The sequence below is a fragment of the Streptomyces sp. NPDC023481 genome, assembly GCF_055560195.1.
In genome coordinates, this window is the sequence record NZ_JBVHJE010000001.1 from 1 (window position 1) to 55,048 (window position 55,048).

The 55,048-nt window shown below is 71.8% G+C and carries 56 protein-coding genes and 1 pseudogene (1 of these 57 cut by a window edge); 35 read left to right on the forward strand and 22 right to left on the reverse strand.

All coding sequences use genetic code 11. The features are described 5' to 3' along the window. Positions 1-124: 124 nt before the first annotated feature. From ACZ3ZD_RS00005 to ACZ3ZD_RS00020, 4 genes are all read right to left on the reverse strand, one after another. A complete protein-coding gene (locus tag ACZ3ZD_RS00005; RefSeq protein ID WP_467391813.1) occupies positions 125-703 on the reverse strand; it encodes a phage tail tube protein in 579 nt (192 codons plus the stop codon). Positions 704-814: 111 nt separating this feature from the next. Next, a complete protein-coding gene (locus ACZ3ZD_RS00010; protein ID WP_030342365.1) occupies positions 815-1,222 on the reverse strand; it encodes a hypothetical protein in 408 nt (135 codons plus the stop codon). Positions 1,223-1,444: 222 nt separating this feature from the next. Continuing rightward, the gene (locus ACZ3ZD_RS00015) at positions 1,445-1,663 is read right to left on the reverse strand and encodes a hypothetical protein (RefSeq protein WP_358639655.1); all 219 of its coding nucleotides are present in this window, start codon (positions 1,661-1,663) and stop codon (positions 1,445-1,447) included. Next, positions 1,660-2,328, reverse strand: coding sequence for a hypothetical protein (locus tag ACZ3ZD_RS00020; RefSeq protein ID WP_467391816.1), 669 nt, complete (start codon positions 2,326-2,328; stop codon positions 1,660-1,662). The genes ACZ3ZD_RS00015 and ACZ3ZD_RS00020 overlap by 4 nt, the downstream gene beginning before the upstream one ends. 356 nt (positions 2,329-2,684) lie before the next feature. Between ACZ3ZD_RS00020 and ACZ3ZD_RS00025 the strand changes: the two genes are divergently transcribed. Beyond that, positions 2,685-3,137, forward strand: a complete 453-nt coding sequence (locus ACZ3ZD_RS00025; RefSeq protein ID WP_467391818.1) for a helix-turn-helix domain-containing protein — start codon at positions 2,685-2,687, stop codon at positions 3,135-3,137. Between the two features lie 1,003 nt (positions 3,138-4,140). Continuing rightward, positions 4,141-4,470 (forward strand): antibiotic biosynthesis monooxygenase family protein, encoded by a 330-nt coding sequence (locus ACZ3ZD_RS00030; RefSeq protein WP_467391820.1) that lies wholly within the window; start codon positions 4,141-4,143, stop codon positions 4,468-4,470. A 34-nt stretch (positions 4,471-4,504) separates the two neighbouring features. Here ACZ3ZD_RS00030 and ACZ3ZD_RS00035 read toward each other — a convergent pair whose 3' ends face one another. Beyond that, positions 4,505-4,759 (reverse strand): GntR family transcriptional regulator, encoded by a 255-nt coding sequence (locus ACZ3ZD_RS00035; protein WP_467391822.1) that lies wholly within the window; start codon positions 4,757-4,759, stop codon positions 4,505-4,507. 368 nt (positions 4,760-5,127) lie between these two features. Here ACZ3ZD_RS00035 and ACZ3ZD_RS00040 point away from each other — a divergent pair, with 368 nt between their 5' ends. Then, on the forward strand, positions 5,128-5,418 hold the full coding sequence (locus ACZ3ZD_RS00040) for a hypothetical protein (protein WP_467391824.1): 291 nt from the start codon (positions 5,128-5,130) through the stop codon (positions 5,416-5,418). Between the two features lie 78 nt (positions 5,419-5,496). Here ACZ3ZD_RS00040 and ACZ3ZD_RS00045 read toward each other — a convergent pair whose 3' ends face one another. Then, positions 5,497-7,779, reverse strand: coding sequence for a (Fe-S)-binding protein (locus tag ACZ3ZD_RS00045; RefSeq protein WP_467391826.1), 2,283 nt, complete (start codon positions 7,777-7,779; stop codon positions 5,497-5,499). 171 nt (positions 7,780-7,950) lie between these two features. Here ACZ3ZD_RS00045 and ACZ3ZD_RS00050 point away from each other — a divergent pair, with 171 nt between their 5' ends. The 5 genes from ACZ3ZD_RS00050 (at position 7,951) to ACZ3ZD_RS00070 (ending at position 13,246) form a co-directional block, all read left to right on the forward strand. Then, complete coding sequence (locus tag ACZ3ZD_RS00050; protein ID WP_467391828.1) at positions 7,951-8,970, forward strand: MraY family glycosyltransferase; 1,020 nt, start codon at positions 7,951-7,953, stop codon at positions 8,968-8,970. Positions 8,971-9,064: 94 nt separating this feature from the next. Further along, entirely contained in the window at positions 9,065-10,912 is a 1,848-nt protein-coding gene (gene dnaK, locus ACZ3ZD_RS00055) for a molecular chaperone DnaK (protein ID WP_467391830.1), read from the forward strand. Further along, positions 10,912-11,571, forward strand: coding sequence for a nucleotide exchange factor GrpE (gene grpE, locus ACZ3ZD_RS00060; protein ID WP_467391832.1), 660 nt, complete (start codon positions 10,912-10,914; stop codon positions 11,569-11,571). The genes dnaK and grpE overlap by 1 nt, the downstream gene beginning before the upstream one ends. 33 nt (positions 11,572-11,604) lie before the next feature. Beyond that, positions 11,605-12,777: a molecular chaperone DnaJ gene (gene dnaJ, locus ACZ3ZD_RS00065; protein WP_467391834.1), complete on the forward strand. Its 1,173-nt coding sequence runs from the start codon at positions 11,605-11,607 to the stop codon at positions 12,775-12,777. 4 nt (positions 12,778-12,781) lie between these two features. Further along, positions 12,782-13,246, forward strand: a complete 465-nt coding sequence (locus tag ACZ3ZD_RS00070; protein WP_467391836.1) for a heat shock protein transcriptional repressor HspR — start codon at positions 12,782-12,784, stop codon at positions 13,244-13,246. 52 nt (positions 13,247-13,298) lie between these two features. Here ACZ3ZD_RS00070 and ACZ3ZD_RS00075 read toward each other — a convergent pair whose 3' ends face one another. Next, positions 13,299-14,738, reverse strand: a complete 1,440-nt coding sequence (locus tag ACZ3ZD_RS00075) for a fibronectin type III domain-containing protein (protein ID WP_467391838.1) — start codon at positions 14,736-14,738, stop codon at positions 13,299-13,301. A gap of 294 nt (positions 14,739-15,032) precedes the next feature. On the opposite strand from ACZ3ZD_RS00075, the gene ACZ3ZD_RS00080 reads away from it, so the two are divergent. Both ACZ3ZD_RS00080 and ACZ3ZD_RS00085 read left to right on the forward strand, forming a co-directional pair. After that, positions 15,033-16,139, forward strand: a complete 1,107-nt coding sequence (locus ACZ3ZD_RS00080; RefSeq protein WP_467391840.1) for a sugar ABC transporter substrate-binding protein — start codon at positions 15,033-15,035, stop codon at positions 16,137-16,139. Between the two features lie 179 nt (positions 16,140-16,318). Further along, a complete protein-coding gene (locus ACZ3ZD_RS00085) occupies positions 16,319-17,359 on the forward strand; it encodes a helix-turn-helix transcriptional regulator (protein ID WP_467391842.1) in 1,041 nt (346 codons plus the stop codon). Positions 17,360-17,400: 41 nt separating this feature from the next. Here ACZ3ZD_RS00085 and ACZ3ZD_RS00090 read toward each other — a convergent pair whose 3' ends face one another. Beyond that, entirely contained in the window at positions 17,401-18,411 is a 1,011-nt protein-coding gene (locus ACZ3ZD_RS00090; protein ID WP_467391844.1) for a helix-turn-helix transcriptional regulator, read from the reverse strand. Positions 18,412-18,691: 280 nt separating this feature from the next. Between ACZ3ZD_RS00090 and ACZ3ZD_RS00095 the strand changes: the two genes are divergently transcribed. After that, positions 18,692-19,027: a hypothetical protein gene (locus tag ACZ3ZD_RS00095; protein WP_467391846.1), complete on the forward strand. Its 336-nt coding sequence runs from the start codon at positions 18,692-18,694 to the stop codon at positions 19,025-19,027. A gap of 144 nt (positions 19,028-19,171) precedes the next feature. Here ACZ3ZD_RS00095 and ACZ3ZD_RS00100 read toward each other — a convergent pair whose 3' ends face one another. Further along, on the reverse strand, positions 19,172-19,585 hold the full coding sequence (locus ACZ3ZD_RS00100) for a pyridoxamine 5'-phosphate oxidase family protein (protein WP_467391848.1): 414 nt from the start codon (positions 19,583-19,585) through the stop codon (positions 19,172-19,174). A gap of 110 nt (positions 19,586-19,695) precedes the next feature. Here ACZ3ZD_RS00100 and clpB point away from each other — a divergent pair, with 110 nt between their 5' ends. Both clpB and ACZ3ZD_RS00110 read left to right on the forward strand, forming a co-directional pair. Continuing rightward, positions 19,696-22,293 (forward strand): ATP-dependent chaperone ClpB, encoded by a 2,598-nt coding sequence (gene clpB, locus ACZ3ZD_RS00105; protein WP_467391850.1) that lies wholly within the window; start codon positions 19,696-19,698, stop codon positions 22,291-22,293. A 103-nt stretch (positions 22,294-22,396) separates the two neighbouring features. Then, on the forward strand, positions 22,397-22,927 hold the full coding sequence (locus ACZ3ZD_RS00110; protein ID WP_467391852.1) for a YbjN domain-containing protein: 531 nt from the start codon (positions 22,397-22,399) through the stop codon (positions 22,925-22,927). 384 nt (positions 22,928-23,311) lie between these two features. Here ACZ3ZD_RS00110 and ACZ3ZD_RS00115 read toward each other — a convergent pair whose 3' ends face one another. The 3 genes from ACZ3ZD_RS00115 to ACZ3ZD_RS00125 are packed head-to-tail and all read right to left on the reverse strand — an operon-like array spanning position 23,312 to position 24,701. Then, complete coding sequence (locus ACZ3ZD_RS00115) at positions 23,312-24,121, reverse strand: hypothetical protein (RefSeq protein ID WP_467391854.1); 810 nt, start codon at positions 24,119-24,121, stop codon at positions 23,312-23,314. Beyond that, entirely contained in the window at positions 24,118-24,261 is a 144-nt protein-coding gene (locus ACZ3ZD_RS00120) for a hypothetical protein (protein WP_467391856.1), read from the reverse strand. The genes ACZ3ZD_RS00115 and ACZ3ZD_RS00120 overlap by 4 nt, the downstream gene beginning before the upstream one ends. Beyond that, a complete protein-coding gene (locus ACZ3ZD_RS00125) occupies positions 24,258-24,701 on the reverse strand; it encodes a PH domain-containing protein (RefSeq protein ID WP_467391858.1) in 444 nt (147 codons plus the stop codon). The genes ACZ3ZD_RS00120 and ACZ3ZD_RS00125 overlap by 4 nt, the downstream gene beginning before the upstream one ends. A gap of 169 nt (positions 24,702-24,870) precedes the next feature. Here ACZ3ZD_RS00125 and ACZ3ZD_RS00130 point away from each other — a divergent pair, with 169 nt between their 5' ends. Further along, on the forward strand, positions 24,871-25,140 hold the full coding sequence (locus ACZ3ZD_RS00130; RefSeq protein WP_319366440.1) for a type II toxin-antitoxin system Phd/YefM family antitoxin: 270 nt from the start codon (positions 24,871-24,873) through the stop codon (positions 25,138-25,140). Then, entirely contained in the window at positions 25,133-25,396 is a 264-nt protein-coding gene (locus ACZ3ZD_RS00135; RefSeq protein ID WP_467391860.1) for a type II toxin-antitoxin system RelE family toxin, read from the forward strand. Before ACZ3ZD_RS00130 ends, ACZ3ZD_RS00135 begins: the two co-directional genes overlap by 8 nt. Before the next feature lie 192 nt (positions 25,397-25,588). Here ACZ3ZD_RS00135 and ACZ3ZD_RS00140 read toward each other — a convergent pair. Further along, positions 25,589-26,029, reverse strand: a pseudogene (locus ACZ3ZD_RS00140) (aminotransferase class I/II-fold pyridoxal phosphate-dependent enzyme); the annotation flags it as partial. 124 nt (positions 26,030-26,153) lie between these two features. Between ACZ3ZD_RS00140 and ACZ3ZD_RS00145 the strand changes: the two are divergent. After that, positions 26,154-26,708: a Uma2 family endonuclease gene (locus ACZ3ZD_RS00145; RefSeq protein WP_467391862.1), complete on the forward strand. Its 555-nt coding sequence runs from the start codon at positions 26,154-26,156 to the stop codon at positions 26,706-26,708. A gap of 349 nt (positions 26,709-27,057) precedes the next feature. Here the strand turns inward: ACZ3ZD_RS00145 and ACZ3ZD_RS00150 are convergent, their stop codons facing one another. From ACZ3ZD_RS00150 to ACZ3ZD_RS00165, 4 genes are all read right to left on the reverse strand, one after another. Further along, positions 27,058-27,408: a PH domain-containing protein gene (locus tag ACZ3ZD_RS00150; RefSeq protein ID WP_467391864.1), complete on the reverse strand. Its 351-nt coding sequence runs from the start codon at positions 27,406-27,408 to the stop codon at positions 27,058-27,060. Then, the gene (locus ACZ3ZD_RS00155; protein ID WP_467391866.1) at positions 27,335-28,042 is read right to left on the reverse strand and encodes a hypothetical protein; all 708 of its coding nucleotides are present in this window, start codon (positions 28,040-28,042) and stop codon (positions 27,335-27,337) included. The genes ACZ3ZD_RS00150 and ACZ3ZD_RS00155 overlap by 74 nt, the downstream gene beginning before the upstream one ends. Next, positions 28,039-28,596, reverse strand: coding sequence for a hypothetical protein (locus ACZ3ZD_RS00160; protein ID WP_467391868.1), 558 nt, complete (start codon positions 28,594-28,596; stop codon positions 28,039-28,041). Before ACZ3ZD_RS00160 ends, ACZ3ZD_RS00155 begins: the two co-directional genes overlap by 4 nt. A gap of 119 nt (positions 28,597-28,715) precedes the next feature. Continuing rightward, positions 28,716-29,900: a pyridoxal phosphate-dependent aminotransferase gene (locus ACZ3ZD_RS00165; protein ID WP_467391870.1), complete on the reverse strand. Its 1,185-nt coding sequence runs from the start codon at positions 29,898-29,900 to the stop codon at positions 28,716-28,718. A 923-nt stretch (positions 29,901-30,823) separates the two neighbouring features. Here ACZ3ZD_RS00165 and ACZ3ZD_RS00170 point away from each other — a divergent pair. The 18 genes from ACZ3ZD_RS00170 to ACZ3ZD_RS00255 all read left to right on the forward strand — a co-directional run bounded on the left by ACZ3ZD_RS00170 (position 30,824) and on the right by ACZ3ZD_RS00255 (position 49,885). Then, entirely contained in the window at positions 30,824-31,378 is a 555-nt protein-coding gene (locus ACZ3ZD_RS00170; protein ID WP_467391872.1) for a DUF2617 family protein, read from the forward strand. 147 nt (positions 31,379-31,525) lie between these two features. Further along, positions 31,526-33,121: a polyamine aminopropyltransferase gene (locus ACZ3ZD_RS00175; protein WP_467391874.1), complete on the forward strand. Its 1,596-nt coding sequence runs from the start codon at positions 31,526-31,528 to the stop codon at positions 33,119-33,121. 73 nt (positions 33,122-33,194) lie between these two features. Next, the gene (locus ACZ3ZD_RS00180) at positions 33,195-33,905 is read left to right on the forward strand and encodes an SRPBCC family protein (protein WP_467391876.1); all 711 of its coding nucleotides are present in this window, start codon (positions 33,195-33,197) and stop codon (positions 33,903-33,905) included. Positions 33,906-33,951: 46 nt separating this feature from the next. Next, positions 33,952-34,740, forward strand: coding sequence for an aldose epimerase family protein (locus ACZ3ZD_RS00185; RefSeq protein ID WP_467391878.1), 789 nt, complete (start codon positions 33,952-33,954; stop codon positions 34,738-34,740). 31 nt (positions 34,741-34,771) lie between these two features. Beyond that, the gene (pyrE, locus tag ACZ3ZD_RS00190) at positions 34,772-35,323 is read left to right on the forward strand and encodes an orotate phosphoribosyltransferase (protein WP_467393221.1); all 552 of its coding nucleotides are present in this window, start codon (positions 34,772-34,774) and stop codon (positions 35,321-35,323) included. Between the two features lie 144 nt (positions 35,324-35,467). Then, the gene (gene fbaA / locus ACZ3ZD_RS00195) at positions 35,468-36,490 is read left to right on the forward strand and encodes a class II fructose-bisphosphate aldolase (protein WP_467391880.1); all 1,023 of its coding nucleotides are present in this window, start codon (positions 35,468-35,470) and stop codon (positions 36,488-36,490) included. Positions 36,491-36,548: 58 nt separating this feature from the next. Continuing rightward, on the forward strand, positions 36,549-38,003 hold the full coding sequence (locus ACZ3ZD_RS00200; RefSeq protein WP_467391882.1) for an MFS transporter: 1,455 nt from the start codon (positions 36,549-36,551) through the stop codon (positions 38,001-38,003). 129 nt (positions 38,004-38,132) lie between these two features. Then, complete coding sequence (locus tag ACZ3ZD_RS00205) at positions 38,133-38,546, forward strand: DUF3151 domain-containing protein (protein ID WP_467391884.1); 414 nt, start codon at positions 38,133-38,135, stop codon at positions 38,544-38,546. A 152-nt stretch (positions 38,547-38,698) separates the two neighbouring features. Beyond that, positions 38,699-39,547, forward strand: coding sequence for a tryptophan 2,3-dioxygenase family protein (locus tag ACZ3ZD_RS00210; protein ID WP_467391886.1), 849 nt, complete (start codon positions 38,699-38,701; stop codon positions 39,545-39,547). Beyond that, on the forward strand, positions 39,540-40,724 hold the full coding sequence (kynU, locus tag ACZ3ZD_RS00215) for a kynureninase (RefSeq protein ID WP_467391888.1): 1,185 nt from the start codon (positions 39,540-39,542) through the stop codon (positions 40,722-40,724). Before ACZ3ZD_RS00210 ends, kynU begins: the two co-directional genes overlap by 8 nt. A 206-nt stretch (positions 40,725-40,930) precedes the next feature. Next, the gene (locus tag ACZ3ZD_RS00220) at positions 40,931-41,818 is read left to right on the forward strand and encodes an alpha/beta hydrolase (protein ID WP_467391890.1); all 888 of its coding nucleotides are present in this window, start codon (positions 40,931-40,933) and stop codon (positions 41,816-41,818) included. Between the two features lie 150 nt (positions 41,819-41,968). Further along, complete coding sequence (locus tag ACZ3ZD_RS00225; RefSeq protein ID WP_467391892.1) at positions 41,969-43,084, forward strand: alpha/beta hydrolase; 1,116 nt, start codon at positions 41,969-41,971, stop codon at positions 43,082-43,084. Further along, complete coding sequence (locus tag ACZ3ZD_RS00230; RefSeq protein WP_467391894.1) at positions 43,077-44,297, forward strand: acyltransferase family protein; 1,221 nt, start codon at positions 43,077-43,079, stop codon at positions 44,295-44,297. Before ACZ3ZD_RS00225 ends, ACZ3ZD_RS00230 begins: the two co-directional genes overlap by 8 nt. Before the next feature lie 10 nt (positions 44,298-44,307). Then, positions 44,308-45,774 carry a sensor histidine kinase gene (locus tag ACZ3ZD_RS00235; RefSeq protein WP_467391896.1) on the forward strand — a complete coding sequence of 489 codons (1,467 nt, stop codon included), beginning with the start codon at positions 44,308-44,310 and terminating at the stop codon, positions 45,772-45,774. After that, positions 45,771-46,460 carry a response regulator gene (locus tag ACZ3ZD_RS00240; protein WP_467391897.1) on the forward strand — a complete coding sequence of 230 codons (690 nt, stop codon included), beginning with the start codon at positions 45,771-45,773 and terminating at the stop codon, positions 46,458-46,460. Before ACZ3ZD_RS00235 ends, ACZ3ZD_RS00240 begins: the two co-directional genes overlap by 4 nt. A 100-nt stretch (positions 46,461-46,560) precedes the next feature. After that, on the forward strand, positions 46,561-47,940 hold the full coding sequence (locus ACZ3ZD_RS00245) for a sensor histidine kinase (RefSeq protein WP_467391899.1): 1,380 nt from the start codon (positions 46,561-46,563) through the stop codon (positions 47,938-47,940). Continuing rightward, complete coding sequence (locus tag ACZ3ZD_RS00250) at positions 47,937-48,596, forward strand: response regulator (RefSeq protein ID WP_467391901.1); 660 nt, start codon at positions 47,937-47,939, stop codon at positions 48,594-48,596. Before ACZ3ZD_RS00245 ends, ACZ3ZD_RS00250 begins: the two co-directional genes overlap by 4 nt. A gap of 68 nt (positions 48,597-48,664) precedes the next feature. Beyond that, the gene (locus ACZ3ZD_RS00255; RefSeq protein ID WP_467391903.1) at positions 48,665-49,885 is read left to right on the forward strand and encodes a cytochrome P450; all 1,221 of its coding nucleotides are present in this window, start codon (positions 48,665-48,667) and stop codon (positions 49,883-49,885) included. Here ACZ3ZD_RS00255 and ACZ3ZD_RS00260 read toward each other — a convergent pair whose 3' ends face one another. After that, positions 49,886-50,758: a diacylglycerol kinase family protein gene (locus tag ACZ3ZD_RS00260; RefSeq protein ID WP_467391905.1), complete on the reverse strand. Its 873-nt coding sequence runs from the start codon at positions 50,756-50,758 to the stop codon at positions 49,886-49,888. 199 nt (positions 50,759-50,957) lie between these two features. Here ACZ3ZD_RS00260 and ACZ3ZD_RS00265 point away from each other — a divergent pair, with 199 nt between their 5' ends. Continuing rightward, on the forward strand, positions 50,958-52,241 hold the full coding sequence (locus ACZ3ZD_RS00265) for an adenylosuccinate synthase (RefSeq protein ID WP_467391907.1): 1,284 nt from the start codon (positions 50,958-50,960) through the stop codon (positions 52,239-52,241). 212 nt (positions 52,242-52,453) lie between these two features. On the opposite strand, the gene ACZ3ZD_RS00270 is transcribed toward ACZ3ZD_RS00265, so the two are convergent. From ACZ3ZD_RS00270 to ACZ3ZD_RS00285, 4 genes are all read right to left on the reverse strand, one after another. After that, positions 52,454-52,687, reverse strand: a complete 234-nt coding sequence (locus tag ACZ3ZD_RS00270) for a hypothetical protein (protein WP_467391909.1) — start codon at positions 52,685-52,687, stop codon at positions 52,454-52,456. A gap of 134 nt (positions 52,688-52,821) precedes the next feature. Beyond that, entirely contained in the window at positions 52,822-53,472 is a 651-nt protein-coding gene (locus ACZ3ZD_RS00275) for a hypothetical protein (RefSeq protein WP_467391911.1), read from the reverse strand. Positions 53,473-53,593: 121 nt separating this feature from the next. Continuing rightward, positions 53,594-54,289, reverse strand: coding sequence for a GntR family transcriptional regulator (locus ACZ3ZD_RS00280; protein ID WP_467391913.1), 696 nt, complete (start codon positions 54,287-54,289; stop codon positions 53,594-53,596). A 127-nt stretch (positions 54,290-54,416) separates the two neighbouring features. Then, positions 54,417-55,048: the final stretch of an aminotransferase class III-fold pyridoxal phosphate-dependent enzyme gene (locus ACZ3ZD_RS00285; protein WP_467391915.1), read on the reverse strand. 724 nt of this gene lie beyond the right edge of the window; 632 of the gene's 1,356 nt are visible here — the last part of the coding sequence; its start codon lies off the right edge, out of view; its stop codon occupies positions 54,417-54,419.

A 55,048-nucleotide genomic window follows, 5' to 3' on the forward strand; every position in this document is an offset into this window, starting at 1 on the left:
GGGGCGGCGTCTGCCCACGCACTTTCGATTCTATCGTCGTTGTGCGTGCGTGGGGGGGGGGGGGGGGGGGGGGGGGGGCGGGGCGGGCGCCCCCCCCCCCCCCCCCGCCGGGGGAGGGGAAGAGTCAGGAGGCCGTGCTGTACGCCGGGTCCTTCATCAGGAAGGTGGCAAGCGGCTTGGTGTCGTCGACCGACAGGGCCGTGAAGGTGACGCCGAGCTTGATGGAGGCCGTGCGGGTCAGCGACAGCTCCTCGGTCTCGGTGACCTGGCCGCGCGGGATGACGAAGCGGTAGGTGATCGAGCTGCCGTCGGTGAACTCGATGCCCAGCGCCTTCTCGTTGAACTTCGGGGCGACGGCCAGGTCGTACTTGTAGATGCCGGAGCCGGTGGCCGTCTCGGCGAGGTTGTCGCCGCCCATGAAGAACGGCAGGGTGTCCTCGTTCAGCTGGAGCAGCTGGAACTTCACGGTCAGGTCGCGGTCCGAGTAGATGAACCGGGCCGGGGAGACGGACTGCCAGGTCTCGACCGGGTCCAGCTTGTCCTTCTTGGACAGCTTGATGCCGTCCTGCGAGGTGTAGCCGAGGTCCCTCCAGGCCGCCGCCCAGGCCGCGGCGGTGTCGGTCGGCGCGGCCGTGCCGACCGGGGCGACCAGGATGCGTCCGGTACCGGCGACGCGGATCTCGTTGGCGTTGTTGCCAGCCATGCGTAACTCCTCTGAGTGGATGGTGAATTGCCCGGCACCGGGAGGCGTCCGGACAGCGCGAAGGCCCTGCCGTTCACGGGAAGGCGGGCAGGGCCTGTTCGGGGGCGGCGCTCAGGCCGTGTGGATGAGCAGCCGGACCGTGGAGTAGTAGCGGTTGGCCGCCGACCGGTTCCAGTCGGGCAGCCAGCGCGGGCCGTCGGCCTCGACGACGTCGGTGACGCGCGCCGTGCCGTAGAGGGTGCCGCGCAGCGTGAGGACTGCCGAGCGGACCTTCAGGGCCAGGGTGTGCGCGGTGGTCTTGTCGGGGCCGTAGACCTCGAAGTCCACCAGCGGCTGGTCGAGACGCTGGTCGTCGATCCAGGCCCCGCCGGAGCGGGAGACCAGGACGACCTGCTGGGTGCCGTCGAAACCGCCCGGCGGGACGTTGTCCACGGTGGCGGTGGCGAGTTCGGCGCGGGTCTTCAGGTAGTCGACGACGAGTCGTTCGACGTCGGGGAAGGTGACCGTCGGATCGGCCACGGTAGGGCCTCCCTTCGCGGAGGGGGTGGCTACGACGAAGCGGCGGGCCGGTGTCCGGGGGCCGTTTCCGGCACCGGGCACAGCTCCGCCGCTGCACCAACTGTGACATGTTGCGAGCGCGAGCGCAACACCGAGTTTTGGAGGAGCCGCGAAGGCGCCCGGAAACGCGGATCGCCCCGCCGCACCTCAGGGTGCGACGGGGCGATCGGACGGGAGGCGCGGTCAGTCGCGACCGGACCGCCCCCGCGCCGCCCGCTCGGCGGCGAAGACGTCCTCCAGGCGGAAGAGGTGGGCCCGGCCCTGCTTGCCGGCCGCGGTCAGCCGGCCCAGCTGCACCCACTTGCGCACGGTCGCGGCCGTGACCCCCGCTTCCGCCGCGGCCGCCGGGCCGGTCACCAGGGTCGGCCCGGCGGGCAGCAGCCGGCTCGGCGTACGGCTCATCGGGCGGCCTCTTCCGCAGCCTCGGCGGCGTCGACCGCCGCGGTGATCGCCTCGGGATCCGCGCCGGCCTCCCGGGCGAGCCGCTCCCACGCGGACTCCGCCCAGCTGTGCCGGTGGCCCGGGTCGTCGGCACACGCGCACCCCGGATCCGTGCACCGGCAGCCGGGGTTGACGCACAGAACGGTCCGCGCGGCGGGCAGCGCGCGCAGGGAGACCGAGTCGCACCACGGGCAGCGGCCGTCGACGCGGACCATCGCCTCCGGCGTGCCGAGGGTGCGGCCACCGCGGCGGGCCATGCGCCGGCACTCGTCCAGGACGTGGCGGGCGAGGGCGGGGTGGTCGGCGACCCGGTCCAGCAGCCCGGCGATGCGGCGCAGCCGCTCCGGCACGTCGGCGCGCGGCGCGCGGCCGAGCCCCAGCTTGTCCCGTACCGCCTCCTCCAGTTCGGTCACGCCGTCGGTGATGTCCCGCAGGGCGTCGGAGACGTGGAGCCGGATCGGGGCCGCTCCCGCGCCGCCGCCGGCGCCACGGGAGCGGCCGGCCGAGATGCCGGCGCGACCACCGCCCGGGGTCAGCTCCGCGAGCAGATCGGGGAACTGGCGGGCGAGGATGTCGATCCAGCGGGCGGCGCGTGCGGTGTCCTGACGGGCGGGGTCGAAACTCATGGAAGGGCACTCCGATCGCTTGGCGGCGGGAGGTGGTGTCGACGGTGGGGCGCTGTCGGCGGTGAGGCGGTGTCGACGGGCGGGTCGGCACAGGAGGCCGGCGGGCAGGGCGGCCGGGAAGGCCGTACCGGCGGGCTTACCGGGACTACTTGTTGCGTGCGCGCACACAGTGTCACATGTTGCGTGGGCGCGCGCAATGGAATATGACACTGCCGGCCGGTTCGGCGGGTGGGGTCGACGCGCCTGCTCTTTCACGGAATCCTTACTGCTGTGCGTGCGCGCACCCACATATTTCGTGTGCGCGCGAACGCTAGAGTGGGCACGGGGGGGAACCGAAGAACAGGGGAGCACCACAGATGAAGAGCGATGCCGAGCACATCGAGGATTTCGCCGGCTGGGTCGAGGACGTGATGCGGGCGCGCGGCTACGACATCGACAGCCCGCGTGGCGGCGGCAAGACCAAGCTCGCCGAGGACGCGGGTGTGCACCGGGCGGCCGTCACCCGGCTGCTGCAACGACAGAGCATGCCGGACCTGGACACCATGCGGGGGCTCGCCCGCGCCCTCGGCGTCCCCGTCCGCGAGGTCCTCATCCGGTCCGGCAAGCTGACGGAGGAGGACCTGCCCCAGGCGCCCGCCCCGCCCGCCGTGCCGTCACCGGCCGCGGCCCTCTCCGCCGAGCAGGCGGCGGCGGCCCTCGGCATCCCGGAACACCTGCGCGCCGCGTTCGTCCAGATCACCGAGCAGCTGCGGGTGGGTACGGCCGGGGTGTCGCCCGAGGGCGAGGCCGAGGAACAGGCGCGATCCTGATTCCGGGCCGCCCCGGCCGTCGGTCCGACGGCGGCCGACGGGGCACCGGCGCGACATCACCACCCACCCGCACGCGGGGCCGCCGAGTGTGCCGTCCGAGGGGGAACCGGACGGCCGCGGCACCGCGGGCCAGGGGTGTCGCCACGGCCGCCGTACCCCGGCCGGCCCCTTGCCGGCGCAAGGGCCGCGAGTGCCGTGCGGCACCGGCCGCCGCATGGGACAGGATGAGGCTACGCCGACCGTGGCGGGCTGCTGGCGGCCTTTCACACAGACCCGGGGCTGTATTTCGCGGGAACGTGTGCGGGTCTTGGGGCCGGGTCCGCGGGGCGCGCTTGTCCAGAGATTGCCCCACCCCCGATGCCCCGACATGCGAGAGACCGTCCACCACGAGGGGCAGACGGTCTCTCGAACGGGCCGGGTCACTCAGTGTCGGCAAGCGTCCGATCGAGTACGTCCTGAAGCCGCCACCAGTCATCGGCGGGAACGATGCCCTCATGCGCCACCAGCGGGCCCCTGAGTCGTCGCGCAGGATGACGCGCTTCGTCCCCTGGCGTTCGACGGCGTAGTCGGCAAGGCGCGGGTCACGGAGGATGCGGAGCACAGTGGACGACACCCACGTCGTACGCTCCAGCGGCTGGCTAATGCCTCGGGCCCGGCGGGCGGTCACACGCGCTGACATGCCCCGCTGCCTTGGTCGGTACGCCCTCAGTGTTCAGCTTGCGAGCCATGGCTGATGCGGTCATGCCGCCCAGTGCCCAGGACATCATCTCCTCGAACTCCGGCCGGACGACCTCGGGGTCCCAGCCGGATTTACCGACGTCGGCGAAGTGGCCCACGTTGTCCCGGCCCTGGCTGTGATCAGTGCCTCGCACTTGGTCCGCTGGGCTTCGGGGGACGACGCGGAGTCGTCCTCACGCTTCCTTGACTGTCGGATGTAGGACACTGCGCGCACATGGTCCAGGTCAGGGGTCCAGTCGAGGCCCCGTTTGACGAGAGGTGTCGTGTGTCTAGCGTAGTAAAAATCAACGTACTGACCGTGCCCGCCGAGCAGCGGGAGGTGCTGGAGCAGCGGTTCGCCTCGCGGGCCCACGCGGTGGAGAACTCCGACGGCTTCGAGTGGTTCGAGCTGCTGCGCCCCGTCGAGGGCACCGACCAGTACCTCGTGTACACCCGCTGGCGTGACGAGGAGTCGTTCCAGGCCTGGATGGAGGGGCCGATGAAGTCCGCGCACCAGGGCGGCGGCGAGGGCGCCGAGCGCCCGAGGCCGGCGGCCTCCGGTTCCACCCTGTGGTCCTTCGAGGTGGTGCAGCAGGCCGCGCCCAAGGGCGCGTAGCGCGGTTCCGCGGGCGCCCCGTCGCCGGTCGGCCCTACGCGGGCGGCTGGGCTTCCTCGGCGGGGCGCTTGGCGACGAAGGAGCCGAGGCCGGGTTCGGTGTAGGTGAGGCCTTCTTCGCGCAGAGCCCGCAGCACCTTGTGGGCCGTCGCGTTGGCGATCCCGAACTCCGCCGTGAGCTGTACGACGGACGGCACTCTGGAACGCGGTGTGTACGTGCCGTCCGCGATGCGGCGCCGGACGATCTCGGCGACCTGACGCCAGCGGGGGATGTCGGGGGCGAACTCCATCACCCCACCATCATCGGCATGCCTGTACATCTGTGCGATACAGGGAATACCTAGCATGCCATAGCACGCATCCGCTACGGTGGGCTGACGAAGAACCCCCGCGACGGTTGCAGCCGCCCGGGGGCATGGCCACCAGCTGATTCGGAGCTGACGACGTGACCGACCCTATCCGCCGCCTCGGGGCCTGGGCGGGGTTCCTGTTCCTCTCACCCGGAGGGGAACGCCCGCCGCGCCCTGCACCCGCGGCCGGCCCCCGGACGGGCCGCCCCCCCGCCCCTCCCGCGCCACCGCAGTCCCTACGGCCTCGACACCCCCCTCGACCCCACCGCCGTGAGGGCCGTACGGCCGTATCTGGCCTGGGCCCAGGCATGGGAGGCCGCGTGAGCGAGTCGCCGCGGCTGCTGCCCTGGACCGGTGACGGGGGCAAGCCCTGCTACCTGATCACCGACGACGGGGGCGGGCCGCTGTCCCGGCTGGCCGACACCACGGAGTCCGTGCAGCTCGGCATGGGCGGCCGGCTGCTCGCCCACGCGCGGGAGATCCTGCCGGACAGCGCGCCGGGCGAACTCCGTTTCCTCGCCGACCGTCTGACCGAGGCCCTCGGCGACGCCCTCCGGGTCGCGGAGCGCCGCGGCCGACGGCTGGAGCGGCCGGACTGAGCCGGCGCGGCCGTGCACGGACACGACGGCGCCCCCTGCCTGTGCGGGTCAGGGGGCGCCGTCGGGTTCCAGGGGCCGTTACTTCACCGGCTCGGGCTCCGGCTCGGTCTCCGGCTCCGGCTCGCCCGTCGGGTCGAGCGGGGTCCTGACGGAGTCCAGCAGCAGCTGGGCGACGTCCACGACCTGGATGGACTCCTTCGCCTTGCCGTCGTTCTTCTTGCCGTTCACCGAGTCGGTGAGCATGACCAGGCAGAACGGGCAGGCGGTGGAGACAATGTCCGGGTTGAGGGACAGGGCCTCGTCGACGCGCTCGTTGTTGATGCGCTTGCCGATGCGCTCTTCCATCCACATCCGGGCGCCGCCGGCGCCGCAGCAGAAGCCGCGCTCCTTGTGGCGGTGCATCTCCTCGTTGCGCAGGCCCGGGACCTTGCCGATGATCTCGCGCGGAGGCGTGTAGATCTTGTTGTGGCGGCCCAGGTAGCACGGGTCGTGGTAGGTGATGATGCCCTCGACCGGGGTGACCGGGACGAGCTTGCCCTCGTCCACCAGGTGCTGGAGCAGCTGGGTGTGGTGGATGACCTCGTAGTCGCCGCCGAGCTGCGGGTACTCGTTGCCGATCGTGTTCAGGCAGTGCGGGCAGGTGGCGACGATCTTCTTCGCCGACCTCGGCTTCGCGGACTCCGGCACGACCTTGCCCTCGTCGTCCAGCTCCTCGCCGAACGCGGTGTTCAGGGCCATCACGTTCTCCATGCCGAGCTCCTGGAACAGGGGCTCGTTGCCGAGGCGGCGGGCGGAGTCACCGGTGCACTTCTCGTCGCCGCCCATGATCGCGAACTTGACGCCCGCGATGTGGAGGAGTTCGGCGAAGGCCTTCGTCGTCTTCTTGGCGCGGTCTTCCAGCGCGCCCGCGCAGCCGACCCAGTACAGGTACTCGACCTCGGTGAGGTCCTCGATGTCCCTGCCGACGACCGGGACCTCGAAGTCGACCTCCTTGGTCCACTCCAGGCGCTGCTTCTTGGCCAGGCCCCAGGGGTTGCCCTTCTTCTCCAGGTTCTTGAGCATCGTGCCCGCCTCGGAGGGGAAGGCACTCTCGATCATGACCTGGTAGCGGCGCATGTCCACGATGTGGTCGACGTGCTCGATGTCCACCGGGCACTGCTCGACGCAGGCGCCGCAGGTGGTGCAGGACCACAGGACGTCCGGGTCGATGACGCCGTTCTCCTCGGCGGTGCCGATCAGCGGGCGCTCGGCCTCGGCGAGAGCGGCCGCGGGGACGCCCGCCAGCTGCTCCTCGGACGCCTTCTCCTCGCCCTCCATGGTCTTGCCGCCGCCGGCCAGCAGGTACGGCGCCTTGGCGTGCGCGTGGTCCCGCAGCGACATGATCAGCAGCTTCGGGGAGAGCGGCTTGCCGGTGTTCCAGGCCGGGCACTGCGACTGGCAGCGGCCGCACTCGGTGCAGGTGGAGAAGTCCAGCAGGCCCTTCCAGGAGAACTGCTCGACCTGGGAGACGCCGAAGACGTCGTCGTCACCGGGGTCGGTGAAGTCGATCGGCTTGCCGCCGGAGGTCATCGGGAGCAGGGCGCCGAGGGAGGTCTCGCCGGTGGCGTTGCGCTTGAACCAGATGTTCGGGAAGGCCAGGAAGCGGTGCCAGGCCACGCCCATGTCGGTCTTCAGGGCGACCGTGATCATCCAGATGAAGGAGGTCGCGATCTTCAGGCCGGCGAAGAAGTAGGTGAGGTTCTGGAGGGTGGAGACGTCCATGCCCTCCAGCCACGACACGACCGGGTACGAGAGGAAGAAGGAGGCCTCGTAGCCGTCCACGTGGTGCTGGGCGCCCTCCAGGGCGTGCAGCATGAAGATGCAGACGCCGACGATGAGGATGACGGCCTCGACGAAGTACGCCTGGCCGAAGTTGGAGCCGGCGAACCGGGACTTGCGGCCCGGCCTGCGCGGGTGGCTCAGCTGGCGGATCGCGATCAGGACGAGGATGCCGACGATCGTCATCGTGCCGATGAACTCGACGTAGACGTTGTACGGCGCCCACTCGCCGAGGACCGGCAGCAGCCAGTCGGCCTTGAAGAGCTGCCCGATGGCGTTGACGATGGTCAGCAGCAGCGTGAGGAAGCCCACGGCGACGAACCAGTGCGCCACGCCGACGACGCCCCAGCGGTTCATCCTCGTGTGGCCGAGGAACTCCCGGACCACGGTGAGGGTGCGCTGTGCGGGATCGTTGGTCCGGCTGCCGGCCGGCACCGGCTGGCCCAGCCGCAGTTGGTTGAAGATCTGGAGGAGGGCGCGGCCGAACAGTGCCACGCCGACCACGATCAGGACCAGCGACACGATGATCGCGGCGAGTTGCATTGGGGCTCCTGAGGCGGCCGACATTACTAAGCGGTAACTTATGTAGTCCGTCTGAGACTACCCCCATCTTCCGTCGGGATGCAGCAGGCCGCGGGGTGATCTGGGTCGCCGCCGGGCAATCAGATCGTGTTATTCGTACCGAATTGATACTTTCGCCCCTACCTTAGAGCCGTGCTCTACGGGATCGCCGCCGCCACCGCCGCTCTGCTCTGCACCGCCGTGCTCGCGGCGGTGCTCCGGCTGCCCGCGCTGAGGGCCGGAATCCTCGACCGCCGACGGCAGCGGCCGCTGCCGCTCCTCGGGGGACTCGCCGTCGTCGTCGTCACCTGTCTGGTCGCCGGGGCGGGCGAGTGGACCCGGGTCGCCCCGCTCGGGGAGGGGGTCGACGGGCTGCTCGTGGCCGCCGCCGCGGTCGCCGGCCTCGGCCTGGTGGCCGACGTGTGGCGGCTCCGCGCGCGCGTGCTCGTCGCCGGTACGACCGTGGCGGCGGTCTGCGTGGTGCCGTACGACGAGACGGGCCTGCCGGGCGGGCTGCTGGCCGTCGGCTGGATCGTGCTGGCCACCCTCGCCTTCAAGGGGCTCGACCACACCGACGGGCTGGCCGGGACGGTCGGGGTGATCACCGCCTTCGGCGCGGGGGTCTGCGCCGCCGCCGAGGTGATGGACGGGCTCGCCGTGCTGCTGAGCGTGGTCGCCGCCGCCCTCACCGGCTTCCTGATGCACAACTGGCACCCCGCACGGATCGGCCTGGGTGCCTGCGGCTCGCTGTTCACCGGGTTCGTGCTCTCGTCCGCGGTTGTCTTCACCCGTGCGGGGTACGACATCGGTCCGAGCGCGGCGGTGGTGTTCTGCCTCGGTGCCGTGGCCGTCGCCGACGCCCTGCTCGTGGTCCTCGCCCGCGGAGTGGCCCGGCGGCCGCTGCTGCGGCGCGGCCCGGACCACCTCGCGCACCGGCTGCGGCGGCTCGGGCTGACCCCGCAGGGATCGGTCGTCCTGCTCGGGGCGGGCTCGTTCTCCTCGGTGCTCGTGGGGGTGCTCGTGCACACCGGGTGGACGGGGGAGCGGGCCGTGCTCTGGGTGGCCGGCGGGGTGGTGCTGGCCGTGGTCGTACTCCTTCTGATTCCCGTTCCGCAAGGGCGCCGCCCGCCATCGACGCAGGTCAGCGGGCACTTGCGTGTAAGGAACGGATAAGAGTTGAGTCTGGCTGACTCAGGTCTGTTGACCCATCGGTCCGGCTCATGCACACTTGAGTCTGTTCCACTCAAGTCAGCTGGAGGAATCAACCATGGCACGTGCGGTCGGCATCGACCTGGGCACGACTAACTCCGTCGTCAGCGTTCTGGAGGGCGGCGAGCCCACCGTCATCACCAACGCCGAGGGTGCCAGGACCACGCCGTCCGTCGTCGCCTTCGCCAAGAACGGTGAAGTGCTCGTCGGCGAGGTCGCCAAGCGCCAGGCGGTCACGAACGTGGACCGGACCATCCGCTCGGTGAAGCGTCACATGGGCACCGACTGGAAGATCCAGCTGGACGGGAAGGACTTCAACCCCCAGCAGATCTCCGCGTTCATCCTGCAGAAGCTGAAGCGGGACGCCGAGTCCTACCTGGGCGAGAAGGTGACCGACGCGGTCATCACCGTCCCGGCGTACTTCAACGACTCCGAGCGCCAGGCGACCAAGGAGGCCGGCGAGATCGCCGGTCTGAACGTCCTGCGCATCGTCAACGAGCCGACCGCGGCCGCGCTGGCCTACGGCCTCGACAAGGACGACCAGACGATCCTCGTCTTCGACCTCGGCGGCGGCACCTTCGACGTGTCCCTGCTGGAGATCGGCGACGGCGTCGTCGAGGTGAAGGCCACCAACGGTGACAACCACCTCGGTGGTGACGACTGGGACCAGCGCGTCGTCGACTACCTGGTCAAGCAGTTCCAGTCCGGCCACGGCGTGGACCTGTCCAAGGACAAGATGGCCCTGCAGCGCCTCCGCGAGGCCGCCGAGAAGGCCAAGATCGAGCTGTCCTCCTCCACGGAGACCTCGATCAACCTGCCGTACATCACGGCGTCCGCCGAGGGCCCGCTGCACCTGGACGAGAAGCTCACCCGCGCCCAGTTCCAGCAGCTGACGGCCGACCTGCTGGAGCGCTGCAAGACGCCGTTCCACAACGTCATCAAGGACGCCGGCATCTCCATCAACGAGATCGACCACGTCGTCCTCGTCGGTGGCTCCACCCGTATGCCCGCCGTCGCCGAGCTCGTCAAGGAGCTGACCGGCGGCAAGGAGGCCAACAAGGGTGTGAACCCGGACGAGGTCGTCGCCATCGGCGCCTCGCTCCAGGCCGGTGTCCTCAAGGGCGAGGTCAAGGACGTCCTGCTGCTCGACGTCACCCCGCTGTCCCTCGGTATCGAGACCAAGGGCGGCATCATGACGAAGCTCATCGAGCGCAACACCACGATCCCGACCAAGCGCTCCGAGATCTTCACGACGGCCGAGGACAACCAGCCGTCGGTGCAGATCCAGGTCTACCAGGGCGAGCGCGAGATCGCGGCGTACAACAAGAAGCTCGGCATGTTCGAGCTGACCGGTCTGCCGCCGGCGCCGCGTGGCGTCCCGCAGATCGAGGTCTCCTTCGACATCGACGCCAACGGCATCATGCACGTCACGGCGAAGGACCTCGGCACCGGCAAGGAGCAGAAGATGACCGTCACCGGCGGCTCCTCGCTCCCGAAGGACGAGGTCGACCGCATGCGCGAGGAGGCCGAGCGCTACGCGGAGGAGGACCACAAGCGCCGTGAGGCCGCCGAGGCCCGCAACCAGGGCGAGCAGCTGGTCTACCAGACGGAGAAGTTCCTCAAGGACAACGAGGACAAGGTCCCCGGTGAGATCAGGACCGAGGTCGAGGCCGCGGTCGGCGAGCTGAAGGAAGCCCTCAAGGGCGAGGACACGGCCGAGATCCGCACCGCCACCGAGAAGGTCGCCGCCGTCTCGCAGAAGCTGGGCCAGGCGCTGTACGCCGACGCCCAGGGCGCGCAGGCCGCGGGCGGTCCCGAGGGCGCGGCCGCCGGTGGCGCCAAGGCCGAGGACGACGTGGTGGACGCCGAGATCGTGGACGACGAGCGCAAGGACGGTGCCGCGTAATGACGGAGGAGACCCCGGGTTTCGAGGAGAAGCCCGACGTCCCCTCCGGCGCCACCCCTGACGACGCCGAGCCGAAGGCCGCCTCCTCCGAGGAGGGGGCGGCCCCGGCCGGGGACGCGAACGCAGAGAACGCCGGTCTGGTCGCCCAACTGGACCAGGTGCGTACGGCGCTCGGTGAGCGCACGGCGGACCTCCAGCGGCTCCAGGCCGAGTACCAGAACTACCGCCGCCGGGTCGAGCGGGACCGGTCCACGGTCAAGGAGATCGCCATCGCGAACCTCCTGACCGAGCTGCTGCCCGTGCTCGACGACATCGGCCGGGCGCGGGAACACGGCGAACTGGTCGGCGGCTTCAAGTCGGTGGCCGAGTCGCTGGAGACCGTCGCGGCCAAGATGGGTCTGCAGCAGTTCGGCAAGGAGGGCGAGCCCTTCGACCCGACGATCCACGAGGCCCTGATGCACAGCTACGCGCCGGACGTCACCGAGACGACCTGCGTGGCGATCCTGCAGCCGGGGTACCGCATCGGCGAGCGCACCATCCGCCCCGCGCGGGTGGCCGTCGCCGAGCCGCAGCCCGGCGCCCAGACCGTCAAGGCCGAGGGCGCCGACGAGGACGCGGCGGCCGACGAGAAGGACAACGGTGGCCCGGAGGAGGGCTGACGTAGACACCGGACGGAAGGAGGGACGTCGAGGATGAGCACCAAGGACTTCATCGAGAAGGACTACTACAAGGTCCTCGGCGTCCCCAAGGACGCCACCGAGGCCGAGATCAAGAAGGCGTACCGGAAGCTCGCGCGCGAGTTCCACCCGGACGCCAACAAGGGCAACGCCAAGGCCGAGGAGCGCTTCAAGGAGATCTCCGAGGCGAACGACGTCCTGGGCGACCCCAAGAAGCGCAAGGAGTACGACGAGGCGCGCGCGCTGTTCGGGAACGGCGGCTTCCGCCCCGGTCCCGGAGGGGCCGGCGGCTCCTTCAACTTCGACCTGGGCGACCTCTTCGGAGGAGCGGGCGGTGCCCAGGGCGGAGGCTTCGGCGGCGGACTCGGTGACGTCTTCGGGGGCCTGTTCAACCGCGGTGGTACGGCCACGGGACGTACCCAGCCGCGGCGCGGCCAGGACATCGACACCGAGGTCACGCTCAGCTTCACGGAGGCCATCGAGGGCGCCACGGTGCCCCTCAGGATGTCCTCCCAGGCGCCCTGCAAGGCCTGCTCGGGCACCGGCGACAAGAACGGCACACCGCGCGTGTGCCCGACCTGCGTCGGCACCGGTCAGGTCGCGCGGGGCTCCGGCGGCGGCTTCTCGCTCACCGACCCCTGCCCCGACTGCAAGGGCCGCGGCCTGATCGCCGAGCACCCCTGCATGGAGTGCAAGGGCAGCGGGCGTGCCAAGTCGTCGCGGACCATGCAGGTCCGCATCCCGGCGGGCGTCACCGACGGGCAGCGGATCCGGCTGCGCGGGAAGGGCGCGCCCGGCGAGCGCGGCGGCCCGGCCGGCGACCTGTACGTGGTGGTCCACGTCGGCGAGCACCCGGTGTTCGGCCGCAAGGGCGACAACCTGACGGTGACCGTCCCGGTGACCTTCACCGAGGCCGCCCTCGGCGGCGAGGTCCGGGTGCCGACCCTCGGCGGGCCGCCCGTCACCCTGAAACTGCCGCCCGGCACGCCCAACGGCCGCACCATGCGCGCCCGCGGCAAGGGCGCGGTCCGCAAGGACGGCACCCGCGGCGATCTCCTGGTCACCGTCGAGGTGAGTGTCCCGAAGGACCTGTCGGGGAAGGCTCGTGACGCACTGGAGGCGTATCGCGAGGCGACCGCGGGCGAGGACCCGCGGGCGGAGCTGTTCGAGGCCGCGAAGGGAGCTTGAGAGTATGGACGGCCGTCGACGCGGTGACAATTTTCGTGGGCCGTACGAACTGACCGAGGAAACCCCGGTCTACGTCATCTCGGTGGCGGCCCAGCTCTCCGGACTCCACCCGCAGACGCTGCGCCAGTACGACCGCCTGGGCCTGGTCTCCCCCGACCGCACCGCCGGCCGGGGCCGCCGCTACTCGGCCCGCGACATCGAACTGCTCCGGCAGGTGCAGCAGTTGTCGCAGGACGAGGGCATCAACCTGGCCGGCATCAAGCGCATCATCGAACTGGAGAACCAGGTGGCCGCGCTCCAGTCCCGCCTCGCGGAGATGCAGGCGGCCCTGGACGGCGCGGCGGCCGCGATGCAGCAGCGCGAGGCCGCCGTGCACGCCTCCTACCGGCGCGACCTGGTGCCGTACCAGGAGGTCCAGCAGACCAGCGCGCTGGTGGTGTGGCGGCCGAAGCGGCAGCAGCAGGACTGACGCGCGCACGCGCACGAAGAGGGGCCCGGACACCGGGCCCCTCTTCGTGCGGTCAGCCGGCGGTCGTCGGCTCGGTGCCGTTCTCGTCCGGCGGGGTGCCCAGCTCGGTCGCGACGACCACGTTCGCCTCGCCGGTCAGCTGGTAGCGGGAGTTCCAGTTCGTGTCCACGGCGTCCACGAAGAAGCAGCGCTCCTCGCCGTCCGGGGTGGACGTGTACCGGTAGGACGTCTCGTCGGGCATCAGCCAGGTGTCCTGGGACGCGGAGCAGACCCGCTCCTCGCCGTCGCTCAGGATCCGGCCGGCGTAGACGGAGTACCGGTGCAGGTCGGGCGCCGGGTTCTGGTCCCAGGTCAGCTCGAAGCCGTAGTCGGTGGGGGTGACCTTCAGCCCGGTGACGAGGGGCGGCGGGGTGTCGTCGCGGCGCTTGGCGGCGAGGGCGGCCGAGCGGGCCGACTCGTTGCCGGCCGCGTCCACCGCGGTCACCCGGTAGTAGTACGTGGTGCCCACCGCGGCCGAGGCGTCCCGGTAGGACAGGTCGTCGGTGCTGCCCAGGCGGGTGTAGGTGCCGTTCGCGGTCGCCGCCCGGTACACCCGGTAGGAGGTCGCGCCGGTCGTGTAGGACCAGCCGATGCGCAGGCCGTCCTTCTCGGAGGGGTCGGTGACCGTCAGGGCGGCCGGCGAGCCGGGCGCGGTGCGGTCGGCGGTGGTGACGGGTTTGTCCGCCGTGCCCGCCGACTCGTTGCCGGCCCTGTCGTAGGCGCGGACCTCGTAGTAGTACGTGTCGCCGGTCACCGGGAGGGTGGTGTCGGTGTACGTGGTGGCGGTGGTCGTCGCCAGCGGCTTCGCCTCGTACGGGAAGCCCTTCACCCGCCGGTAGATGCGGTAACCGGCGAGGTCCATCCCCTTGTTGCCCGACCAGGTGACCTTCGCCCTGCCGGTCGCGGAGTCGTACGTCGCCGTGGCGCCGGCGGGCACCAGGGGCTCGACCTTGTCGATGTCGGGCGAGGTGCGGGGCGTGTAGGCGAGGGAGACGTTCGCGGCGCCGGTCCAGTTCACGTAGTCCACGCGGAGCGTGTGCTTCCCGGACGGCACGGTGACGTTGACGGTCTTCTTCCGGGTCGTCGAGACGTTCTTCCAGAGGTCGACCTCGCGGGTGCCGTCCAGGTAGACCCGGATGCCGTCCTGCGCGGCGGCCGTGAGGGCGAAGGGCCCGCCGGAGCCGAAGTCGCGGGTCACGGTCCAGCGGACGCCGAAGTCGTCCCTGGGCAGGCCGACGGCGGGGGCGCCGGTGCCCCACTGCTCGGCGACCGCGCTGTCGCAGTCGGTCTTCTTCGGGGTGCCGGAGAGCGTGGTGTTCGCGAAGAACTGGCGGGTGTAGACCGGCGAGGCGCAGTTCGTGGCGGCGGACGCGCTCGGGGAGAGCGTGCCCAGCAGGGTGCCGGCGGTGGCGAGTACGACGGCCGTCGCGGCCGACCGTGTGGCTGAGTTCATTCGGTCCTCTGATCGAGTCGTAGCACGGCCCGGGGCCGTCATGATCACGACTCGTGACGAACCGGGTTGGTTGTACGGATCTTTGCCGGCCCGTGAACTCCCTTTGTATGTACGGCCCGTAAAGGGTATTTGAAGGGGGTTTCGCAGGGCCTCCACAGAGGCAGCCGAGCGTGGTGTTGCGCACTCGTTAAGTGATTCTTCTTGACGCCGGGTGCGGCACCCAAGTTGTCTTTTCAGACACCTGGGTCGTATAGCAGCACCCACGTCCGGAACGCACCTGAAGTGAGCCCTCGCATGCGCCGAATCGCCCTGTCCGTGGCCGTGTCCACGATGACCCTCTCGCTCGCCGGCTGTGGCGTGCTGAACGCGACGGGGGACGGCGCGAGCGCAAGCCCGACCAAGGGCGACGACATCACGGTGGGCCTGCTGCTGCCCGAGAAGGCGAACACCCGCTACGACAGGTTCGACTACCCCATCATCAGGGACAAGGTGGCCGAACTCACCAGGAAGCGGGGCAAGGTGGAGTACGCCAACGCCGACGCGAGCGCCACCCGGCAGACCGAGCAGATGCAGAACATGATCGACGCGAAGGTCGACGTCATCCTGCTCGACGCCGTGGACGCGCACGCCGTCGCCGGCGAGGTGAAGAAGGCCAAGGACGCGGGCATCCCGGTCATCGCCTACGACCGGCTCGCCGAAGGCCCGATCGACGCCTACATCTCCTTCGACAACGAACTCGTCGGCGAGGTGCAGGGCCGCACCCTGCTGGAGGCGCTCGGGCCGAACGTCGACACCTCGGACAAGGTCGTCATGGTCAACGGCTCGCCCACCGACCCCAACGCCAAGCAGTTCAAGGAGGGCGCGCTCTCCGAGCTCAACGGCAAGGTGGACATCGCGGACAGCTTCGACGCCACCGACTGGAAGCCGGAGAACGCCGAGGCCGGCATGGCCAAGGCCATCGCCAAGATCGGCAAGAACAACATCGCCGGCGTCTACTCCGCCAACGACGGCATGGCCGGCGGTGTCATCAAGGCCCTGAAGGCCGCCGGCGTCACCCAGCTGCCCCCGATCACCGGCCAGGACGCCGAACTGGACGCCGTACAGCGGGTGGTGAGCGGCGAGCAGTACATGAGCGTCTACAAGTCCTACCCGGACGAGGCCGAGGCCGCCGCGCAGATGGCCGTCACCAAGATCCAGGGCAAGGACATCCAGTTCGACGCCCTCACCCAGGACCGGGTGGACAGCCCCACCACCAAGGGCATCCCGTCCAAGCTGGTGCAGGTCACCGCGCTCACCCGGCACAGCATCAAGGACACCGTCGTCGCCGACGGCATCTACAGCATCGGTGACATCTGCACCGCCAAGTACAAGGCGGCCTGCGCGGCGATCGGCCTCAAGTAGGCCCGCGCCCGCACCACCACCGCCAGCTTGTTGCAACACGAGGGGCGGAGCGGCGCCGATACCGGGGCATAGCGGGTCCTTCCGGTGGCCACCACAGGGAGAGCCGTGTTGCGGTCCCCCTTCGGCGCCGCGCATAGTTGCGCTGCGGAAGTGGCAGCACACCGGGGGTGGAATGGGCGATGGCCGGGCGCGGGGCGGAGGGGCATCCTCACGGTGCCGACCGGCTGTGTGAGGCCGGCGACCGGGTGTACTCCCGTGCCGTGCGCCGGGGACGGGTGCCGCGCACGGACGCCGAACCGGTGCCCTGCCTGCTGGAACTGGCCCTGCTGCACCCCGACCCCGACGACATGGACTGGCTGGTGCCGACCTCCCCGCAGGAGGTCATGACCCGGCTGCTGCGCGGGGTCTACGACGAGGTCAGCGAGAGCCAGCGGCGGGTGGGCTCGGCGGTGGCCGCGTTCGAGTGGTACGCGGGCCTGGGCCGCCGGCTGAACGCGCTGGCACCGGCCGAGGGCAGCGCCATCCGGGTCCTGGACGGGCTCTCCCGGATCCAGGCCGCGATGGACGAGGCGACCGAGGCGTGCACCACCGAGGTGCTCACCGTGCAGCCCGGCGGCATCCGGCGCGAGGCGGAACTCACCGAGGGCCTGCACCGGGCGCTGGCGCTGCGCGGCCGGGGCGTGCGGATGCGGGACCTCTACACGCACGTCGCCCGGCACGGCCAGGGCCTGCTGAACTACCTGGAGCTGATGGGCGACACGGTGGAGGCCCGCACCCTGGACGAGGTCATCGACCGGCTCATCCTCTTCGACCGCACGGTGGCGTTCATCCCTGCCAACGCCGACCGCACGATGGCCCTGGAGCTACGGCACCCGGCCCTGGTGGAGTACCTGGTCACGGTCTTCGAGCGGCTCTGGCGCCTGGCGATACCGCTCACCGCGGCCCTCCCCGACACCGGCATCGAGGGCATCTCCCACCGCGAGCAGTCCATCGCCGCGCTGCTCGCGGAGGGGCACCAGGACGCCGTCATCGCCGAGCGGCTGGGCATCAGCGTGCGCACCTGCCGGGCCCACATCGCCCGGCTGTCCGAGACCCTGGGCGCCGCGAGCCGCACCCAGCTCGGCGTCCGCATCGCCCAGGTCGGCCTGGACGGCCACCGCCCGGCGCTGCCGGCCACCGCGCTCACCGGCCCGGATCAGGAACCCCCGACCGCGCGATGAGACACCCGGGCCGCTGGTCTCGGTGTGTCACCGGGGCCGCCTCAGTGATCCCGGTCCAGGATGCCCGACTGGGCGATGAGATAGCCCAGCTGGGCGCGGCTGCCGCTGCCGAGGGCCTGCGCGAGCTTGGCGATGTGGGCCCGGCAGGTGCGGACGTTCATCCCGAGACGGCGGGCGATGGCCTCGTCCACGTGCCCTTCGACCAGGAGCTTGGCGATGGAGTGCTGGATCTCGGTGATGCCGTCGGGGGCGGCCTCGTAGGGGGTGCCGGCCGACAGCGGGACCGCGCGGCTCCAGATGAACTCGAAGACCTTGATCAAGTACCGGATGAGCCCGGGGTTGCGCAGTTCGAGGGCCACCTGCTGATCGTCGCGGGTGGGGATGAAGGCCACGCTCTCGTCGCAGATGATGAGCCGCTCGACCAGCTCGTCGATCGTGCGGTACTCCACCTTCCCGTTGGCGAGCTGATCGACGTAGGCCAGCTGCGTGAGGTTGTAGCGCACCGTGTGCTGGTACAGGGTCCGGATGCGCACGCCCCGGTCCACCAGTGCCGTGTCGCGCTCCAGGCCCTGCCTGATCGTGCGCTCGGTGAAGTTGTTGCTGGGCTGGATGGTGAGCATCTCGGTCTCGCACTGGCCCGTGGCCAGGTCGAGGGCGGCGTTGATCCGGTCACTGCCCTCCAGCACCGTGATGGAGTGCGTGGCGGAAGCCGTCTGCGTGCTCAGGGCCAGAAACGGCTCGAAGGCATCGGACAGGTCGATCGCCCATCGCCGGCGGTCGGCGATCTCGCGTTCCAGGGGGGTCAGCCGCTGGGCCAGGGCCACCGCCGGCGGCACCGGTCGCAGCCACTCCGGATCGTCCGGATCGGGGTGGAGCAGGGCGAACTCCATCAGGCACGGGACCGATGCCGCGTCCGCCCGCGAGACCCGTCCGGCACGCAGTGCCTTGGCGTAAAGTCGGCCCCCTTCATCGCAAAGTTCGGTCACCGCATGGGGATGTGCCGTATTAGTCCGATTTGGTATCAAATCTCCACCCCCCAGGGTCCTGAACATGCAGGAACATGATGCACTGATTGTGTGGTCATGACGTGCCTGAATGAGCCATCGTCTTATCCGACGGGGGAAGAAGGGGACCTTCAAGTGAGGACGAAGCCGACGATGGGCAAGAAAGTGCTTCGCTCGGTACTTGTCGCCACCTTCTCCGCCGTTGTGGCCCTCGGAGTGCTGAGTGGCCCCTCCGGTGCGAAGAGTGACGTCCGAGCGGACAGTAAGTGGCCGGCAGTGGCCGTGTCCACGGCCGGTGCGAATCCGGCAGACGGTTCAGGGAGCTGATGTGACCACTCCACCCGACGACCGCTCCTTCCGTCGCGAAATGGCCACCGCCTACCGTTCCGGCTGGCACTTCATCGATCTCGTCACCGCCATCCCCCACAGCGGTGACTCGCTGATGGTGACCGTGTTCGGGGAGCCGGTCGTCGTCACGCGGGACGAGGACGGAGACGTACGGGCGTTCCGGTGTCTGCGCAAGCCGCGTGGGGCGCCGCAGCCGGTGCGATGTGCCATCCGGTACGGAATGATCTTTGTGAACCTGGACCAGCGGGACCACCGGCTGACCGAGCCGGCGGAGCCCGACCTGAGGACCATCTCGGCCACCCCCCGCAGTGCCTGACGCGATTCCCCCGTCGTAACAGATCGCTCAGGCGCTTCCCCCCGCAGCGGCGTCACCGTGACCTGAACACGGTGACGCCGCTGCAGTTTCCGGGGATATCTCCCGGTACGGGCCCTCGCCACGGTGGCTGAAAACCGCCGTAGTTCAGCCGTGTCCCAGCGCCCGCTCCACCTCGATCTCGATCACCACCCGGGACGGGTTCGGCGACGGCGTCCGCTCGTACCGCCGCGCGTACCGCCGTTCCGCCTCCGCGACCCGTTCCCGCTCGGTGCGCACGTACGCCCGCCCCTCCAGCGTCGCCCAGCGCCGGCCGTCCACCTGGCACACCGCCACCCGCGCGCCCCCGGACCCGGCCGCCCGCACATGGGCCACCTTGGCGCTGCTCTCGTTGGTGATCACCCGGGCCAGCCGCGCTTCCGGGTCGTAGGTCACGCCCACCGGTACGACGTGCGGGCTGCCGTCGGGGCGGAGCGTGGTCAGCGTGCACAGATGGCGTTCGCGCCAGAAGGCGAGGTACGGCTCGCCGGGGGAAGCCGGGTCTACGGAGTGCCTGGTCATGCGCGCAACCTAGCGCGACGGAAACCCCGAGCGGAGTTGAGCGGAATAGACTCAACTTTGTGTACGCTGGTTAAGTCAGCAGTGCGAGGTCGAGGAGGAGAACGGACACCGTGGACGCCGAGCTGACCAACAGGAGCCGGGACGCGATCAACGCGGCGAGCAGTCGTGCCGTGACCGAGGGGCACCCGGACCTCACCCCTGCCCACCTGCTGCTGGCCCTGCTCCAGGGGCAGGACAACGAGAACATCACCGACCTGCTCGCGGCCGTGGAGGCCGACCAGGCCGCCGTGCGCGCCGGCGCGGAGCGGATCCTGGCCGGCCTGCCCAGCGTGACCGGGTCCACCGTCGCGCCCCCGCAGCCCAACCGGGAGCTGCTGGCCGTGATCGCCGACGCGGGCGAGCGCGCCAAGGAGCTGGGTGACGAGTACCTGTCCACCGAGCACCTGCTGATCGGTGTCGCCGCGAAGGGCGGCGCCGCCGGCGAGCTGCTGGTCCGGCAGGGCGCCGAGCCGAAGAAACTGCTGGAGGCCTTCAGGAAGGCCAGGGGAGGACGCCGAGTGACCACCGCCGACCCGGAGGGCCAGTACAAGGCCCTGGAGAAGTTCGGCACCGACTTCACCGCCGCCGCCCGCGAGGGCCGGCTCGACCCGGTCATCGGGCGGGACCAGGAGATCCGGCGGGTCGTGCAGGTGCTCAGCCGGAGGACGAAGAACAACCCGGTGCTCATCGGGGAGCCCGGTGTCGGCAAGACCGCCGTGGTCGAGGGGCTCGCCCAGCGGATCGTCAAGGGGGACGTGCCGGAGTCGCTGAAGGACAAGCGGCTCGTCGCGCTCGACCTCGGGGCGATGGTCGCCGGAGCGAAGTACCGCGGCGAGTTCGAGGAGCGGCTGAAGGCCGTCCTCGCCGAGATCAAGGATTCCGACGGCCAGATCATCACCTTCATCGACGAGCTGCACACCGTCGTGGGCGCCGGCGCCGGCGGCGACTCGGCCATGGACGCGGGCAACATGCTCAAGCCCATGCTCGCCCGCGGTGAGCTGCGCATGGTGGGCGCCACCACGCTGGACGAGTACCGGGAGCGGATCGAGAAGGACCCCGCGCTGGAGCGCCGCTTCCAGCAGGTGCTCGTCGCCGAGCCGACGGTGGAGGACACCATCGCGATCCTGCGCGGGCTCAAGGGCCGCTACGAGGCCCACCACAAGGTGCAGATCGCGGACAGCGCGCTGGTGGCCGCCGCCACCCTGTCCGACCGGTACATCACCTCACGCTTCCTCCCCGACAAGGCCATCGACCTCGTGGACGAGTCCGCCTCGCGGCTGCGGATGGAGATCGACTCCTCGCCCGTGGAGATCGACGAACTCCAGCGCGCCGTGGACCGGCTGAGGATGGAGGAGCTGGCGATCGGCAAGGAGACCGACCCGGCCTCCCTCGCCCGGCTGGAGAAGCTGCGCCGCGACCTCGCCGACAAGGAGGAGGAGCTGCGCGGCCTGACCGCCCGCTGGGAGAAGGAGAAGCAGTCCCTCAACCGGGTCGGCGAGCTGAAGGAGCGGCTGGACGACCTGCGCGGGCAGGCCGAACGCGCCCAGCGCGACGGCGACTTCGACACCGCCGCCAAGCTGCTCTACGGCGAGATCCCGCAGCTGGAGAAGGAGCTGGAGGCCGCCTCCGAGGCCGAGGAGGAGGTCTCCGGGGACACCATGGTCAAGGAGGAGGTCGGCGCCGACGACATCGCCGACGTCGTCGCCGCCTGGACCGGTATCCCCGCCGGGCGGCTCATGGAGGGCGAGACGCAGAAGCTGCTGCGGATGGAGGAGGAGATCGGCAAGCGGCTCATCGGGCAGAGCGAGGCCGTGCGGGCCGTCAGCGACGCCGTACGGAGGTCGCGGGCCGGGATCGCCGACCCCGACCGGCCCACCGGGTCCTTCCTCTTCCTCGGCCCGACCGGCGTCGGCAAGACCGAACTGGCCAAGGCGCTCGCCGACTTCCTCTTCGACGACGAGCGGGCCATGGTCCGCATCGACATGTCGGAGTACGGCGAGAAGCACAGCGTGGCCCGCCTGGTCGGCGCGCCCCCCGGCTACGTCGGCTACGAGGAGGGCGGCCAGCTGACCGAGGCCGTGCGCCGGCGCCCGTACAGCGTGATCCTGCTGGACGAGGTGGAGAAGGCCCACCCCGAGGTCTTCGACATCCTGCTCCAGGTGCTGGACGACGGCCGGCTGACGGACGGCCAGGGCCGCACGGTCGACTTCCGCAACACCATCCTGGTGCTCACCTCCAACCTGGGCAGCCAGTTCCTGGTCGACCCGCTCACCAGCGAGGTGGAGAAGAAGGAGCAGGTCCTGGAGGTGGTCCGGTCCTCCTTCAAGCCGGAGTTCCTCAACCGGCTGGACGACCTGGTGGTCTTCTCGGCGCTGACCAAGCCCGAGCTGGAGCGGATCGCCCAGCTCCAGATCGACCGGCTCGCCAAGCGGCTGGCCGAGCGGCAGCTCACGCTGGAGGTCGCCCCCGAGGCGCTGGCCTGGCTGGCGGAGGAGGGCCTGGACCCGGCCTACGGCGCCCGGCCGCTGCGCCGCCTGGTGCAGTCCGCCATCGGCGACCGGCTCGCCAAGGAGATCCTGTCCGGCGAGATCAAGGACGGTGACACGGTCCGCGTGGACCGCTTCGGCGAGGGCCTGCTGGTCGGCCCCGCGACCGGCAAGACCCTCTGAGCCCGCCCGCCGGTCGGCCCACGGCTGAACGGCGGGTCGGGGGTTGCCATGACCCGCCCCTTCTGGGGGAGGATGGCGGCATCCGCATGAAGGGAAAAACACGGTGAGCATCGACCCGTCCTCGATTCCGAATTTCGGGGGCCAGCCCGAACCGCAGCCCGAAGGACCGGCGGGCCCCGTCCTCCCGGATCAGGACCTGGTGAAGCAGCTCCTCGACCAGATGGAGCTGAAGTACGTCGTCGACGAGGAGGGTGACCTCGCCGCGCCGTGGGAGCAGTTCCGCACCTACTTCATGTTCCGCGGGGAGGCCGAACAGGCGATCTTCTCGGTGCGGACCTTCTACGACCGTCCGCACAAGATCGACGAGAAGCCCCAGCTGCTCGAGTCGATCGACGACTGGAACCGCCGCACCCTGTGGCCGAAGGTGTACACCCACACCCATGACGACGGCACCGTCCGTCTGATCGGTGAGGCCCAGATGCTGATCGGCACGGGCGTCGACATCAACCACTTCGTCTCCTCCACGGTCAGCTGGGTGCGGGCCGCGATCGAGTTCGACAAGTGGCTGGTGGAGCAGCTCGGCATCGAGGAGGAGGTCAACGACTCCGAGCAGCCCGAGGACGACGGGGAGTAACGTCCCCTCCGCCCCGGCCGGGGGTACCCGCCCCCGGCCTGGGCCCGGGCTGCGGCGATCAGCGCGAGCACGCCTTGCGGAACCGCCCGCCGCCGGCAGGTCCCGCTTGGCGGGTATGTCCGCGCGGAAGCCCTCGAAGGACGCGTCCGGCAGGGCCAGCGCCTCGGCGACCGCGTCCTGGGCTCACCAGGGGCATCCCAGCCCCGTCGATGGAGCGTGGACGGCAGCGTCGGCCGGTCCCCGTCGTCCCGCAGGGCCGCCACAACCGGATGTGTGGGGCGAGGCCGCGCGAGGCCCTGAGCCGGCCGGCACTCCCGTGACCAGGCAAAGCTGCAAGGCGCGACTTCCCAAGCGCAAGCTGCCCACTGTGGCGACCGGTCGCGTTCAGCCGCCGAGGTCACTTCCGGGGTGACGAAAGGCGGCCCACGTCTCGCTCACGGCGGCTCGGAGTTCGGCGTCATCGAGATCACCGGGTTCTCTGAGGTCAGGATCGACCGAGTAGTCCTCGAGGAGCATGAACACCCGGTCGAAGAGATCCCCGAGCGGCCCCTGGATGCGCTCCCCGTTCGCCTGGGAAGCACGTCGGGTTTCCCACCAGTCATGTGCGAAGTCCGGTGCGTTGCGGGTCCCGTCGGCGAATGCGTCCAGTAGCGCCAGTTGCCGCGCTGCCGCACTTGCCGGATCAACGTCGTCGGGGGAGGACCACGCCCTGTGCTTGGGCGGGTAAGCGGCTGCCACGGCCATCAGGGCGGGGTGTCGTTCGGAAAGAGTACGGGCATAACGGCCGAAGCGTGTGCGTGCCGCCTCCACACCCTCGCCGACTGCCCCGGCCATGAAGCCGGCGCTTCCCGCCACGAGTGCGTAACCTGCTTCCGGAAAGAGGACTGCTCCTTGCAGGTCGGGCGTGCAGAGCAGACCGGGCGGTTGGATCCCTGCGCAGTCTGTGCCGGCGGGAAGCCGGAGCGTCCTGCCGATGAGTACACCGGCGTTGGCGGAGAGGTCCGCGCAAAGGATGTGTGATGCCCTCACGGCCCGGCAGCCGGCAGTAACCCGACGGGCCAGCGCCACATCGATCTCCGCACCGACGGGAACGGGAGCCACCGACTTGCCTACCAGCCAGGACGAGGCGAGGGTGCCGTCCGCGCCGAGCACGGCCGAGAGGTCGGCTGATTGTTCGTGTTCTGGATACGTCACCACAGGAAACCTTTGTCGATGATCCCCTGGAACTGATTGTCGCGCAGCTTCCAGGCCGACCAGGCGACGCCGTCCTGCGCGGTTGGGATCGCGGTGTGCTCAAGAGATTCCATGTGGTCTTCGTCGGCTTGGCTGCTCACGAGAATTCGTGCAGCACCACCCAGTGGTCGTACTCCTCCACCGAGGCGGCGCACAGGTGCCGGCCGTCGGTCGAAACGGCGAGGAACTCGGGGGAACCCGTCACCTTTGCGACGCGTGAGGGCAGGTTCCTGCCGACGGTGTCCTTGACCCTCACCCAGCCGATCTCACTGCCCCCCGAGACGGGCGGGAGGATGAGGAACTCCCCGTTGTCGTCGTAGAGCGAAACGCTTGAGGCGTGGAAGTGCCACTTCGCGTCCAGTTCGGCGGCGGCGTCAGGGGAGGAGGCGGGGATGGTGGCTACCGGTTCGGCCTCGAATCCGGTGACGGCGTAGAGGGCGGATCGCACCGGTGGGGCGTCCTGTGTCGCGTTCTCCAGCACCTGAAGACCGCAGCGCTCCAGGACATCCAGCCACTCGGGCTTCTCCTGCTCCTTCGTCACCCTTCGCTCCCCCCGCCGCACGCGTGGACCACCGTGACCAGCTCCGGGGACGCCGTCACCCAGCCCACTCCGCTTTCACGCACTCATTCTCATGCGGGTCCACAGATCTGCACCCCCGAGCGACAGTGAGCCGTTGTGTACACATGGGGCACCCGGTACTCTTGGGCGCATGACACAGTCAATGCCGATAGAGTCCATCCGCGATGTCCGGGCACACCTGGCCGAGGTCGTGGAGCGGGCCGACCGGGACGACGTACCCACCGTCATCACCCGGCGCGGCAAGCAGGTCGCCGCCGTGGTGTCCATCGAGGTGCTGCGCAAGTACCAGGAGTGGGAAGAGCGCGAGATCAACCGGATCATCGACGAGCGCATGACCAACCCGGCACCCGGCATCCCGATCGAGGACATCATGAGGGAGACGCTGGCGCGCAGTGAGTAAGTACCGCACCGTCTTCCGAGTCGAGGCTCAGGCCGAACTCCGCAAGGTCCCGCGAGACATGGCCCTCCGCATTTTGGCCAAGCTGACCGAGCTGGAGAGCGACCCGACGGGGTTCAACACCACGGCCCTCGTCTCCCAGCCCGACCGCCGTCGCCTCCGGGTGGGTGACCACCGCGTGATCTATACGATCGACAACGGCGAACTGGTGGTGTGGGTCGTACACGTCGGGCATCGCTCCACCGTCTATGACACCTGAGCGCTCCTGACATCGGTCAGAATATTCAGCGCCGATCCAGCGTCCTGGGGTGCCTGCGTGTCACGCACCGCAATGCGCCCGACCTGGTGCTGATCACGACCATTCATGGCGCCTCCGGCGCGAGTTCCGGGCGTGTGAGGCATGGCAGGCAACGACGAGAGGAATGCGACGACCGGCCCTGTAGGGCAGCGGTCAGTGCGCAAACGCCTTGTGGAGCCGTTCCGCCGCCCCTGTCAGCACCTCGGTGCGCTTACAGAACGCGAACCTGACATAAGGGGCGCCCGCCTCCCGGTGGTCATAGAACACGGCGTTCGGGATGGCGACGACACCCGCCCGCTCGGGTAGAGCACGGCAGAAGGCGAGGCCGTCCTTCTCGCCGAGGGGGCGGATGTCGGTGGTGACGAAGTAGGTGCCTGCGGGCCGGAAGACCCGGAAGCCGGCGTCCGCCAGCCCTGCCGACAGCAGGTCCCGCTTGGCCAGCATGTCCGCGCGGAAGTCGGCGAAGTAGGAGTCGGGCAGGGCCAGCGCCTCCGCCGCCGCGTACTGGAACGGGCCCGAGGCCACGTACGTCAGGAACTGCTTCGCCGAGCGCACCGCCGCCACCAGCCCGGGTGCCGCCGTCACCCAGGCGACGCCTTGTTCAGACCTATTCGTTTGTCGCGCGGCGTACTGTCCGGGCCAGGTGCACAGTCGTACCGCGGGGTTCGGTGACAGGGCGCTGTCCGCCGTATCCTGACCACACGGGAAGGAGCCGTCCATGAGCGTCGACGCGATCGTGCACACCGAGTTCCCCAAGGGATACACGGTCCTGTTCGGGGCCGACGGAAAGGTGATCATGACGCCGCAGAGCTTCGAGCACTCCAGCACGATCAAGTCGATGCAGTACGACACGATCGTGTCCCTCGGGCGCCATGCGAAGACCGCCTCCGACGTCTACATCGACTTCCCCGCCGACGAGAACTCCGCCCCCGATCTGGCCATCCTGCGCGAGGACGCGCGCAAGGAAGGCAAGCGCTACAGCTTCGAGGACGTCCTGCTGATCTCCGAGGTCGTCTCGACCTCCTCCGCACGCAAGGACTACGACGACTGCACCGCGAAGTACGGCCGCTACGGCATCCCGATCTACCTGGTCGTGGACCCCTACGCCCAGGAAGTCGTCCTCCACACCCAGCCGACCGGCACCGGTTACATCGCGGCGCACACCCACAAGTACGGCACGGGCAAGCTCCCCATCCCCCTGGCCGACGGCCGGACCTTCACGCTCGACCTCGACGAGCTCCCGCGCCCGGAGACCGACGCGGACGCCCGCTGACGAAGCACTCCCGGTCAAGTCGTGCCGTCGGCACCCCGTCGTCGGGCGTGGTCGGGCCTCGTCGGCGGCGGCTCCGTGGCTCTGCCTGCCGCACCCGACGGGTCCGGGCTCTCTGTGTCCGGCGGCGGGAGTCGTTCTCGTGTTCGGTTCTTCGGGTGCCGGAGCGCCGCCGGAGTCGGCCCGGCGTCTGCTGCACGCAGCCGTGGATTTTGCAGAGAGGAGGGCGCGGTCCGGATCGACGCGCCCCAGTAGGCAGCGCGTGCACGCACCTCTGCTTCGGCATCCAGGATCTTGCGGGTCATACCGGTGTACTCAAGAGATTCCATGTGGTCTTCGTCGGCTTGGCTGCTCACGAGAATTCGTGCAGCACCACCCAGTGGTCGTACTCCTCCACCGAGGCGGCGCACAGGTGCCGGCCGTCGGTCGAAACGGCGAGGAACTCGGGGGAACCCGTCACCTTTGCGACGCGTGAGGGCAGGTTCCTGCCGACGGTGTCCTTGACCCTCACCCAGCCGATCTCACTGCCCCCCGAGACGGGCGGGAGGATGAGGAACTCCCCGTTGTCGTCGTAGAGCGAAACGCTTGAGGCGTGGAAGTGCCACTTCGCGTCCAGTTCGGCGGCGGCGTCAGGGGAGGAGGCGGGGATGGTGGCTACCGGTTCGGCCTCGAATCCGGTGACGGCGTAGAGGGCGGATCGCACCGGTGGGGCGTCCTGTGTCGCGTTCTCCAGCACCTGAAGACCGCAGCGCTCCAGGACATCCTGCCACTCGGGCTTCTCCTGACGCGCTGTGCAGGTTCTCGGGGTTGATGCCCAGCGGCCCGACGGTGCTGGAGGTCATCACATCCCGGCCCGCGTCCTTCCAGCCCTGCTCACTGTTGGCCAGCGCCTGGTCGAAGGAGGCCTTGCTGTAGTCCACGTCCCCGCCGAACGCACCGGACTTGGCGATGTCCCCCCAGCCCATCTTCTCCACCTCCTCCTCGGAGGCGTACGGATTGCCGATGGCCGCGTTCTCCACGACCTTGAAGGTGCCCTTCACGTACTGGTCGTTCTCGTAGTACGTGCCCGCCGCCAGGCCCGTCTTCTCAGCGAACCCGTTGCCCTCGTTGATCAGGGAGCGCACGCCCCACTCCCAGCGCTCGCAGAACGACTTGAACTCGTCCGTCAGCCCCTCATGACCCAACTCGAGACCGGACAGGGCGATGTCACTGAAACCGCGTCCGGCCCCGGCCTCCCCGACCATGCCGAGTTCCTTCAGCTCACCCAGCGCATCGGTCAGGCCCTTGGCGATCAGACCGAGCCCGTCCGTCGCCAGGTCCTTGCCGCCGTCCGTCACTTCACGTCCCCCGTATCCGCCTCGATGTCGACCGCAGCCCCGTCCGGCACGATCCCCCGCACCGGCGGGAAGACCATGCCCTCCTCCCCGTCCGCGCAGTCCAGCGCCACCCCGCACGGCATCCCGGCCGCGGGCACGGCCACGTCCAACAGGCGGGCACCGAGGATCGTCTGGTACGCCCACTCACGCGCCGCCTCCCCGCGCGCCACGGCATAACGGGCCAGCGCCTGCTCGTCCGAGAAGGCCAGGATGAAACGGATGCCGTTCAAGTCGGCTGTCAGCAGACCCCGTTCACCGTCCAGGCCGGGACCGTCGCCCAGTGGTACCAGCACCGGGGTGCGGCGGAACTCGCCGAGCAGGGCGGCGAACCGGCGCCTGCGTGCCTTCACCTGGGCGTCATCGGCGCCGGAACCCTGATCCGCATCGGGTTCCGGTTCCCGATCGGGTTCCGGATGCGGTTGCGAAGGCACCGTCGTCTCCACGTAGTCGTGCAGACGCGACCTGGGAACGCTGCCGTGCGGTGACCTGTCTGCCCCGCCCCCGTGTTCAGACATACGTCCATCATCGCGACCGCTCTACACGAGATCAAGGCGCACCGGTCACACCCCTGTCGCAACCGCAAGTCGCTGCGAGGTGCCGACGACGTAGCGATCCCGGCCGACCCTCCTGCGTGTCACATGGCCCGCAGTCGCTTGACGGCCTCGTCCAAGACCTGTGTCTGCTTGCAGAAAGCGAACCGTACGAAAGGCGCGCCCGCGTCCCGGTGGTCGTAGAAGACGGCGTTCGGGATGGCGACGACGCCCGCGCGCTCCGGCAGCGCGCGGCAGAAGGCGAAGCCGTCGCTCTCGCCGAGGGGGCGGATGTCGGTGGTGATGAAGTACGTGCCGGCGGGCCGGAAGACCCGGAAGCCGGCCTCCTCCAGCCCCGCCGCCAGCAGGTCCCGCTTGGCCAGCATGTCCGCGCGGAAGCCCTCGAAGTACGCGTCCGGCAGGGCCAGCGCCTCCGCCACCGCGTACTGGAAGGGGCCCGAGGCGACGTACGTCAGGAACTGCTTCGCCGAGCGGACCGCCGTGACCAGCTCCGGGGACGCCGTCACCCAGCCCACCTTCCAGCCGGTGAACGCGAACGTCTTGCCGGCCGAGCCGATGCTCACCGTGCGCTCGCGCATCCCGGGGAACGAGGCCAGCGGCAGGTGCTCGGCGCCGTCGAAGACCAGGTGCTCGTACACCTCGTCGGTCACCACCAGCAGGTCCCGCTCCACCGCCAGCTCGGCGATCGCGGTCAGCTCCGCGCGGGTGAGGACCGTACCCGTCGGGTTGTGCGGGGTGTTGACCAGCAGCAGCCGGGTGCGGTCGGTGACGGCGGCCCGCAGCTCGTCCAGGTCCAGGCGGAAGGCGCCGGCGTCCGGGCGCAGGGTCACCGGTACGCGGGTGCCGCCCGCCATCGCGATGCTCGCCGCGTAGGAGTCGTAGTACGGCTCCAGGGCCACGACCTCGTCGCCCGGCTCGACCAGCGCCAGCAGCGAGGCCGCGATCGCCTCGGTCGCGCCCGCGGTGACCAGCACCTCGGTGTCGGGGTCGTAGGACAGGCCGTAGCGGCGCCGCTGGTGCGCGGCGATCGCGGTGCGCAGCTCGGGGACGCCGGGGCCGGGCGGGTACTGGTTGCCGCGGCCGTCGCGCAGGGCCCGGACGGCGGCCTCCCGGATCTCCTCGGGGCCGTCGGTGTCGGGGAAGCCCTGGCCCAGGTTGATCGCCCCGGTCGCCACGGCGAGCGCCGACATCTCGGCGAAGATCGTCGTCCCGAACCCGGCGAGCCGGCGGTTGAGGTGAGGACGTGCGCTGGAGGTCATGCCGGTCATCCTGCGCTCAGGTGCGGGGTTTCCTCAACTCACCCCAGGACGGTCGCGGGCGCCCGCCCCACGCCCCATGATCGGCCTGCGGTGCAGGTCAGAGGGGATTTCCGCAGAGACACCCTCAGAACTTGCTCAACTCTGCTTTGCGCAGCGAGGCGGTCGGGCATCTCCCCGGCACCGCGCGAGACGCGGCACCACGCGAGGCGCCCACGGGGGGCCGCTTCGGGGGAACGGAAGGAGGGTGGCGCCATGTTCGCAGGCATCATCCTGGCGGTGGTCGTGATCGTGCTCCTCGCGGCGGCCCGGGCCCGCCGCAGGCGGAACGCCCCGCATTCGCTGCACAAGTCCGGCCGCCGGCGGAACCGGTCGTACGGCCTCTCGGCCTCGTCGTCCGCCGCCTACTCGGACAACGGGTCGGCGAGCTGGTGGACCGGCGGTGGTGACTCCGGCTCGTCGGGGGGCCACGGTGGGCACGGGGGTCACGGGGGTCACGGTGGGCACGGGGGTCACTCGTGCGGGGGCCACTCCTGCGGCGGAGGCTCGTCGTGCGGCGGGGGCTCCTCGTGCGGCGGCGGCGGCGGATGCGGGGGAGGCAGCTGACACGGGGCAGCCGAGCTCGTCGGAACAGGGGGAACCGCGTCCGGGCCGCACACCGCCGGGCGTCCGCCGGAGGGACCATCCGGCGGGCGCCCGGCCCCCGCGTCCACGCGCCCGGCGCACGCCGGGGTTGAACAGTTGAGCTGGGGAGCCCTCTGAGGGATGGAAACCCCACGAAGTTGGGTAAAAACGCTGTGGCGTCGCCACTGTTCATGATTCCCTCTAAATCGCCAACGCAGCCCCTCGGACGTCCCCAGACTCCCCACCCGGCGGGACCGGCCGGGCTGACATGGCCGATCTCCCCCTCGTTCGCGTGCCAGCGGAGCCGATCCATGCTCACGACCCTGAACACCTCCTACACCGATACGCGCGCCGCCGACCTGGCCTGGGCCCTGGGACGCGAGCCGCTGCCCGCCCTGGCCACGCTCGACCTCGAACTCGTGGGCGCGAAACTCCAGTTGCGGCTGCTCGGCGCGTCCCACCAGGTGCTCCTGGAGGAGGAGCGGGGCAGTTGCTCGGAGACGGTCGCGTGCATCCCCGGCTCCAGCACCCCGCTGCCGCTGGGCGTCGCCAAGCGCGTCGGCGACTGGGAGTACGAGTTCGCCGCCCGCGTGGAGGTGCTCACCCCCGGCTCGTTCGCGGGCCGCGCCCAGGAGTTGCTGGCCCTCGTCTCCGACCACCCGCACGGCCTCGCGGGCGTCTTCCCCGGCAGCCCGCACGCGTTCACCGCGATGCTGGCCCAGCGGTACGAGGGCCAGATCCACTGGCGCACCTGGCACGCCTACCCGCAGGACGGCCAACTGGTCGCCACCCGGACCCGGGTGGGCACGCGGGCGAAGGGGACGGCGACGAGGACGGGAGCGGGAGGGGGAGCGGGGGCGGGGTGAGGGCGGCGCGGTCGGGGCGGCCGTACGGCCGGTCAGGTACGGCCGACCGGGGTACGGCGGTGGCGTAAACCCGTGCTGGGACAACTGCCCGCCGATCCACACGTGTGGGTGACGAAGCGTGCCGAGTGCGTGACGTAACGTCGCAGCGTGATCGAACCGCAGGCACCCGCGCCCCCGGGCGCCCCGCCCTCCTGGACAGGCCCCGCCCGGCTGCCCGTCCGGCCCGGCACCGGGCGGTTCCTGGTGCTCGTGTGCGTCTTCGTCTGCGCGGCCTGCGGTCTCGTGTACGAACTCGAACTCGTCGCCTTCGCCTCGTACCTGATCGGCGACCCGGTCACCCAGGCCTCCGTGGTGCTGTCCGTGATGGTGTTCGCGATGGGCATCGGCTCGCTCGCCGCCAAACGGCTGCGCCGGCACGCGGCGGCCGGGTTCGGCGCGGTCGAGTCGGCCCTCGCGCTGATCGGCGGCTGCAGCGCCATGGCCCTGTACGCCGTCTTCGCCTGGACCGCCGGCTGGGGCGGGATGTGGGCCGACGGACCGCGCTGCCTCCTGGTCGCCTTCTCCCTGGCCATCGGCCTGCTCATCGGTGCCGAGGTGCCGCTGCTCATGGTGCTGATCCAGCGCATCCGGCGGCAGGACGCGGGCGGCGCGGTGGCCGACCTGTTCGCCGCGGACTACGTCGGTGCCCTCGTCGGCGGGCTCGCCTTCCCCTTCCTCCTCCTGCCGTTCCTGGGCCAGTTGACCGGGACGCTGCTGACCGGCACGGTCAACGTGGTCGCGGGCGGCGCCCTGGTCCTCGGGCTCTTCCGCCGCGACCTCACCCGTCGCGGCCGCTGGGCCCTGCTGCTCACCGGCCTCGTCGTCCTCGGTGTCCTCGCCTGCTCCGCCGCCCTCGCCGGCGACTTCGAGCGGGCCGCGCGGCACGCGGTGTACGGCGGCGACGTGCGGGTGGCCGTACGGACCGGGGTCCAGGAGGTCGTGCTGACCGGTGGCACCCGCGGCCGGCCCCTCGACGTCTTCCTCGACGGCCGCCTCCGCGTCGGCGGCCGGGACGTCCGCCGCTACCCCGAGGCCCTGGTCGGGCCCGCGCTGGCCGGCCCGCACGCGCGCGTGCTGATCCTCGGCGGCGGTGACGGCCTGGCCGCCCGCGAGGTGCTGCGCCGGCCCGGGGTGCGCCGCGTCGACGTCGTCGAACCCGACCCCGGGCTGGTGGAGCTGGCCCGCCGCGACCCCGGCCTGGCCGCCGCCAACGGGCACGCCTTCGCCGACCGGCGGGTGCGCGTCATCACCGGCGACGCGCTCGGCCGGCTGCGGCGGGCGCGCGGACCGGCGTACGACGTCGTCATCGCCGACCTCCCCGCCCCCTGCGCCACCGCGACCACCAAGCTGTACTCCCAGGAGTTCTACGGCCTCACCCGCCGCGTCCTGGCCCGGGGCGGCCGCCTGGTGGTGCACGCGGGTCCCGTCACCACCCGCCCCCGCGCCTTCTGGACCGTCGCCGCGACCCTGCACACCGCCGGCTTCGCCGTCTCCCCCTACCGCGTCCTGACCCACACCCCCGCCGCCCCCCACGACTGGGGCTTCCTGCTGGCCACCCCCGGCACCACCCCGCCCCCGCTGCACACCTCCACCACCCCCGGGACCACCCTCAACCCGACCGACCTGACATCGGACGCCCGAGCGGCGGAGGCGACGAGGGTGCGGGGGGTACGGGCGTCGACGCTCGTGCGTCCGCGGTACTGATCGGGGAGCGTGAGGGCGGAGCCGCCCGCCGGGTCGGGTGAGTTCCCGTGGGGAGTGGGTAGGCTCCCCGACCATGGAGCACCAGGTCTTTGTCCCGGTCTCGGCGGAGCGGCTTCGGGGTGTGCTGGCCGACGAGGCCCGTGTGGCTCGGGCCGTTCCCGGTCTGCAGCAGGAGGACGGGGCCGGGCCGCTCACCGGGCGGCTGAAACTCCGCGTCGGCGGGCACTCCGTCACCTACCGGGGGACCGCCCGCGTCACCCGCCGGGAGGACGGCACGTACGCCGTCGACGGCGACGCCACCGAGGCCCGCGGCACCGGCGCGGTCAAGCTCGCCCTGACCCTGACCCTCACGGACACCGAGGGCGGCTGCACGGTCACGGCCGGGGGCACCGCCGACGCGTCCGGCCGGATCACGGAACTGCCGGCGGAGGCGGTGACCGCGGCGGCGACCAGGCTGCTGACCCGCTTCCTGGAAACCCTGGCCGCGGACACCGGCGAACAGCCGGAGCCGGCCACCGAGGCCCGCGCCCCGCACGACGACCGGTTCTCCGGCGACTTCGCCGACACCGGTGAACCGCCCGCCGAGGCCGCGCACGCGCGCCGCACGATGATCGGCCGCAGCGCCGAGGAGGTCGACCACTCCCCGCCCCGCGGCCGCTACGCCCCCGTACCCGCCCCCCACACCGTCACCGGCAACCCGGCCGTGCGCTGGGCGGCCCCCGCCGCGGCGCTGGCCCTGGCCTCGGCCATCGTGGTCACCCGCGCGCTGCGCAAGCGCCGTTGACCGCGTCGGCGTACGCCCTCTTGATCGCCCCAGTAGGGTCGGTCCCGTGAGTAACGAAGACATCACGCTGACCGCGGGCGACGCGGAAGTGACCGTCCGGCCCGGCAACGGCGGCCGGATCGGCGGGCTCCGGATCGGTGGCGTGGAGCTGCTGCGGCAGGGCGAGCGCTACGGCTGCTTCCCGATGGTGCCCTGGTGCGGCCGGACCCGGGAGGGCCGCTTCCTGGACGGCGGTACCGTCCGCCGGCTGCCGCTGAACGCCCCGCCGCACGCCATCCACGGCACCGCACGCGACGGCGCCTGGCGCACCGCGCGGGTCACCCAGGGCGAGGCGGTGATCACGTACGAGCTGACCGACCCCTGGCCGCACCCCGGCCGCGTCACCCAGGTCGTCACGCTCGCCGAGGACAGCCTGACGCTGACGATGTCCGTGGAGACGTACGACGACTCCTTCCCGGCCCAGATCGGCTGGCATCCCTGGTTCCACCGCAGCCTCGGCGGTCAGGACGTGCGGCTGGACTTCAAGCCCGCCTGGCAGGAGGAGCGCGGCGCCGACCACCTGCCCACCGGCAACCGGATCGACCCGCGGCCCGGCCCCTGGGACGACTGCTTCGGCATGCCCGACGGCGTCGACGTCACCCTCACCTGGCCGGAGCAGCTGGAGCTGAGGGTGACCAGCCGCGAGGAGTGGGTCGTGGTCTACGACGAGCAGGCCGAGGCGGTCTGCGTCGAACCGCAGACCGGCCCACCCAACGGCCTGAACACCCTTCCGCGCCTGGTCACCCCGCTGGAGCCGCTGGAGGCCGCGACCACCTGGAGCTGGCGGCGGCTTTAAGCTGGCTGCCATGACGGACGTCAACGAAGCAATGCCGACGGGCACACGCGGCGCGCTGCTGCAGCAGATCAAGGACAAGGCCGTGGTGCACGGCAAGGTGACCCTGTCGTCGGGCAAGGAAGCCGACTACTACATCGACCTCCGCCGCATCACGCTCGACGGCGAGGCAGCGCCGCTGGTCGGGCAGGTCATGCTCGACCTGACCGCCGACCTGGACTACGACGCCGTCGGCGGACTCACCCTGGGCGCCGACCCGGTGGCCACCGCGATGCTGCACGCCTCCGCCGCGCGCGGCCGGACGCTGGACGCCTTCGTGGTCCGCAAGCAGGGCAAGGCGCACGGCCTCCAGCGCCGTATCGAGGGCGCCGAGGTCAAGGGCCGCCGGGTGCTGGCCGTCGAGGACACCTCCACCACCGGCGGCTCCGTGCTGACCGCCGTGGAGGCGCTGCGCGAGGCCGGCGCGGAGGTCGTCGCCGTCGCCACGATCGTGGACCGGGCCACCGGCGCGGCCGAGGCGATCGCCGAGAAGGCGGGCGTGCCGTACGTGTTCGCCTTCTCGAAGGATGAACTGGGTCTGGACTGACGACGCGGTGTGACCTGCACTTGACCGGGGGCGCCGCACCGCGCCCCTCGTCTGGAAAGATGGGGCCGACGATGACGTCGCCACCCCAGGTCTAGGTCAGGGCCGTAACGCAGAACCCCAACCCGCAACACGAGGAGCGGACAGATGCCCATCGCAACCCCCGAGGTCTACAACGAGATGCTCGACCGGGCGAAGGCAGGCAAGTTCGCCTACCCGGCCATCAACGTGACCTCCTCGCAGACCCTGAACGCGGCGCTGCGCGGCTTCGCGGAGGCGGAGAGCGACGGCATCGTCCAGATCTCGACCGGCGGTGCCGAGTTCCTCGGCGGCCAGTACAGCAAGGACATGGTCACCGGCGCGGTCGCGCTCGCCGAGTACGCGCACATCATCGCCGAGAAGTACCCGGTCAACATCGCGCTGCACACCGACCACTGCCCGAAGGACAAGCTCGACGGGTACGTGCGTCCGCTGCTGGCGCTCTCCAAGAAGCGCGTCGACGCCGGTCTCGGCCCGCTGTTCCAGTCCCACATGTGGGACGGCTCGGCGGAGACCCTCGCCGACAACCTGGAGATCGCGCAGGAGCTGCTGGAGCAGGCCCGCGCCGCCAAGATCATCCTCGAGGTGGAGATCACCCCCACCGGCGGTGAGGAGGACGGTGTCACGCACGAGATCAACGACGAGCTGTACACCACCGTCGACGACGCGATCCGCACCGCCGAGGCCCTCGGCCTGGGAGAGAAGGGCCGCTACCTGCTGGCCGCCTCCTTCGGCAACGTGCACGGCGTGTACAAGCCGGGCAACGTCGTCCTGCGCCCCGAGCTGCTGAAGGAGCTGAACGACGGCGTCGCCGCCCGGTTCGGCAAGTCCGCCCCGTTCGACTTCGTCTTCCACGGCGGCTCCGGCTCCACCGAGCAGGAGATCCTCACCGCGCTGGAGAACGGCGTCGTGAAGATGAACATCGACACGGACACCCAGTACGCCTTCACCCGTCCGGTCGCCGGCCACATGTTCCAGAACTACGACGGCGTCCTGAAGGTCGACGGCGAGGTCGGCAACAAGAAGGCCTACGACCCGCGCACCTGGGGCAAGCTGGCCGAGGCCGGCATGGCCGCGCGTGTCGTGCAGGCCACGCAGCACCTGCGCTCGGCGGGCAACAAGATCAAGTAAGTAGTACGGCGGGCCCGGCGGCTGTCCATGCCGCCGGGCCCGCTGTATACCTGGGGGCATGCCCGACGTCCGGACGGCCTCGCCCCAGGGCAGGTGGATCCTGTTCACCACGGTCCTCGGCTCCGGTATGGCGCTGCTGGACTCCACCGTCGTCAACGTGGCGCTCCCGCGCATCGGCCGCGACCTCGACGCCGACCTCGCCCAGCTGCAGTGGACGGTCAACGCGTACATGGTCACGCTGGCCGGGCTGATCCTCCTGGGCGGCACGCTCGGCGACCGGTACGGCCGGCGCAGGGTGTTCGTGCTGGGCGTGGTGTGGTTCGCCGCCGCGTCCCTGCTGTGCGGACTGTCGCCGAACCCCGCCGTCCTCATCGCCGCGCGCGCCTTGCAGGGCATCGGGGGCGCCCTCCTGACCCCCGGCTCCCTCGCGCTGATCCAGGCGTCCTTCCACCCCGACGACCGCAGCCGCGCGGTGGGCCTGTGGTCCGGTTTCGGCGGTATCGGTGCCGCCGTCGGCCCCTTCCTCGGCGGCTGGCTGGTGGCCGGCCCCGGCTGGCGGTGGGTGTTCCTGCTCAACGTGCCGCTGGCGCTGCTGTGCGTGCCCGTCGCCCTGCGGCACGTACCGGAATCCGCCGACCAGCGCGCCCACGGCCGCTTCGACGTCCTCGGTGCGGGCCTGGGTGCCCTCGCCCTCGCCCTGCTGACGTACGCGCTGATCGAGGCCCGGGGCGGTTCGGTGGCGGTCGCGGTGACCGCGACGCTGGGGCTCGCGGCGGCCGTGGCCTTCGTCCGGGTCGAGCGGCACCGCCCGGACCCGATGCTCCCGCCGCGGATCTTCTCCTCCCGTCAGTTCACCGCGGTCAACCTCGTCACCGTGTGCGTGTACGCGGCCTTCGGCGGCTTCTTCTTCCTCACCGCCCTCCAGCTCCAGGTGGTGGCCGGCTACTCCCCGCCGGCCGCCGGTACGGCGCTGCTGCCCACCACGGCCCTGATGCTGCTGTTCTCCTCCCGCTCCGGCGCTCTCGCCGACCGCACGGGTCCCCGCCTGCCGCTGACGGTGGGCCCCCTGCTCTGCGCGGCGGCGATGCTGCTGATGCTGCGGGTGGGCAAGGGCGCGGACTATCCCACCGAGGTGCTCCCGGCCCTCCTGGTCATGGGCGCCGGCATGGTCACCCTGGTGGCCCCGCTGACCGCCACGGTCCTCGCCTCCGTCGACGCCGGCCGGGCGGGCCTGGCCAGCGGCATCAACAACGCGGCGGCACGGGCGGCGGGCCTGGTGGCGGTGGCGGCGCTGCCGCTGCTCGCGGGGATGGGGCCGGAGGCGTACCGCTCCCCGGCCGCGTTCGACGCGGCGTTCGACCGGGCGATGCCCGTGTGCGCGGGGATGCTCGTGCTGGGGTCGGCCCTGGCGTTCGCCCTGGTCCGCCGGCCGAAGCCCGGCTGTCCGCACCCGGAATGCCTCCCGCACGCGAGCGTGACGGCTCCGCCGCTGGAGGCGGGGGGCGGGGGGTAGGGGCCGGGGCAGAGGGGCAGGGCGGTGTGCCGGCTGCGGGGGAGTCGTGGTGTGTCGCCCAGTTCCCCGCGCTCCCCAGGGGGACCCCGTGCCGAGCCGTCCCCCGCGCCCGTGCGCCAGACTGAGGGCATGTCGATTCACGAGAACCTCCTTGGCGGTCCGCCTCCCACCCACCTGCCCGACGACCCGGAGCCCCGCCAGGCGCTGGCGGGCGGGACCGCGCCCGCGGACGTCGCCGCGCAGCACCCGACCTCGTCGCTCGCCTGGGCCCAGCTGGCCGACGAGGCGTTCGAGCGGGGCGCGGTCGTGGAGTCGTACGCCTACGCCCGTACGGGCTACCACCGCGGCCTGGACGCCCTGCGCCGCAGCGGCTGGAAGGGCCACGGGCCCGTCCCATGGGAGCACGAGCCGAACCGCGGCTTCCTGCGCGCCCTGCACGCCCTCGCCCGCGCCGCGCAGGCCATCGGCGAGCAGGAGGAGTACGAGCGCTGCACGCAGTTCCTGAAGGACTCCTCGCCGACGGCCGCCCAGACCCTGGGCTGACCCGCGGGCGGGACACCGGTGTGGCCCGTCTGGCAGCAGGCGGGCCTTGCCGTACCCCGGGCCATTGCGGAGGATGCGGGGTGGGGACCGGGGCCCCCGTGCCGGCATCGGCAGGGGCGGACCGCTACCCGGAGTGACAACAGGAGACAGCGATGTCCCAACAGGCTCACCCCCCTCACGAGGCCGCTGAGCCCGAGACCCCGAACCTGGATTTCGCGGGGACGACGCCGTACGAGGACTACGTCAGGGCAGACGTCCTCACTCACCTCCAGCACACCCTCTCCGACGACCCCGGAGAGATGGTCTTCCTGGTGACCACCCAGGTCATGGAGTTGTGGTTCACCGTCATCGTGCACGAGTGGGAGACCGCCGCCCGGGCGCTCCGCTCGGACGACGTGCCCACCGCGATCGCCGCGCTGAAGCGCTCCGTGCGGGAGCTGGAGGCCCTGAACGCCTCCTGGAAGCCGCTCGGCCAGCTGACCCCGGCCCAGTTCAACTCCTACCGCAGCGCGCTCGGCGAGGGCTCCGGGTTCCAGTCGGCGATGTACCGGCGCCTGGAGTTCCTGCTCGGCGAGAAGTCCGCCTCCATGCTGGTACCGCACCGCGGCGCGCCCCGCGTCCACGCGGAACTGGAGAAGGCCCTGCACGAGCCCAGCCTGTACGACGAGGTGGTACGGCTCCTCGCGCGCCGCGGCCACGCCGTCCCCGCCTCCGTGCTGCACCGGGACGTCACCGAGCGGTACGAGCCCTCGGAGGCCGTCGAGGCCGCCTGGACCGCCGTCTACGCGGGCGACGAGAGCGACGAGCTGGCCCGGCTCGGCGAGGCGCTCACCGATGTCGGTGAACTGGTCTGGCGCTGGCGCAACGACCACCTGGTCGCCACCCGTCGCGCGATGGGCGCCAAGGCCGGCACCGGCGGCTCCGCCGGTGTGGCCTGGCTGGAGAAGCGCGCCCGGAAGAACGTCTTCCCCGAGCTGTGGACGGCGAGGTCCCATGTCTGAGCTGCCCCCGCTCGCGCGGAAACTGGACGAGGCCGACGAACTCGCGCCCCTGCGGGACCGGTTCGTCCTCGACGACGTCGTGTACCTGGACGGCAACTCCCTGGGCGCCCTGCCCGCGCACGTCCCCGACCGGGTCGCGGACGTCGTCCGCCGCCAGTGGGGCGAACTGCGCATCCGCTCCTGGGAGGAGAGCGGCTGGTGGACGGCGCCCGAGCGGATCGGCGACCGGATCGCCCCGCTGGTCGGCGCGGCGCCAGGACAGATCGTCGTCGGCGACTCGACCAGCGTCAACGTCTTCAAGGCGCTGGTCGCCGCGATCCGCATGGCGGACGACGGCCGGGACGAACTCCTGGTCGACGCCACGACCTTCCCCACGGACGGCTACATCGCCGAGTCGGCGGCCCGGCTGACCGGCCGTACGCTGCGCCCGGTGACCCCGGCCGAGGTGCCGGGGGCGCTGGGCGACCGCACGGCCGCGGTGCTGCTCAACCACGTCGACTACCGCACCGGCCGGCTGCACGACCTCCCGGCGCTCACCGCCGCGGTCCACGCCGCCGGCGCCCTCGCGGTCTGGGACCTGTGCCACAGCGCGGGCGCGCTGCCCGTGGGCCTGGACGAGCACGGCGTCGACCTCGCGGTCGGCTGCACCTACAAGTACCTGAACGGCGGCCCGGGTTCACCGGCGTACCTGTACGTCCGCGAGGGCCTGCAGGACCGCTTCGACTCCCCGCTGCCCGGCTGGAACTCGCACGCCGAGCCCTTCGGCATGAGCCCGTCCTACGTCCCGGCGGCGGGCGCGCCGCGCGGCCGGGTCGGCACGCCGGACATCCTGTCCCTGCTCGCGCTCGAAGCCGCCCTCGACGTCTGGGACGGGGTCTCCGTCGCCGCCGTACGCGCCAAGTCCCTCGCGCTGACGGACTTCTTCCTGCGGTGCGTGGCCGAGTACACCGAGCCCGGCCGGGTGGAGTGCTTGACCCCCGAGGCGCACGCGGAGCGCGGCAGCCAGATCGCCCTGCGCTGCCCGGACGCGGGCGAGGTGATGCGGCGCCTGATCGCCCGGGGCGTGGTGGGCGACTTCCGCCACCCGGACGTCCTCCGCTTCGGCTTCACCCCGCTGTACGTGGGCTTCCGGGACGTGGAGCGGGCCGCCCGGGTGCTGGGGGAGGAGCTGGCCTAGCACCGGCGGTGTCCGCACCGGCGGTGGTGTCCGGGCCCCGTGCCGTCCGGCGCGGGGCTCCGGGCATTCCGCCCACCCGGCCGTTCCCCCCTCACGGTGCGTGACATCCGCGTGTCCCCGCACGTCACCGTGCTGGTACCGTCCCGGCCAACGGCCGATGTGCCACCTGGTCCGCCACACTTGTTCTGTCACTGAGAGGTTGGAGCATGCCGGACGACGCCGCAGCAGCCCGCGCCGCCGCCGAAGAGGAGTCGGCCTTCTCGCACGCGCCGGTCGATCCCGACGCCACGGCCGCGTACGGTGACCACCCCGACCAGGTGATCGACTTCTACGCTCCCCGCTCCGGCCCGGACTCCGCCCCCGCCCCGCTGGTGGTGGTCCTGCACGGCGGAGCCTGGCGGGCCCGCTACGGCCGCCGGCACATCACGCCCTTCGCGGACTTCCTGGCCCGCCGGGGGTTCGCGGTGGCGAACGTGGAGTACCGGCGGGGTGGTGGTGCCGAAGACACCGACGGCACCGACGGGACGCCGGCGGCCGGTCGCTGGCCCGACACCTTCGACGACATCGCGGCGGCCCTGGACGCCCTGCCCGCGCTGGTCCGCGAGGCGCTGCCGCGGGCGGACCCCCGTCGTACGGTCCTGACCGGCCACTCGGCGGGCGGCCACCTGGCGCTGTGGGCGGCGGCCCGCCATGTCCTGCCCGCGGACGCCGCCTGGCGCACGGACGGCCCGGCGTCGCTGCGCGGTGTCGTCGCGCTCGCCCCGATCGCGGACTTCGAGGTCGCGGAGAAGCTGGACGTCTGCGGGCACGCGGCCCTGCAACTCCTCGGCGGGCAGGACGGGTTCGTCCCCCGCCGCCCGTACGCGGACCCGGTGCTGCTGCTGCCGACGGGCATCGCCACGACCCTGGTGCAGGGGCGTGCCGACCTGGAGGTGCCGCAGCAGGTGGCCGAGTCGTACGCGGAGGCGGCGGCGAAGGCGGGGGAGGTGGTCGGGCTGACGCTGCTGGAGGGCGTGGGCCACTTCCCGCTCATCGACCCGGCGGCCGACGCGTGCGCGGTGGTGGCGGAGGAGATCGCCCAACTGGCTTGGTAGCACCGGGGGTCGTGCACCCCTGTGCTACCCGTAGTACCTGAGAGCCACCCCGCGGGACGGCTCCCTGGCGGGACGCCGACGACCGCCCCCGCTCCGTAACTTCCTTTCCAGTCAGGCCCACCACCCGGGCCCGCGGAAAGGAAGCCACCCATGGGGCACCCCCCTCCCAGCCGACCCCGACCCGCCCCGGCGCCCTTCCCGCCCGCGTCCGGTGACTCCTCGTACCGCCCGGCGCCCGCGCTGCCCCGGCCCGGCGGCCCGTCGTACCGCCCGGCGCCGGCAACCCACTCGCACCCGGCGCTCCACTCGCACCCGGCGACCCACTCGCCCCCGGCACCCCGCCGCCTCCGGGCCCTCCTGCCCGCGCTTGTCGTCGCCGCCCTGGTGGTGCCCCTCGTCGGCGCGGCCCGCCCCGGGATTCCCGCCCCGCCGCCGGCCGCCGGCGCCGGCACCCTGTCCGCCACCTACGAGGCGAACCGGGAGAACGCCGGTGAGGCGGCCCGTATGGCCGCCGCCGACGGTGACACCCGCCGGGCCGCGGCGGACCGCGCCCTCGCCTCGCCGTCCCGGCGGCTCCTCGCTTTCGACGGCCGGGGAGCGGGCCAGGCCACCGAGGTCCTCGGCGACCTGGTCCACGCCCGGCACATCGCCGTACTGGTCCCCGGCTCGGACACCTCCCTGGACACCTACAGCCGCTTCCGCCGGGCCGCCACCTCCCTGTACCGGGAAGCCACCCGGCACGACCCGCACGTCGCCCTCGTCGCCTGGCTCGGCTACGAGACCCCGGCCACCGTCAGCACCACCGTGACCACGGCCACCCGCGCCGACCAGGCCGCCCCCCGCCTGCGCGCCCTCCTCCGCCGGCTGCACACCCTGGCCCCCGCGGGCGCGCACTTCTCCGTTCTGTGCCACTCCTACGGCTCCGTGGTCTGCGGCCGGGCCGCCCCCGGTCTGGACGCGGACGACATGGCCCTGGTCGGCAGCCCCGGCACCACCGCGGACTCCGCCGCCGCCCTGCACACCCGCGCCCGGGTCTGGGCGGCCCGCGGCACCGGCGACTGGGTGGCGGACGTCCCGCACGTCCGTGCCGGCCTGTTCGGCACCACCGTCGGCTTCGGCACCGACCCCGTCTCCCCCGCCTTCGGCGCGAGGGTCTTCGACGCGGCCGGCGCCGACCACAGCGGCTACTTCACCCCGGGTTCGGCCTCCCTCGCCAACCTCGCCCGGATCACCCTCGAAACCCCCGCGGAGGTCACCCGTGGCTGAGCCCACCCCGAAGCCGACCCCCGGCCCCCGCGGCCCGCACGCGCTCCGCCGGGCCGCCCGCCGCGTGGACGCCGCCACCCCCGCCTCCCGCGACCGCGCGGTCGACGCCCTGCGGGCCGGGGCGATCCTCGGTGTCGTCCTCGGCCACTGGCTGGTCACCGCCCTGGTCGCGCGGGACGGCGCGCTGCGCACGGCGAGCCCGTTGCAGCACATGCCCTGGCTGGTCCCCCTCTCCTGGCTGTTCCAGACCCTGGCCGTGTTCTTCCTGGTCGGCGGCCAGGTGGCGACCCGCTCCCTGGCCTCGGCCCGGGCGAGGGGCGATTCCTACGCCGACTGGCTGCGGGCCCGCCTGACCCGTCTGCTCCGCCCGGTCGCCGCCCTCCTCACCCTGTGGACGGTGGTGGCCGCCGCACTGCTGCTCACCGGCGCGCCCCTGGAGACCGTCCACACCCTGGTGGAACTGGCGCTGTCCCCGCTGTGGTTCCTGCTGGTCCTCGTCGCGCTGACGGCCGTCACCCCGCTCGCCGCCCGCCTGCACCCGCTGTGGCCGCTCGCCGTCGTCCTGCACGTGGATCTGCTCCGCTTCGGCCTGCACCTCGGCCCGTCCTGGCTCGGCTGGCTGAACCTGGCCGCCGGCTGGCTGGTCCCCTACACCCTGGGCGCGGCCTGGGCCCGGGGCGAACTGCGCAGCCGGCGCTCGGCGTGGGCCCTGCTCCTAGGCGGTACGGCGGCCACCGCGGCCCTCGTCGGGTGGGCGGGCTACCCGGCGTCCATGGTCGGCGTCCCCGGCAGCGCGATCTCCAACCTGAACCCGCCGACCCTGGCGGCCGTCACGTTCGGCCTGGCCCAGTGCGGACTGGCGCTGCTGCTGCGGGACCGGCTGCGCCGGGCGCTGGGCCGCCCGCCGGTGTGGGCGGCGGTGGCCCTCGTCAACCTCTCGGCGATGACGATCTTCCTCTGGCACCAGACGGCCATGATGGCCGTGACGGCCACGGGTCTCCTGTTCGGCCGCCTGCCCGGCCTGCACACCCCGCCCGACTCCCCGGCCTGGGTGGCGTACCGGCTCGCCTGGCTGCCCGTGTTCCTGTCGGCGCTGGTCGTGTGCCGGGCGGCCTTCCGCCACCACGAACAGGGCCCGCGCCGCCTCCGTACGCGCCGGTCCCGGGTGGTCCACCGCCACCTCCCGCCGACGAAGTCCGCCCACCATGCCTAAGGTTGGCCTCGTGACGCCCGCGGACCCGAGCCCCGACACCGCCCCCGCCGAGGACCCGCGGCTCCCGTCCGGCGACTCCGGCCGGCTTCCGTCCGGCGACACAGGCCCGCTCCCGTCCGGCGACACCGGCCGCTTCCGCCTGCGCCGCCTGCGCGCCTGGCTGGGCGAGACGCCCGCCCCGCCCTCGCCGCCGTTCTCCCGGTACCGCTGGGTCCGCCTCCTCGTCTATCTGCTGCTGGCCTACGCGGCCCTGGCCATCGCCCTCGCCGGCGGTGTCGACGTCTCGCAGTCGTACGGCCTCGCCACCCCCGTCGCCCTGCTCACCACCTCCCTCCAGGGCGCCGCCGTCATGCTGGCCGTACGGCGTCCCGTGCCCGCCTGGGCGGTCTCCCTGACCGCCGCCGCCGTCACCGCCCTGCTGGCCCGCCCCCACCTGGTGTCCCTCACGTCGTCCGGCCCCAACTGGCCCTGGTCGACGGCCGCGCTGCTGGCCCACACGGCCGTCCTGCTGCTCGTCGCGCTGCGCGTGCGGCCGGCCGGCACGGTGACCGTGTTCGCCGTGACCACCCTGGTGACCTACGTCCTCGAAACCGGCCTGGCGGCCGGGCACTACTCCGGCACCGGCGCGGTCGCCGTCGGCGTGTTCGCCGTCGCCGCGGCGATCGGCGGCGTCCTGCGCAGCCGCCAGCAGGCCCGCAGGGAACTGGTGCAGCAGACGACGATCACCGCCGAGGAACGGGCCCGCCGCACCCTGCTGGAGGAGCGCAACCGGATCGCCCGCGAGCTGCACGACGTGGTCGCCCACCACATGTCGGTGATCTCCATCCAGGCCCAGGTCGCCCCCCACCTGGTGCAGGACCCCTCCGAGGAGCTGCTGGAGAACCTCACCGGCATCCGCGGCAACGCCCTGGAGGCGCTCACCGAGCTGCGCCGGGTGCTCGGCGTGCTGCGCTCCGAGAACCCCGAGGACCCCTACGGCACGGGCGCCCCCGGTACCGGAGCGGCCCCCGACGCCCCCCAGCCCACCCTGGCCCGGCTCGACGCGCTGATCGAGAACACCCGCGCGGCCGGGCTGGACGTGAGCGCGCACGTCGTCGGCGCGGTCCGGCCGTACGCTCCCGGGGTGGAGCTGTCGGCGTACCGCATCGTGCAGGAGGCGCTGAGCAACGCCCTGCGGCACGCGCCGGGTTCCCGGGTGCGCGTCGAGGTCGGGCACCTGGCGAACGGCCTGCGCCTGACGGTGACCAACTCCCCGCCCCGGCACCCCGTCCCGCCCTCCCCGGGCGCCGGACACGGGCTGCTCGGCATGCGGGAGCGGGCGGCGATGCTCGGCGGCCACGTCCGCGCGGAGGGCACCCCTGGCGGCGGCTTCAGCGTCACGGCCTTCCTCCCCGGGGACGGCGCCACCGCCTTCCTCCCCGGGGACGGCGCCCCGACCCCGCCCGACCAGCCCCCGACAGGAGACGAGAGCGCATGACGAGCGGTACCGGCAGCATCCGGGTCCTCATCGCCGACGACCAGGAGATGGTGCGGCAGGGCTTCACCGTGCTGCTGAACACCCAGCCCGGCATCGAGGTGGTCGGGCAGGCGGTGCACGGCCGGGACGCGATCGCCCGCACGGCCGAACTGGTACCGGACGTGGTGCTGATGGACGTCCGGATGCCGGAACTCGGCGGCATCGAGGCGACCCGCCGGATCACCGAGGACCACCCCGCCGTCCGCGTGCTGGTGCTGACGACGTTCGACCTGGACGAGTACGTGTACGACGCCCTGCGCGCGGGCGCCTCCGGCTTCCTGCTCAAGGACGCCTCCGCGGACAAGCTGGCCGAGGCGGTCCGGGTGGTGGCCGCGGGCGACGCCCTCCTGGCCCCCGGCATCACCCGCCGGCTCCTCGCCGAGTTCTCCCGCCTGGACAGGGGCGGCAGCGGCGGCCGCGCCCCGCTCAAGCGGCGCGTCGGCGACCTCACCGAGCGGGAGACGGAGGTGCTGGCGCTGATCGCGCAGGGCCTGTCGAACGCGGAGATCGCCGAGCGGCTGGTCGTGGCCGAGCAGACCGTGAAGACCCACGTGGGCCGCATCCTGGTCAAGCTGGGCCTGCGCGACCGCACCCAGGCGGCGGTGTTCGCCTACGAGTCGGGCGTGGTCCGGCCCGGCGGCCGCTGACCCCTACGGGCGGCCCCGCACGTAGTACCTGAGGGGGACGGGTCAGGACCCTTCTCCAAGGGGACGACCGCGCGCCCGGCGCGCGCCTACCGTTTCCCCTGTGATCGAGACGACCCAGACGCAGCCGACGCCGCCGGACGGCACGTTCGAGCCGTACCGGCCGCGCAGCCCCGAGTTCCACGCGGCCGCGGGCGCCCTGCGCGGGCTGCGGCAGGACCTGTTCCGGCAGGCCTTCGCCTACCGGCCGCTGCCCGGCAGGCCGGTGGACGGCCCCCTGACCCGCCGTCTGCCCCCGCGGATGCGGGGTTACGCGGCCTGGATCCCGCACGCCGTGGTGGCGGCCGGCGCGGTCGTGGCGATGCTCGCGGGCGTGACGGGCTCGGACGCCGGCCGGGGGAACCCGCTGTGCGGGGTGCTCGCCCTGGTGCCGGTGCTGCTGACCCTGGTGCGTCCGGTCGGCGCGTTCTGGCTGTCGTTCGCGGCGACGGCGGCCACCGCCCTCCTCGGCAGCAGCTGGGGCGACTGGCCCTGGCTGCCGGGCAGCTTCGTCTCCCACCTGCTGGTGCTCACGATCGTCGCGATCCGCACCCGCCCGCGCACGGCGGCCTGGATGTGGCTGCTGACCGCGCTGTACGGCTTCCTCGCGGAGGGCGCCTTCGGCAGCGGCCACTACTACGAGACCGACACCGCCGCCATGCTGATGGTGTCCGCGCTGGTCCTGCTGGTCGTCACGGTCCGCCACATCCACCGGCAGGCCGAGCGGGAGGTGACCGCCCAGCAGACGGTGACCGAGCACGAGCGTTCGCGGCGGACCCTGCTGGAGGAGCGCACCACGATCGCCCGGGAACTGCACGACGTGGTCGCCCACCACATGTCGGTGGTCGCCATCCAGGCGGAGGCCGCCCCCTACCGGGTGGAGAACCCGCCGCCGGAGCTGGAGAAGGCGTTCGCCACCATCCGGGAGAACGCGGTGGCGGCCCTGACCGAACTGCGCCGGGTCCTCGGCGTGGTCCGTGCCGCCGACCACGCGGCCCCGGACGCCCCGCAGCCCACCCTGGCCGACCTGGACGGCCTGCTGGCCAACGTGCGCGAGGCGGGCCTGCCGGTGGACAAGGCGGTGACCGGCGCGGTGCGCGAACTGCCGCAGGGGGTGGAGCTGTCGGCGTACCGGATCGTGCAGGAGGCGCTCAGCAACACCCTGCGGCACGCCCCGGGCGCCACCGCCCGGGTCGAGATCGGGTACGTCCTCGGCGGCCTGGGCCTGCGCGTCGTCAACGGCCCGCCGCCGGCCCCGCGCCTGGTGAAGCCCTCGCCCGGTGCCGGGCACGGGATCACGGGCATGCGGGAGCGCGTCTCGATGCTCGACGGCGAGATGACGGCGGCCCCCACGGCCGAGGGCGGCTACGAGGTGACGGTGTTCCTGCCGGTGCCGGTGCCGGTGCCGGTGTCTGCGGCGCCTGGGATCGAGGACGGGTCATGACGATCCGCGTCCTGGTCGCCGACGACCAGATGATGGTCCGCGAGGGCTTCTCGGTGCTGCTGAACGCGATGCCGGACATGGAGGTCGTCGGCGAGGCGGTCAACGGCCGCCAGGCGGTCGAGCGGGTCCGGGAGCTGTCCCCGGACGTCGTCCTGATGGACATCCGCATGCCGGAACTGAACGGCATCGAGGCGACCCGGGAGATCGTCGCCGCCGACGGCACGGCGAAGGTGCTGGTGCTGACGACGTTCGACCTGGACGAGTACGTGTACCAGGCACTGCGCGCCGGCGCCTCGGGCTTTCTGCTCAAGGACGCCTCGGCCCGCCAACTGGCCGACGGCGTCCGGGTGGTGGCGTCCGGCGAGGCACTCCTGGCCCCCTCGGTCACCCGGCGCCTGATCACCGAGTTCTCCCGCCTGGCGGACACCTCCCGCCGCATGCCGACGACGGCCTACGGCGAACTGACCGAACGCGAGACGGAGGTGCTGGCCCTCATCGCCCAGGGCCTGTCCAACGCGGAGATCGCCGGCCACCTGGTGGTGGCGGAGTCCACCATCAAAACCCACGTCAGCCGCATCCTGGTCAAACTGGGCCTGAGAGACCGCACCCAGGCAGCGATCTTCGCCTACGAGTCCCGCCTGGTGACACCGGGCTGACCGCCGGCCACCCGCACCCGGCCGGGCTGCCCCTGGTCAGGGGGCGGACGGCGCGCTAGCGTCCCCGCATGGGTGGACCTCGTGACCTCGCGTTCGATCCCTGGGACCCGGCGTTCGTCGCCGACCCGTACCCGGCCTACGCCGAGCTGCGGGCTCGCGGACGGGTGGTCCGGTACGAGCCGACCGACCAGTGGCTGGTCCCGCACCACGCGGACGTCTCGGCGCTGCTGCGGGACCGCCGGCTGGGCCGGACGTACCAGCACCGGTTCACCCACGAGGACTTCGGCCGCACCCCGCCCCCGCCGGAGCACGAGCCGTTCCACACCCTCAACGACCACGGCATGCTCGACCTGGAGCCGCCGGACCACACCCGGATCCGGCGCCTGGTGTCGAAGGCGTTCACCCCGCGCACGGTGGAGCGGCTGCGGCCGTACGTCCACGGGCTGGCGGACGACCTGGTGGCCGCCCTGGTCGCGGAGGGCGGCGGTGATCTGCTCACGGACGTGGCGGAGCCGCTGCCGGTGGCCGTGATCGCCGAGATGCTGGGCATCCCCCAGGCGGACCGGGCCCTGCTGCGCCCCTGGTCGGCGGCCATCTGCGGAATGTACGAGCTGAACCCGTCCGAGGAGACCGCGGCCCGCGCGGTCCGGGCGTCCGTGGAGTTCTCCGACTGCCTGCGCGAGCTGATCGCCGCCCGCCGCAAGGACCCCGGGGACGATCTGATCTCCGGCCTGATCGCGGCCCACGACGCGGGCGACCGCCTCACGGAGCAGGAGATGATCTCCACGGCGGTCCTGCTGCTCAACGCGGGCCACGAGGCGACGGTCAACGCCACGGTGAACGGCTGGTGGGCGCTGCTGCGCAACCCCGCCCAGCTGGCGCTCCTGCGCGGCGACCACTCCCTGGTCCCGTCCGCGGTCGAGGAGCTGATGCGGTACGACACCCCGCTCCAGCTCTTCGAGCGCTGGGTGCTGGACGACATCGAGATCGACGGCACGACCATCCCCAGGGGTTCCGAGATCGCCATGCTCTTCGGCTCGGCCAACCACGACCCGGCGGTCTTCACCGACCCCGCCCGGCTGGACCTCGCCCGGAAGGACAACCCGCACATCTCCTTCAGCGCGGGCATCCACTACTGCATCGGCGCCCCCCTGGCCCGTATGGAGCTGGCGGCGTCCATGACGGCCCTCCTCCGGCAGGCCCCGACCCTGGCCCTGGCCCGGGAGCCGCGACGCAAGCCGAACTTCGTCATCCGGGGCCTGGAGGGGCTGACCGTCGAGGTGCGCTGATCACCCGCCCGGCCGGCCGGGGCCGGGCACCGGGCCGGGAGGCGCGGCACGGGGCAGGGTGAGGGCCCACGCCCCCGCCAGCACCCGCCAGGTCCGGCGCCGTACCGGGCCCGAGACCGACGCGTCCGCGCGGTAGCGGAAGTCCGTTCCCGTGACCGTCACCGTGTGCCCGCGGGCCAGCAGCGGGGTGGCCTCCGCGCCCACCGACAGGGGCCGTACCTCCACCGAGGCCGTCCCGGTCCGGCCCGGCGTCACCGACACCGCCTCCACCGGCTGGTCCAGGTCCACCACCGTCTCCCCGTCCACCTCCACCCGCAGCCGGGTCACCCGCGGGGACGGTACGGCGGACAGCCGGGCGGGGCGGGGGGCGAGGGTGCGGACCAGGGAGCGGTACCAGGGCCGGTCCAGGGCGACCGGGACCGGCGTGACGGCGGCCGGCCGGGCCGGCGGAATGCCCAGCGCGCCCAGCACGACCCCGTCGCTGTCGTCCACCAGCAGGTCCAGGCGCCGCTCGGCGCCGTCCAGGACCGCCCGGGCCGCCGCCACCGTCCCGCAGGGCACCCCGAGGGACTCGGCGAGCACGGTGTCGCCCACCGGGACCACCGCCAGCGCGCACCCGGCCAGCTCCCGCTGCCGGTGCAGCAGGGCGACGGCCCGCGCCAGCGCCCGGTCGTCGCCGATCACCACCGGCCGCCGCGAGCCCCTCCGGCCGAGCGCGCGGGCGAATTCCTCCGGCCCGTCCGGGAGGCACACCTTCGCGGCCGCACCCGCGCTGAGCACGTCTTTCGCGATCCGGACGGACTCCGCGTCCGTATGCCGGGCCGCCGGATCGATGATCACCAGCAGCTGATCGGACGTCGCGAAAGTCGCCACCTCGGTCCTGCCTCGCTTCCTCGGGTAGCATCTTTGTGCAAGAGCCCCTTGCGCTATTGCGCCAGGGGCTTCGTCTATTCCGGGGCATCCGGTCCGACGGTTGTGTGCGACCAGCGACGGTCGCGGTGGTACGCGGCGGTGAACCTTACGCCCAAGCCCCCGACCTTGGACATGCCCCGCCCGGAAGGGGTGTACGCGCGTGCCCGCACTTGTGCTGCTCGGTGCTCAGTGGGGTGACGAAGGCAAGGGAAAGGCGACGGACCTGCTCGGTGGCTCCGTCGACTATGTGGTGCGCTACCAGGGCGGCAACAACGCCGGCCACACGGTAGTCGTGGGTGATCAGAAGTACGCCCTCCACCTTCTCCCTTCCGGGATCCTCTCGCCCTCCTGTGTCCCGGTCATCGGCAACGGCGTCGTCGTCGACCCGTCGGTCCTGCTCTCCGAGCTGAGCGGTCTGAACGAGCGTGGCGTCGACACGTCCAAGCTCCTGATCAGCGGAAACGCGCACATCATCACGCCGTACAACGTGACCGTCGACAAGGTGACGGAACGCTTCCTCGGCAAGCGCAAGATCGGCACGACCGGGCGCGGCATCGGCCCGACCTACTCCGACAAGATCAACCGGGTGGGCATCCGGGTCCAGGACCTGTACGACGAGTCGATCCTGACCCAGAAGGTCGAGGCGGCCCTCGACGTCAAGAACCAGATCCTGACCAAGCTCTACAACCGGCGCGCGATCGCCGTGAGCCAGGTGGTGGAGGAACTGCTGGGCTACGCCGAGCAGATCAGGCCGTACGTCGCCGACACCGTCCTGGTGCTCAACCAGGCCCTGGAGCAGGACAAGGTCGTGCTGTTCGAGGGCGGCCAGGGCACGCTGCTGGACATCGATCACGGCACGTACCCCTTCGTGACCTCCTCGAACCCCACGGCGGGCGGTGCGTGCACCGGCGCGGGCGTGGGTCCGACGAAGATCAGCCGGGTCATCGGCATCCTCAAGGCGTACACGACCCGCGTCGGCGCGGGCCCGTTCCCGACCGAGCTGTTCGACGAGGACGGCGAGGCGCTGCGCCGCATCGGCGGCGAGCGGGGCGTCACCACCGGCCGCGACCGGCGCTGCGGCTGGTTCGACGCGGTCATCGCCCGCTACGCGACCCGCGTCAACGGCCTGACCGACTTCTTCCTCACCAAGCTGGACGTCCTCACCGGCTGGGAGCAGATCCCGGTCTGCGTGGCCTACGAGATCGACGGCAAGCGGGTCGAGGAGCTGCCGTACTCGCAGACCGACTTCCACCACGCGAAGCCGGTCTACGAGACCCTGCCGGGCTGGTCGGAGGACATCACCAAGGCGAAGTCCTTCTCCGACCTGCCGAAGAACGCCCAGAACTACGTCAAGGCGCTGGAGGAGATGTCCGGCGCCCCGATCTCCGCGATCGGCGTGGGCCCGGGCCGGGACGAGACGATCGAGATCAACTCGTTCCTCTGACGAACGTTCCGATCCCCGGAACCGGGGATCCGACGGGATGGCCGGCGCGGAGAACCCGCCCGGCCGTCCCGCCGTCTACTGGCGGCTGCTGAGCCGGACGTTGCCCGAGTGCCGACAAGTCAAGGCAGAGCTGGACGAGCTGGGGCGGCGCGGACTGCTCCGAACCCCGGCCGTCCTCGACGTCGTCCGGCCTGGCAGGCCCCCGCTCCGGCTCAGCTCGCGCTCATCCCTCGTTCCGGCCACCGTGCCCGCTCGTCGTACACGGCGTTGATCTTCCGGGACGCTTTGAGGAAGGTGTAGTCGAGGTCGCCGTCGTCCGGCTGGGCCGTCCGCGTGTACGTGTTCATGGTCAGGAGCCGCGTCATCGTCTTCGGGTCCTCACCGAAGGAGTAGCGGATGACCGCCCCGTCCTCGGACTCCTTCTTGAAGTAGACGAGGGACGCCATCACCACTCACCTTCCAGCAGGACGTGGTCCTCGGGCAGCGCGTTGCCGGAGCGAAGGCGGTGCCGAAGACGTGCTTCTTGATCGCACCGATCTCTTCCCTGCCGCCCCGATCGGCGTTCCGAGTATGCGGCACGTCAGCTGAAGACGATCATCGAGCCCTGGGCCAGGGAGCGGGTCGCTGCCGCGTGCAGGCCCAGCCAGACGTGGCGTTCGCGGGCGAAGGGGCTGGGGTCGTAGGGGGCCGGGACGGCCGGTTCCTCCAGCTCCGTCGGGGCCGTGGGCGGGGTGGGCGGCGCCGGGGGGTTGGCCGGGTCGATGCCGATGGACGGGGCGACGTACTGCAGTTCGCGCAGCAGCGTCTGGGCGGAGCCCAAGGGGCCGCCGCCGGCGAGCAGTTCCTCGTTGGACAGCGGGTGCGGGAAGTCCACGGGGACGTACGCGCCCGCGTGGTCGTAGTGCCAGACCAGGTGCGACTGCTGGGCCGTCGCCTCGAACATCTCCAGCAACTGCTCGTAGTCACCGCCCAGTTCGTCCACCGGCGTCACCGGCAGCCCGCAGACCTGGAGCAGGTACACCCGGCGCAGGAAGTGCAGGGCGTCGTAGTCGAACCCGGCGACCGGGGCGACGTCGCCGGACAGGCCCGGCATGTACTGGTACACCGGCACCGGTGGCAGACCGGCCTCGGCCAGGGCCTTGTTGTACTGCGCGAGTTCCTCGGCGAAGGGGTTGTCCGGGGTGTGGCACAACACGTCCACGAGCGGTACCAGCCACAGGTCACAGGCCAAAGAGGGCTCCTCGCATCGGCAGGCGCGCGATCACGCACGGCAGCAGGTGGTCAGGGAAGGGTAGTCGGTACGGCCCCGGTGCGGCTCCCCTCGGGCGGCTGGGAGGGACCGTATCGGTCACTTACCCGCCTGCCAGGTGTTCCAGCAGCGCCAGCGAGTGGGCGTTGGCGTCGGCGACGATCGCGCGGGCGGCCTCGGCCTCGCGCCGGGCCAGCGCGTCGACCAGCCCGGTGTGCCCGGCCCACAGCCGGCCGCGCAGATCGGGCAGCCTGAGCAGGTGCTGCACCGCGCAGACCCAGGACTGCACGCGCAGCCGGTGCAGGAAGTCACCGAGGTAGGGGTTGCCGAACAGGGCGCTCAGCTCGCGCCAGAACCGCAGGTCGTAGCCGATGAGGACGGTGACGTCACCGGCGGCCGCCGCGCGCTGGGCCTCCTCGCCGCGGCGGCGCACGGTGGACAGGGCCGCGGCTGTCCGCGGGTCCTCGGGCGGGGTGTGGAAGGCGGGGTGGCCGATGGTGAGGGCCTGGAACATGCCGTCGGTGACCAGGCTGCGGGCCCTGATCATGTCCCGGTAGTCGGTGAGCGAGTACTCGGGCACCCGGAAGCCGCGGTGCTGGTCGGCCTCCAGGACGCCCTGCGCGGACAGGTCGACCAGTGCCTCGCGGACGGGGGTGGCGGAGACGCCGTACTGGTCGGCTATCTCCTTGACCGTGAACGCCCGGCCCGGGAGCAGCCGCCCCGCCAGCACCTCGTCGCGGAGCGCGTCCGCGATCTGCTGGCGCAGGGTACTGCGCGTCACGGCGCCGTTGCCGGGCATGGTCCGGGCCTCTCCTCACACGTCCGGGTGACGTACTCGTACGGACTCGCGATGTACGCGTGTCCCCCTTGCTTACGAGCACGTCACCTTACGCGTTCGAACCGGCCCGGCGGCAGCCGCGGTGCGGTCACACGGTGTGTTCGTCGGCGACGCTCAGCGCGGCGTCCAGCGCGGCAAGACCCGCCTTCAGTTCGGTCTCGGTGGCGTTGCACGGCGGGACCACGTGGGTACGGTTCATGTTCACGAAGGGCCACAGCCCGTTCCGCTTGGCGGCGGCGGCGAACGCGGCCATGGGGGCGTTCGCCTCGCCGGTCGCGTTGTACGGCACCAGCGGCTCGCGGGTCTCCCGGCTGCGCACCAGCTCCAGCGCCCAGAACATGCCGACACCGCGCACCTCGCCGACGCTCGGGTGGCGTTCGGCCAGCGCGGCGAGACCGGGGCCGACGACGCTCTCGCCGAGCGCCTTCGCGTTCTCGACCACGCCCTCCTCCGCCATCACGTTGATCGTGGCGACGGCGGCGGCGCAGGCCAGCGGGTGCCCGGAGTAGGTGAGCCCGCCCGGGTACGGCCGCTTGCCGAAGGTCTCGGCGATCTCGGCGGAGATGGCCACACCGCCGAGAGGCACGTAACCGGAGTTGACGCCCTTGGCGAAGGTCATCAGGTCGGGGGTGACGCCGAACAGGTCGGCCGCGAACCACTCGCCGGTGCGGCCGAAACCGGCCATGACCTCGTCCAGCACGAAGACGATCCCGTGCCGGT

What these genes read in the sequence shown, in the direction of transcription:
- ACZ3ZD_RS00070 (WP_467391836.1), top strand. Translation starts at nt 12,782, where the DNA reads ATGGACGGCCGTCGACGCGGTGACAATTTTCGTGGGCCGTACGAACTG.
- ACZ3ZD_RS00015 (WP_358639655.1), bottom strand. Translation starts at nt 1,663, where the DNA reads ATGAGCCGTACGCCGAGCCGGCTGCTGCCCGCCGGGCCGACCCTGGTG.
- dnaJ (WP_467391834.1), top strand. Translation starts at nt 11,605, where the DNA reads ATGAGCACCAAGGACTTCATCGAGAAGGACTACTACAAGGTCCTCGGC.
- ACZ3ZD_RS00100 (WP_467391848.1), bottom strand. Translation starts at nt 19,585, where the DNA reads ATGACCAGGCACTCCGTAGACCCGGCTTCCCCCGGCGAGCCGTACCTC.
- ACZ3ZD_RS00170 (WP_467391872.1), top strand. Translation starts at nt 30,824, where the DNA reads ATGCTCACGACCCTGAACACCTCCTACACCGATACGCGCGCCGCCGAC.
- ACZ3ZD_RS00145 (WP_467391862.1), top strand. Translation starts at nt 26,154, where the DNA reads ATGAGCGTCGACGCGATCGTGCACACCGAGTTCCCCAAGGGATACACG.
- ACZ3ZD_RS00085 (WP_467391842.1), top strand. Translation starts at nt 16,319, where the DNA reads ATGGCCGGGCGCGGGGCGGAGGGGCATCCTCACGGTGCCGACCGGCTG.
- pyrE (WP_467393221.1), top strand. Translation starts at nt 34,772, where the DNA reads ATGCCGACGGGCACACGCGGCGCGCTGCTGCAGCAGATCAAGGACAAG.
- ACZ3ZD_RS00250 (WP_467391901.1), top strand. Translation starts at nt 47,937, where the DNA reads ATGACGATCCGCGTCCTGGTCGCCGACGACCAGATGATGGTCCGCGAG.
- ACZ3ZD_RS00005 (WP_467391813.1), bottom strand. Translation starts at nt 703, where the DNA reads ATGGCTGGCAACAACGCCAACGAGATCCGCGTCGCCGGTACCGGACGC.
- ACZ3ZD_RS00080 (WP_467391840.1), top strand. Translation starts at nt 15,033, where the DNA reads ATGCGCCGAATCGCCCTGTCCGTGGCCGTGTCCACGATGACCCTCTCG.
- ACZ3ZD_RS00280 (WP_467391913.1), bottom strand. Translation starts at nt 54,289, where the DNA reads ATGCCCGGCAACGGCGCCGTGACGCGCAGTACCCTGCGCCAGCAGATC.
- dnaK (WP_467391830.1), top strand. Translation starts at nt 9,065, where the DNA reads ATGGCACGTGCGGTCGGCATCGACCTGGGCACGACTAACTCCGTCGTC.
- ACZ3ZD_RS00045 (WP_467391826.1), bottom strand. Translation starts at nt 7,779, where the DNA reads ATGCAACTCGCCGCGATCATCGTGTCGCTGGTCCTGATCGTGGTCGGC.
- ACZ3ZD_RS00210 (WP_467391886.1), top strand. Translation starts at nt 38,699, where the DNA reads ATGTCCCAACAGGCTCACCCCCCTCACGAGGCCGCTGAGCCCGAGACC.
- ACZ3ZD_RS00130 (WP_319366440.1), top strand. Translation starts at nt 24,871, where the DNA reads ATGACACAGTCAATGCCGATAGAGTCCATCCGCGATGTCCGGGCACAC.
- ACZ3ZD_RS00090 (WP_467391844.1), bottom strand. Translation starts at nt 18,411, where the DNA reads ATGTTCAGGACCCTGGGGGGTGGAGATTTGATACCAAATCGGACTAAT.
- ACZ3ZD_RS00075 (WP_467391838.1), bottom strand. Translation starts at nt 14,738, where the DNA reads ATGAACTCAGCCACACGGTCGGCCGCGACGGCCGTCGTACTCGCCACC.
- ACZ3ZD_RS00255 (WP_467391903.1), top strand. Translation starts at nt 48,665, where the DNA reads ATGGGTGGACCTCGTGACCTCGCGTTCGATCCCTGGGACCCGGCGTTC.
- ACZ3ZD_RS00160 (WP_467391868.1), bottom strand. Translation starts at nt 28,596, where the DNA reads ATGTCTGAACACGGGGGCGGGGCAGACAGGTCACCGCACGGCAGCGTT.
- ACZ3ZD_RS00225 (WP_467391892.1), top strand. Translation starts at nt 41,969, where the DNA reads ATGGGGCACCCCCCTCCCAGCCGACCCCGACCCGCCCCGGCGCCCTTC.
- ACZ3ZD_RS00020 (WP_467391816.1), bottom strand. Translation starts at nt 2,328, where the DNA reads ATGAGTTTCGACCCCGCCCGTCAGGACACCGCACGCGCCGCCCGCTGG.
- ACZ3ZD_RS00220 (WP_467391890.1), top strand. Translation starts at nt 40,931, where the DNA reads ATGCCGGACGACGCCGCAGCAGCCCGCGCCGCCGCCGAAGAGGAGTCG.
- ACZ3ZD_RS00205 (WP_467391884.1), top strand. Translation starts at nt 38,133, where the DNA reads ATGTCGATTCACGAGAACCTCCTTGGCGGTCCGCCTCCCACCCACCTG.
- ACZ3ZD_RS00180 (WP_467391876.1), top strand. Translation starts at nt 33,195, where the DNA reads ATGGAGCACCAGGTCTTTGTCCCGGTCTCGGCGGAGCGGCTTCGGGGT.
- ACZ3ZD_RS00200 (WP_467391882.1), top strand. Translation starts at nt 36,549, where the DNA reads ATGCCCGACGTCCGGACGGCCTCGCCCCAGGGCAGGTGGATCCTGTTC.
- fbaA (WP_467391880.1), top strand. Translation starts at nt 35,468, where the DNA reads ATGCCCATCGCAACCCCCGAGGTCTACAACGAGATGCTCGACCGGGCG.
- ACZ3ZD_RS00165 (WP_467391870.1), bottom strand. Translation starts at nt 29,900, where the DNA reads ATGACCGGCATGACCTCCAGCGCACGTCCTCACCTCAACCGCCGGCTC.
- ACZ3ZD_RS00240 (WP_467391897.1), top strand. Translation starts at nt 45,771, where the DNA reads ATGACGAGCGGTACCGGCAGCATCCGGGTCCTCATCGCCGACGACCAG.
- ACZ3ZD_RS00025 (WP_467391818.1), top strand. Translation starts at nt 2,685, where the DNA reads ATGAAGAGCGATGCCGAGCACATCGAGGATTTCGCCGGCTGGGTCGAG.
- ACZ3ZD_RS00035 (WP_467391822.1), bottom strand. Translation starts at nt 4,759, where the DNA reads ATGGAGTTCGCCCCCGACATCCCCCGCTGGCGTCAGGTCGCCGAGATC.
- ACZ3ZD_RS00270 (WP_467391909.1), bottom strand. Translation starts at nt 52,687, where the DNA reads ATGGCGTCCCTCGTCTACTTCAAGAAGGAGTCCGAGGACGGGGCGGTC.
- ACZ3ZD_RS00040 (WP_467391824.1), top strand. Translation starts at nt 5,128, where the DNA reads ATGGGAGGCCGCGTGAGCGAGTCGCCGCGGCTGCTGCCCTGGACCGGT.
- grpE (WP_467391832.1), top strand. Translation starts at nt 10,912, where the DNA reads ATGACGGAGGAGACCCCGGGTTTCGAGGAGAAGCCCGACGTCCCCTCC.
- kynU (WP_467391888.1), top strand. Translation starts at nt 39,540, where the DNA reads ATGTCTGAGCTGCCCCCGCTCGCGCGGAAACTGGACGAGGCCGACGAA.